The 40,516-nt window shown below is 70.9% G+C and carries 35 protein-coding genes and 1 pseudogene; 14 read left to right on the top strand and 22 right to left on the bottom strand.

Going from position 1 to position 40,516, the window contains the following annotated elements:
* The 12 genes from ABTY61_RS37670 to ABTY61_RS37615 all read right to left on the bottom strand — a co-directional run.
* On the bottom strand, positions 1-839 hold an 839-nt coding region (locus ABTY61_RS37670; RefSeq protein ID WP_350509708.1), incomplete at its 3' end, for a glycoside hydrolase family 15 protein.
* A 108-nt stretch (positions 840-947) separates the two neighbouring features.
* The gene (locus ABTY61_RS37665) at positions 948-2,186 is read right to left on the bottom strand and encodes a hypothetical protein (protein ID WP_350509707.1); all 1,239 of its coding nucleotides are present in this window, start codon (positions 2,184-2,186) and stop codon (positions 948-950) included.
* A gap of 107 nt (positions 2,187-2,293) precedes the next feature.
* Positions 2,294-2,683, bottom strand: coding sequence for a hypothetical protein (locus ABTY61_RS37660; RefSeq protein WP_350509706.1), 390 nt, complete (start codon positions 2,681-2,683; stop codon positions 2,294-2,296).
* Positions 2,680-4,482: a hypothetical protein gene (locus ABTY61_RS37655; RefSeq protein WP_350509705.1), complete on the bottom strand. Its 1,803-nt coding sequence runs from the start codon at positions 4,480-4,482 to the stop codon at positions 2,680-2,682. The genes ABTY61_RS37660 and ABTY61_RS37655 overlap by 4 nt, the downstream gene beginning before the upstream one ends.
* Positions 4,483-4,777: 295 nt before the next feature.
* Positions 4,778-6,835: an NB-ARC domain-containing protein gene (locus tag ABTY61_RS37650; protein WP_350509704.1), complete on the bottom strand. Its 2,058-nt coding sequence runs from the start codon at positions 6,833-6,835 to the stop codon at positions 4,778-4,780.
* A gap of 266 nt (positions 6,836-7,101) precedes the next feature.
* A complete protein-coding gene (locus tag ABTY61_RS37645) occupies positions 7,102-8,064 on the bottom strand; it encodes a Scr1 family TA system antitoxin-like transcriptional regulator (protein ID WP_350509703.1) in 963 nt (320 codons plus the stop codon).
* The gene (locus tag ABTY61_RS37640; protein ID WP_350509702.1) at positions 8,061-8,513 is read right to left on the bottom strand and encodes a hypothetical protein; all 453 of its coding nucleotides are present in this window, start codon (positions 8,511-8,513) and stop codon (positions 8,061-8,063) included. Before ABTY61_RS37640 ends, ABTY61_RS37645 begins: the two co-directional genes overlap by 4 nt.
* A gap of 143 nt (positions 8,514-8,656) precedes the next feature.
* Positions 8,657-9,460 (bottom strand): hypothetical protein, encoded by an 804-nt coding sequence (locus ABTY61_RS37635; RefSeq protein WP_350509701.1) that lies wholly within the window; start codon positions 9,458-9,460, stop codon positions 8,657-8,659.
* A gap of 136 nt (positions 9,461-9,596) precedes the next feature.
* Positions 9,597-9,797: a DUF5999 family protein gene (locus ABTY61_RS37630; protein ID WP_350509700.1), complete on the bottom strand. Its 201-nt coding sequence runs from the start codon at positions 9,795-9,797 to the stop codon at positions 9,597-9,599.
* Positions 9,798-9,828: 31 nt separating this feature from the next.
* Positions 9,829-10,266, bottom strand: a complete 438-nt coding sequence (locus tag ABTY61_RS37625; protein WP_350509699.1) for a hypothetical protein — start codon at positions 10,264-10,266, stop codon at positions 9,829-9,831.
* Between the two features lie 6 nt (positions 10,267-10,272).
* Positions 10,273-11,127 carry an SAM-dependent methyltransferase gene (locus ABTY61_RS37620; RefSeq protein ID WP_350509698.1) on the bottom strand — a complete coding sequence of 285 codons (855 nt, stop codon included), beginning with the start codon at positions 11,125-11,127 and terminating at the stop codon, positions 10,273-10,275.
* 123 nt (positions 11,128-11,250) lie between these two features.
* Positions 11,251-12,177 (bottom strand): ATP-binding protein, encoded by a 927-nt coding sequence (locus tag ABTY61_RS37615; protein ID WP_350509697.1) that lies wholly within the window; start codon positions 12,175-12,177, stop codon positions 11,251-11,253.
* A 405-nt stretch (positions 12,178-12,582) separates the two neighbouring features.
* On the opposite strand from ABTY61_RS37615, the gene ABTY61_RS37610 reads away from it, so the two are divergent.
* Complete coding sequence (locus tag ABTY61_RS37610; RefSeq protein WP_350509696.1) at positions 12,583-13,962, top strand: NsdA family TPR-like regulatory protein; 1,380 nt, start codon at positions 12,583-12,585, stop codon at positions 13,960-13,962.
* Positions 13,963-14,037: 75 nt separating this feature from the next.
* The gene (locus tag ABTY61_RS37605; protein ID WP_350509695.1) at positions 14,038-14,529 is read left to right on the top strand and encodes an SAM-dependent methyltransferase; all 492 of its coding nucleotides are present in this window, start codon (positions 14,038-14,040) and stop codon (positions 14,527-14,529) included.
* A 191-nt stretch (positions 14,530-14,720) separates the two neighbouring features.
* Here the strand turns inward: ABTY61_RS37605 and ABTY61_RS37600 are convergent, their stop codons facing one another.
* Positions 14,721-15,221 (bottom strand): ATP-binding protein, encoded by a 501-nt coding sequence (locus ABTY61_RS37600; RefSeq protein WP_350509694.1) that lies wholly within the window; start codon positions 15,219-15,221, stop codon positions 14,721-14,723.
* A gap of 157 nt (positions 15,222-15,378) precedes the next feature.
* Here ABTY61_RS37600 and ABTY61_RS37595 point away from each other — a divergent pair, with 157 nt between their 5' ends.
* Together ABTY61_RS37595 and ABTY61_RS37590 are read left to right on the top strand one after the other, a co-directional pair.
* On the top strand, positions 15,379-16,770 hold the full coding sequence (locus ABTY61_RS37595) for an NsdA family TPR-like regulatory protein (RefSeq protein ID WP_350509693.1): 1,392 nt from the start codon (positions 15,379-15,381) through the stop codon (positions 16,768-16,770).
* The gene (locus ABTY61_RS37590; protein WP_350509692.1) at positions 16,767-17,660 is read left to right on the top strand and encodes an aminoglycoside phosphotransferase family protein; all 894 of its coding nucleotides are present in this window, start codon (positions 16,767-16,769) and stop codon (positions 17,658-17,660) included. The genes ABTY61_RS37595 and ABTY61_RS37590 overlap by 4 nt, the downstream gene beginning before the upstream one ends.
* A gap of 80 nt (positions 17,661-17,740) precedes the next feature.
* Here the strand turns inward: ABTY61_RS37590 and ABTY61_RS37585 are convergent, their stop codons facing one another.
* Positions 17,741-18,580: an SAM-dependent methyltransferase gene (locus ABTY61_RS37585; RefSeq protein WP_350509691.1), complete on the bottom strand. Its 840-nt coding sequence runs from the start codon at positions 18,578-18,580 to the stop codon at positions 17,741-17,743.
* Between the two features lie 423 nt (positions 18,581-19,003).
* Here ABTY61_RS37585 and ABTY61_RS37580 point away from each other — a divergent pair, with 423 nt between their 5' ends.
* Entirely contained in the window at positions 19,004-19,576 is a 573-nt protein-coding gene (locus ABTY61_RS37580) for an RNA polymerase sigma factor (protein ID WP_350509690.1), read from the top strand.
* Between the two features lie 2 nt (positions 19,577-19,578).
* On the top strand, positions 19,579-20,331 hold the full coding sequence (locus tag ABTY61_RS37575; RefSeq protein WP_350509689.1) for a hypothetical protein: 753 nt from the start codon (positions 19,579-19,581) through the stop codon (positions 20,329-20,331).
* Between the two features lie 673 nt (positions 20,332-21,004).
* Here the strand turns inward: ABTY61_RS37575 and ABTY61_RS37570 are convergent.
* The 8 genes and pseudogenes from ABTY61_RS37570 to ABTY61_RS37535 form a co-directional block, all read right to left on the bottom strand.
* Positions 21,005-21,181 (bottom strand): annotated as a pseudogene (locus tag ABTY61_RS37570) (IS5/IS1182 family transposase); the annotation flags it as partial.
* Positions 21,182-21,385: 204 nt separating this feature from the next.
* Positions 21,386-21,985 carry a hypothetical protein gene (locus ABTY61_RS37565; RefSeq protein WP_350509688.1) on the bottom strand — a complete coding sequence of 200 codons (600 nt, stop codon included), beginning with the start codon at positions 21,983-21,985 and terminating at the stop codon, positions 21,386-21,388.
* A complete protein-coding gene (locus ABTY61_RS37560) occupies positions 21,978-23,756 on the bottom strand; it encodes a type IV secretory system conjugative DNA transfer family protein (RefSeq protein WP_350509687.1) in 1,779 nt (592 codons plus the stop codon). Before ABTY61_RS37560 ends, ABTY61_RS37565 begins: the two co-directional genes overlap by 8 nt.
* On the bottom strand, positions 23,753-24,994 hold the full coding sequence (locus ABTY61_RS37555; RefSeq protein WP_350509686.1) for a putative type IV secretion/conjugal transfer ATPase: 1,242 nt from the start codon (positions 24,992-24,994) through the stop codon (positions 23,753-23,755). The genes ABTY61_RS37560 and ABTY61_RS37555 overlap by 4 nt, the downstream gene beginning before the upstream one ends.
* A 140-nt stretch (positions 24,995-25,134) precedes the next feature.
* Positions 25,135-26,622 (bottom strand): SCO6880 family protein, encoded by a 1,488-nt coding sequence (locus ABTY61_RS37550; protein ID WP_350509685.1) that lies wholly within the window; start codon positions 26,620-26,622, stop codon positions 25,135-25,137.
* Positions 26,623-26,658: 36 nt separating this feature from the next.
* The gene (locus ABTY61_RS37545; protein ID WP_350509684.1) at positions 26,659-28,176 is read right to left on the bottom strand and encodes a hypothetical protein; all 1,518 of its coding nucleotides are present in this window, start codon (positions 28,174-28,176) and stop codon (positions 26,659-26,661) included.
* A 130-nt stretch (positions 28,177-28,306) separates the two neighbouring features.
* The gene (locus tag ABTY61_RS37540) at positions 28,307-29,116 is read right to left on the bottom strand and encodes a DUF8175 domain-containg protein (RefSeq protein WP_350509683.1); all 810 of its coding nucleotides are present in this window, start codon (positions 29,114-29,116) and stop codon (positions 28,307-28,309) included.
* A complete protein-coding gene (locus tag ABTY61_RS37535) occupies positions 29,116-29,436 on the bottom strand; it encodes a DUF8827 family protein (RefSeq protein WP_350509682.1) in 321 nt (106 codons plus the stop codon). Before ABTY61_RS37535 ends, ABTY61_RS37540 begins: the two co-directional genes overlap by 1 nt.
* 375 nt (positions 29,437-29,811) lie before the next feature.
* Here ABTY61_RS37535 and ABTY61_RS37530 point away from each other — a divergent pair, with 375 nt between their 5' ends.
* The 8 genes from ABTY61_RS37530 to ABTY61_RS37495 all read left to right on the top strand — a co-directional run bounded on the left by ABTY61_RS37530 (position 29,812) and on the right by ABTY61_RS37495 (position 40,189).
* A complete protein-coding gene (locus ABTY61_RS37530) occupies positions 29,812-31,002 on the top strand; it encodes a hypothetical protein (RefSeq protein WP_350509681.1) in 1,191 nt (396 codons plus the stop codon).
* The gene (locus ABTY61_RS37525; RefSeq protein WP_350509680.1) at positions 30,999-31,745 is read left to right on the top strand and encodes a hypothetical protein; all 747 of its coding nucleotides are present in this window, start codon (positions 30,999-31,001) and stop codon (positions 31,743-31,745) included. The genes ABTY61_RS37530 and ABTY61_RS37525 overlap by 4 nt, the downstream gene beginning before the upstream one ends.
* A gap of 24 nt (positions 31,746-31,769) precedes the next feature.
* Entirely contained in the window at positions 31,770-31,946 is a 177-nt protein-coding gene (locus ABTY61_RS37520) for a hypothetical protein (RefSeq protein ID WP_350509679.1), read from the top strand.
* A gap of 281 nt (positions 31,947-32,227) precedes the next feature.
* On the top strand, positions 32,228-32,827 hold the full coding sequence (locus ABTY61_RS37515) for a hypothetical protein (protein ID WP_350509678.1): 600 nt from the start codon (positions 32,228-32,230) through the stop codon (positions 32,825-32,827).
* 396 nt (positions 32,828-33,223) lie between these two features.
* Complete coding sequence (locus ABTY61_RS37510; RefSeq protein ID WP_350509677.1) at positions 33,224-34,642, top strand: hypothetical protein; 1,419 nt, start codon at positions 33,224-33,226, stop codon at positions 34,640-34,642.
* 438 nt (positions 34,643-35,080) lie between these two features.
* Positions 35,081-36,415: a hypothetical protein gene (locus ABTY61_RS37505; RefSeq protein WP_350509676.1), complete on the top strand. Its 1,335-nt coding sequence runs from the start codon at positions 35,081-35,083 to the stop codon at positions 36,413-36,415.
* On the top strand, positions 36,412-37,431 hold the full coding sequence (locus tag ABTY61_RS37500; RefSeq protein ID WP_350509675.1) for a PD-(D/E)XK nuclease family protein: 1,020 nt from the start codon (positions 36,412-36,414) through the stop codon (positions 37,429-37,431). Before ABTY61_RS37505 ends, ABTY61_RS37500 begins: the two co-directional genes overlap by 4 nt.
* 706 nt (positions 37,432-38,137) lie before the next feature.
* On the top strand, positions 38,138-40,189 hold the full coding sequence (locus ABTY61_RS37495; protein ID WP_350509674.1) for an ATP-binding protein: 2,052 nt from the start codon (positions 38,138-38,140) through the stop codon (positions 40,187-40,189).
* Positions 40,190-40,516 lie beyond the last annotated feature (327 nt).

The raw sequence follows: 40,516 nt of genomic DNA, 5'->3' as shown, positions 1-40,516 counted from the left end.
CGCAGCCAGGTGTAGCGGTAGTCCCAGTTGCGCTCGCCGCCGATGTCCTCGGGCAGCGAGGTGGTGGGGGCGGCGACGATGCCGCCGGTGGGGGCGTAGGTGAGGCCCTTGAGGGTGATCAGCGAGCGGACCACGGCCTCGCGGTAGGGGCCCTGGTAGGTGCACTGGTCGGCCCAGTCGTGCCAGAACTGCTCGGTGCGGGCGAGTTCTTGGTCGGTGTCGATGACGGCGGGGGCGCCGCGGTGGGACTCGCGGTAGGTGAGCGTGATCGCGACGCGCTCGCCCGCCTGGACGGCGAAATCGGCCGCGAGTACGCCGTTTGAGGCGGCGTGTTCGCGACCGGTGAGCCAGACCGCGTCCGGTCCGGCGACGGCGACCGTGTCGCCTTCGGCTGTGCCCGGCAGGCGGGGTCGGGAGAGCGTGGGTACGGTGCGGCCGTAGCCGAACCGAGGGCGCAGGGTGGAGCGCATCCGCACGGTGCCGGACACGCCTTCGATGATGCGGATGACACGGGGCACCGGGTCCGCGCCCACGCGCCGCCCGGCGGTAGGCATGAAGTCGATGACCCGCACGGTCCCGCCGGGGGTGTCCCACTCCTGCTCCAGGATCAGCGATTCGCCCCGGTAGCGGCGCCGGTCGGCGGGCGTGGGCCCGGCCTCTGTGCCGGTGGTGGGGGCCAGATGCCATGAGCCGTGCTCCTGGGTGCCGAGCAGGGCGGCGAACACGGCCGGTGAGTCGAAGCGGGGCAGGCAGAGCCAGGCCAGGGTGCCGGTTCGGTCGATCAGGGCCGCGGTGGCGCAGTTGCCGACGAGGCCGTGGTCCTCGATGGGGCGGGTCATGGGGGTCCTTGCCGTGGGTGGGATGGCGGGAGGGTGAAGGCGCGCCGGTCCGTCGGGACCTGCGGTCGGTGTGCCGGCCGGGTGGCGGGCGGGGCCGGGCTGGTGTGTTCACGGGCCGCTGGGGTGCGCGAGTGGTGCGGTGCGTGGGGTGTCGGCGGCGAGCAGGACCTCGGCGAGGGCCTGGCGGAGTTGCGGTGACAGGTCGTCCGGCACGCTCACCCAGTTCAGGGCAGCGTCCGGCCTGAACGGGTTGCCGGCCTCACACCGGGCGGTGGCCAGCGCGCGGCGTAGCCGGGGGTCCAGAGCGGCCAGGGCCCGTAGGACGGTGGCGGGCGCGGTGAGGTGGGCGTGGGCGGGGCGGCGGCCTGAGGCGATCTCGATGGGGCCCGTCAGCAGTTGCAGGTCGCGCGCCGGGTCGGCGAGCGCGGCTTCCAGTGCCGCGAGCGTGGTCCACGGCGTCCGGCCGGGGGCCAGGAGCAGCAACGCGTCCACGGCGGCGCCGGGCAACGGCTGGGTGGAGGCGACGATGGCGTGTGCTCCCCGTGTGAGCCGGGACAGCAGCCGGTGGCGGTCGAGGGGCGTCAGGTTCACGGCCGTGCGCACGCTAGGCGCGGAGGCCGTGTCATGGAGGAGTGAGCGGGCACGGGAGGCGACGCGCGCGGCTGTGCGGTCGTCGGGACACAACACCACGATCCGGCGCATGCCGGGCCGGGCCGCGGTGGCGATGGCCAGGCGTACAGCGTCGTCCAGCAGCGCCGGGCCGTCCATCGGCCGTGGCGGCCGACGCATCGGGATGTGCAGGCGGTAGCCGCGGGCGGTGATCGGGCCGAGCGTTCGCTCGTGGCCGTGCCGTAGGCCTGGACGGACGCTGCGCAGCCGGCCGTGCTCGTCGACCAGGTCGGCGGCGGTTGCCTGCAGCACGTATCGCTCGGCGGCTACGAGGGCGCTGGACAGCAGGTCGCCACCGGTTGCCCGGGCTGCCTCGAGCGCCAGGGTGTCCTCGACGAGCAGCAGCTCCAACGGCGGCAGCCGAGTGCCGCCGTAGGTGGCGGCAAGGACCGCGGCGCCCGAGAGGGTGGTGATAGCCAGCAGCGGTCCGGGACTCCTGATGTGGTGTGCCAGCGTGACGGGGTCGTCGACGATCGGACAGCCAGCGGGGATGTGGCCCAGGGGGATGACTTCGCGCGCCCCGCGGACGCCGACCATCCGGGTCCCGAGCCGACAGCGGGTACGCCAGTGGGCCAGAGCGTGCGGCAGGTCGTCGCTCTGCAGCACGAGCACGGTACGCCCGTGCCCGCCGACGGCGTGCTCGGCGTGCCGGGCGAGCGCGGAGCGGGATCCGGTCACCAGAAGCCGCCCCGGATCGCCGTCGCCGGTTGCCAGCGTGGCCGCTCCACCCCGGCTGGAGGGTCCGACGCAGGGGGCGGACGGGATCGGGGGTGTGCCGGAACGGGTCATCGCAGTCCTTCGGACGGGTGGGGACCGACACCGTGGCCGGTGCGGGAGAACATCCACTGCCACGCGGATCGCAGCCACGCGATGGACGCCGACGCGGACCCAGCCCGCAGAGCGAGGGTGTCGAGCGTCTTGGTGTCCTCGGCGGCGGCCGCCCCGGCGCCGTACAGCGCGCCGTCCTGCGTGACGTGAATGTCCAGGGGACCGGAGGGCTGGGAGGTGGGGTCGTGCCCGAGGTCGAGTAACTGGTCGACCGTCAGTCCGCTGTGGCGGGCAGGGTCGTTCCAAGTGGTCCCGGCCGCAGTGCGCCTGGCAGTCGGACGCAGGTGGACGACGGCCGGCCCGGCCGGGAGGGGCGGGTTGGTGGATGCGGTCCGCCTCGCGCTCACGTCTCATCCCGGGCGAGGTCCCGTGCGACGGCGTCCACGAGCTGGCGGTCGCCGGCGCTCAGGTGCGGGCCGGTCTCCAGCCATGGGGCCGGTGAGCCTGTCGGATGGTCGGCTACGAGCTGCGCCAAGGTCGGGTCCAGCAGCGTCGCTGCCCGGACGATGCCCGCGAACCGGCTCGCCTGCTCAGCTCCACCGTTGCCGGGGAGGTCGGTGAGCGGCGCGAGGACGACGAGTGGGCGTGCCGGGGGCGGGCTGAACGGGTCAAGCGCCCACTCGATGGCCTCGGCTGTCTCTTCCACCTGGTGGGAGTCCAGGACGATCAGCGCGTCGGCGCCGGGCGCCGCCAGCGGGGCACAGGAGGTCAGTACGAGCACGCTTTCGTGACTGCGGGCGAACTGTCGCAGGATGTGCTCACGCTCCTCGGCCGGCATAGTCGGGGTGAGTTCCCGGGCCCACAGGGACGAAGGGCGCCTGCGTTCGGGCAGGGCGTCGACCGCGAGTGCGAGGGCTCGGGTGAGCTTGCGGCACTGGTGCGCGCGCTGGCACACGACGTGGATGCGTCGCAGTCCGTGAAGCCGGGACGCCTCCAGGATCAGGACCGCCAAGTCCGCCAGCGTGCCGCGCCGGGAGGAGGGCGGCGGAGCGGTCGCGAGCAGCCAGTGGGCACGCGCCTGCCCCTGGGCCGCGGCCTCGGCGACGGTGCGGCGCACGGCCAGTGACCCGGCGGCTGCGGGCAGGCGATCCGGGGACGTCGACGTCAGGGACAGCCGTGCGGTGGCGGGCAGGACACGGTCGTCGTGGACGTCCTGGCCCGGTGAGCGTGCGTGACCGATCCGGTGGGCGTCACCGACCGCCAGCACGTCCCAGCGGACCGGCGGCGCCTCCCGCTGATGCAGGGCGACGATCAGGGGCAGTGCCTCGGGCGTGGCGACCACCGTCGCCGCCTGGCGGGTGCCGGCCAAGTCGAGCAGGCCCCGCGCGGAACAGGTCACCGGCCACCGCCTGGCCACATCGCCCGCGAGCCTGAGCTGTGCGGGTGTCTGCAGTCCGACGACGGTACCGAACCGCGCTCGGGCGGCGGTCCACGCGTGCATCGCCAGGTCCCAGGCGGGACCGTACGCAGTGACGAAGAGCACGCGTGCCCCGGAGCCGGTGTGGGCGTGGGTGGCCGCCGCTGCCACGGCCGCCTGCTCGCCGCGGGGGATCTGCGCGCACACGCGCGGCGAGCGGGTCCACGCGGTCGTGATCGCCTCGACCGCGTGGCGCAGCGGTTCGGCCACGGCCGGTGGGGTCAGCGGCAGTTCGGGGCGCACGTCCCACGGCCGGACCAGGTGCATGCGGGCGGCGTGCGCCGTTGCCTCGTGGAGGGTCATGCGGTCCAGTCGTGCCAGGAGCCGCTCCAGGCGCCGGGTCACCGTCACGGGCGACAGGGCGAGTTCGGTGGCGGTCTCGGCGACGGTCAGCCGGGCGAGCAGGCGAAGCAGGGCTTGGTCGGCCCAGTCGAGCTCGCGGGGGTCTGCCCAGAGGGCGGGCAAGTTGTGGCTGCGGATCAGGCCGGCCGCGGTGTAGGAGGCGGTGAGGTTGGCTCGGGTGGACGCCCCAGTGCGGTGCATCAGGCCGTTATGAGCACGCTCGACGTGGTCCTGGGCCAGGTTCTGCGCGGCGGCGATGTCCTTACTGCTGCCTGGGCCGCACAGGAGCGCGGCCCAGGCGAGGGAGTCGTCGTCGGTGGCGAGGACAGCGGTGAGAGCTGCGGTGTCGCTGTCGGGCGCGGGGGTGTAGAGCTCGGGGTGGTTCATGAGCGGAGTCCTGGGGTCTGTCGGGTCTGGCTGGACGCGGTTTGCTGGAGCGGATGGTCATGCGGCGTCGGCGCGCCGGTGGTCGCGCGGCGCCGCGAGCGTGCGCCAGTGCGTTGGCCGTGGCCGGTCGGTGCCTGGCCTGAGGCGGTGCGGGCAACGAGGTGCCGGAGCACAGCACCGTGGTGGCGTATGTCGGGTTCGGGCCCGGGCCCGGCCTGCGGGCTCGTTCCCCGCGCTGACCGCGTCGTGGCCTGCCTGGTCCGGGGTGTTGGCGGCAGCAGGGGCGGTGGTGTGCTCACGCATCGGGTGCCTGCCCTGTGATCCGCTCCAGGTGCGCGTGGATGCCCGCGAGGGCCTTGGGGTTGCTGCCCGCCGCGCGCGTGGCCTCGCGCAGAAGGTCCGCCACCCGGGCCGGGCCGTCCCCTGAGGCCTCGGCGGCCTGCGCGCGCAGTTCAAGGACGCGGGCCAGCCACAGGCGCGCTCCGATGCCCGCGAACTCGTCCTGAGCGGAGACCAGTTCGGCGTCGGCCTCTGCCGTGCGGCCGAGCGCGCGCAGGGCCCGGGCCCGGACCACGAGAGCCCGGGCCGCGTCGAGAACGTCACCGGCCTCCAGTAGGTCGCGGCGCGCCCGCTGCAGTTCGGGCAGGGACTCCTCGCTGCGGCCGAGCAGGTGCGCGACCTCGCCGAGGCGGATGCGCACCAGAGCTGTCCCACGTGGGTAGCCGGTCTGCGTCCACAGCCGCAGCGCCGCGCGCAGGTACCGCTCGGCCTCGCCGAGGCGGCCCACCCCGACCAGCGTCGCGCCGATCTCCTGCTCGTGCTGGCCCTGTCCACGCAGGTCGCCCTCACGCACGGCCGAGTCCCGGGCCTGCCGGAACAGCGGCAGGGCCTCGGCCAGGCGGTGCTGGTCACGAAGGGCGATCCCGAGGGCGTTGCGGCTCTCGCGCCGACCGAGTTCGTCCCCGTCCCGGTCCACGGCCTCGACCGCGATCCGCTGCGCCCACAGCCAGAGTTCGGTGCTGCGGTGGCGATGGAACAGCGGCCACAGGGCGTGCGTGCACTGCCAGACCAGGTCGTCCCAGCCCGCGGCTGTGGCGGCCTGCAGCGCCGGCCGGACCTGTTCCTCCTGTCCGGAAAGCCACTGCCAGGCCGCGTCCGCACTCGAGAAGGCGGGCAGCTCGACGGCCGGGTGGCGGTAGGTGCGAGTGGTGTGCCGGTGGTGGGGCGCGAGGAGGCGTTCGGCGCGGGTGAGGGCGGCCAGCCACCACTCCAGTGCCCGGCGCCGCCGTTGCCCGGTGAGGGCGGCGCCGTCGTGCTCCAAGGCCAGTGCGGCCGCGACCGCCCGCCCCTGCCCGGCGGGCACCAGGGTCCACAACCCGTCTGCGCGGTCCGCGAGGCCCGCACGTTCCAGCTCGCCCAGGCGGCGCCCGGCATCCTCGGCACTGGAATCGAGCGCCGCGGCGAGGGCAGACGCCTCGACGGCGGTGAACGGCAGCAGCCCGGCCGTCCGATAGGCGCTCGCGATGTCGTCGGGAAGCAGGTCCTGGGCGTGCCGCAGGTGCACGGTGATCACGTCCGGGGAGGAGCCCGACGCCGGTGAGTGGGCGTTGGGGTCGTTGACGTCGGCAAGGCGCAGGGCCGGGTCCAGCCGCAGCCGGGCGCCGGTGAGGACCAGCAGGAGAGGCCGGTGCCCGCACATGGCGGCGACCCTGCGGGCCGCATGGTCCTCGTGGCCGCCGATCCCGCCCGCCGTCAGGCCGAGCAGCTCCACGGCGTCATCCGGTGCGAGCGGGGCGACATGGTGGTGCTCGGCGCCCTCCAGGGCCAGCTCCGGCAGGGGCCGGCGGCTGGTCACGACGACCGTCGAGCCGTCCGCGGGCAGCAGGGGGACGACCTGCTCGGCGTCGGCCGCGTTGTCCAGCAGCAGGGCAACCGGCCGCTGGGTGGTGGCCGTGCGCCACATCGCAGCCGCTTCCTCCACATCGGCCCAGGGCCCCTCGTGGCCGAGCGCGCGCAGCATTCGCGACAGGACCTCCAGCACCCGTGCTGCTCCGCCGATCTCCCCGGCGCGCAGGCGGGCCATCACCTGTCCGCCGGGCGGCACCGGCATGGCGTCGAGGGCTTTCGTGGCCAGGGCGGTCTTGCCCACTCCGGCGTCCCCGTGGAGCACGGTGATCCGGCGGCGGCCGTCCTGGAGCTTGCCGATCGTGGCGCGGTGGTTGACGAAGTTGGCTGCCGTGCGGGGAAGTTGGCGCGGGACGGGCGGTGGGGCGGCGCTGTCGGCCCCGGTGTGGACGCTCAGATGCCCGATGGTGGACGCCTGGACGAGTGTGCGGGCGTGACTGTTCGTCACTGTGTTGCGGGTCGTGCCGGGTCCCGCACTCATCGGGCGCCTTCCGTGGTGCGTGCGGCCAGGGCGTCGGCGGCAGTGGACGGCGCGGTGGACGCGTGCGGGTCCCGCGCCCGGGCAGAGGGCTGCCTGGTCCTGGGAGCGGCGACGGTCCGGTGGGTCATGGGTCTCGGTTCCTGTACGTCGACGGAGTGCGGGTGCGGCCGCGAGGAAGCGTGGGGTCGTACGGGCTGTACGGTGGCCGGGGCCGGGGCCGGGGGGCGGCCCCGTCACCACACCCCGGCACGCCGCCGCCTGAGGGTGCCGCCGGCGGCGGCCAGCAGGCGGGCGCTGGTGCCCGGGTCGAGGGAGCGCGACAGCGCGAACCGCAGGTCGTGGCGTGGCCCGGTGCGGTAGCGCACACCTGAGCCTTCGAGGGTCGCGACCACGACTCGTCCGCCGAAGGAGAGTTCAGCTCTCTCGCCGCTGAGGACGGCCCCACTGTTAGAGGGCACCACCAGGACGTTCAGCCGGGTGCGGGCGTGGAGCTCGGCAAGGAGGCCCATCTGTTCGGCATGGGCCCGAGCGCTGCCGGCGCCCGGATGCAGCGCGGCCTCGTCCAGCAGCAGAACGGTGTCGGGTCCATCCGCGCGCCGTACACGGATGTCGAATGCGGCGCCCCGCATGCGAGCGATCACCTGGTGCCAGTCCTCGGCGCCGGCCGGGCCAGCCCCCAGGCCCTCGCGGTACGCCACACACAACGCGCAGCCCGTGAGCCGCGCCGCCGGCTCGGTGGTCGGCGCGGCCGCCGCAGCCGCCGGTCCGTGGGGCCTCTCCATCAGCATGGCCGCCTGCGTGCGGACGGTGCGCAACGGCGCGGGCAGTGTGGTCGAGGCCGCAAGCAGCAGGCGGTCGGCGTCGGCCTCGAGGATCAGGTGGCGCCACTGCGCGCCGTGGCCATCGTCCAGGAAGGCCGCGCCCGGCTGGTCATGCTGAATGCCCGCGATCAGCCGATGGAAGTCGTCGGCCGCAGCCGGGCCCGCGTCCACGGCCCGCAGGTATGCCGCGACGAGTCCCGTGTCGCCGCCGCTTCCGGTCTCCAGGGCGGTGATCGCCGTAGTGTCCGGGCGTCCCAGCCCGGGGATGAGGCGGGCGAGGCCCTCGGGGGTCAGGTGCTGGCACTCCCGCAGATGGCGCAGATGAGAGCCGACGACGAAGGCGCCAAGGTGGGTGTCTTGGGGGGTGCTGGTCATCGGGGCGGTTGTCCTGTCGGTCGAGCGGTGCACAGGTGGTCCGGGCGGTCCGGACTGGTGCCTTGGGAGATCGCGGGCGTCGGGGCAGCGCCGGGGGTGTGCGGGGGCCGGCGCGCGCCGTGGTTGGAAGGAGTGGTGTCGTGCCTGCGGGCGCCGGCGGGGCGGGCGGCGCCCGCACCGGGGCCCGGGTCGAGGCCCGCCCCGCAGACGGTGGTGGGTGCGAGGTGAGTCGGCGGTGTGCGCAGTTTCCGTACGGCGCGGGGTACGCCGTTGCCGACAGCGGCGGCGACGACGAACAGCACGAGCAGGCCGGCCTGCCAGACCCGCGGGCTTTCCAGGTCCGGCAGCCTGTGGACCTGCGCCACGACCGCAGCCCCCGCGACTGCCACCGGAACCAGGACCAGGGTGCAGCCGCCGGCGATGAGCGCGGTGGCGTGTGACCGGCTCACCCCGGTCCGGCGGCGGCGTCGGCGTTCGTGAACCCGGACGGGACGGCCTCCGGGGCAGACGAGCGGACGCCATCGCGGGTCCTCGCCATGTCGGAGCGTCACGTACAGGGATGGGGAACGGTCGGCGGGCAGCTGGCCCGGCATCACGCCACCCCGGCCGGCGTGGGCAGGGCGTGCAGTGGGACCACTGCGCGTCCGGCGCCCGCCCGTACTCGTATGGGCAGCTCAAGCCGTGGGAGGAGTGCGGCCAGCGAGGACAGACCGGCAGGCCGCGGTCCCGGGCGATGAAGGGGACCTGCCGTGCCGGACCTCCACGTCGTGGTCGCCCGGGCCAGGACCAGGGTGAGCCCGACGGCGTTCAGCTGGCCGGCGCGGTGGGCAGCGTTCTTGATCACCGTGTGGTGGTCGGGTCCCGCCTGCGGTGGGACCGGGACCACGAGCTCGGTCGCGATCCCGGCGTCGACGGCCGCCCGCACACCGCGCAGGGCCTGGGCGTACGCGGCCGCGCCGGGGCGCGCCTGACGGTCGTGGTCGGCCTCCGTAGGGGCCTCCAGGTGCACCCGCAACGCATCGACGTACCAGGCCAGCTGCGGAGCCAGCCACTCCAGGCCAGGCCGGTCGGTGGAGAGCGTCACCAGCAGGCCGCGTGCGCGGATGCGCCCGGTCAGGGCGACCAGGTCCGCGTCGAGCTCCCGGTACCGGCACGTGAGGTCCACCGCGACGACACCCGCTGCGGCCGCCCGTTCCAGAACCGGGCCGGACAGGAGCTCGGGGACAGCGCGCACCGACAGAGCGGCCCGTTCCTCCGGCCACCGCGTCACCTGCTGTGAGTCCATCAGCGCCCGCCCGGTGGGCAGCGGCTGCCAGTTGCGGTGAGCGGCACCGGTGGCCGGATCGAACACGAGGACGGCGTCGTCGCACGGGACGATGGCGAACGGTCGGATCACGGTGCCCCCACAACAGGCCTGGCACCCCGCCCAACCGGAACGGAACGGTCGAGGGCCCGGTACGCGGCGATGGCGCCACCGGGCAGGTCCGGCGCGAGAACCGCCGCCGCACGCTCCGGTGGGGTGGGGGTGGCGTTCACGCCGCGCTCCTGGCGTACAAGGGCCCGGCGACCTGGCCGGACGCGGAGAGGGCGCCGCCGTCGTCGAACAAGACGGCACCGTTGCATAGGAGCGACCAGCCCTGCTCGGGGTGGGCGTGCACGGCCTCGGCAGCGGGAAAGTCCGCGACCTCCGCCCGGGGGCAGGGCGGCTTGTGCTGGCAGTGCGGAGCGGGCATGAGTTTCTCCTCTCGGTGGGTTCGAAGATGGTCAGCGACGGTCGCGTCGCGGCGGCGCGCGGTGCCGGGCAGGGCCGCCGTGCGCGAAGTGGCCGGCCAGTGCGGTCGTCACGGCGGACAGGTCTGTGGCTCCGGTGCCCGGCGGAACCAGCCAGTGGATGCCCTCGTGGGGCGAAGCCGTCAGCGGCGGAACGTCGACGCGGGTCTCGTTCGGCATCGGGCGCACCCCGGGTGCCCGCGGTACATGCTGGCGCAGGAACTCGCCGGGAGGCAGAAGGAAGTCGTGGTAGCCGAGTCGGGTGGCGATCACCGGACCGCAGGCCGGGCCGATCGCCTCCAGCACCGCCGCGGCTGGCTGGTCGTCGACCCGCAGCACCTCGAAGGCCCGGCCGCAGAGCAGGGCAACGACGTGGGCCGGCAGCCACACCGGCTGGACCGGAAACGAGGGGCCCGCACTCACCTTTGGCATGGGGCCCTACCGCTTCCGCGCGACGGCGCCGTAGGCACCCGCCGCCCGGGTCAGCCGGCGCTTGCCCGGGGCGCGCGCGGCGGACCACCGCTCGGCGGGGACGACACCGGGACCGAGCAGCTCCCAGCCGTCGAAGAGCGCGGTGAACTCCTCCCGGGAGCGCGGGTGGAACGGCAGCCCCGTCGAACCTCGGCCCGCCGCGTACCGGCAGTCCTGGACGTCATCCAGGCTCCGGTGACTGACCGCCAGCAGGCTCCCCGGTGCGGCCGCCTCCTTGTACGCGGCGACCACCGCGTGCGCGTCCTCGACCTCATGGAGGCTGTCGAACAGGGCCAGCACGAACGGCTCACCCTCGCAGACCTCCGTTGCGGCCAGCACCGTCTCTACGTCGGCGAGGTCGGCATGGAGGTGACGGACCGCGCAGGCCCCGTTGCCAGCCAGCCGCGCCCGGGCGTGCGACATCACGACCGGGTCCTGGTCGACGTAGAGCACCCTCGATCCGGGCGCGGCCAGCTCGCACACCTCTCCCACCAGCCAGCGCTGGACCGAGTGCGAGCGTGCGGCCTTCCACCAGTGCGGCAGCGGCAGCCCGCACCCGAGATCCAGGATCCGCATCGGGCCGCAGCCCGCGATGAACGACATCGCGGCCCGCCGGAACGCCTTGCGCTGCAGCGCGGACCGCACGGCCGTGGGGTCCAAAGCCATTAGCTGGCCCGCCGTTTCGCGGTCCGCGCCGAAGCCGTCGATCCCACCCAGCAGGCAGGACTCGACCCGGGAGGACTGCGCCCGGTGCAGTCCCAGCTCGATCCCGTCGAAGCCCTCCTCCAGCTCCGGTTGCCCGACGGCACACGTGGCCGTCACGCGGCGCACCTCATCGCAGTCAGCCGGGCACAGGACACGGTCACGGCGGTCTCCTTCACGTGGCAGGCCGGCGAGTGGCAACGCCGGCGGGCTTCTTCGGGTCGGGCGGGGTGATGCGATGTGTCAGGGGCGGCGGAGCAGGGTGGCAGGCGCCTGAGGGGGAACGAGGAGGCCGGCAGGCACCTGGAGGGTGGCGACGGTCTGCTCGGGTTCGCGCGCCAGCGCGACTCTCAGGCCCAGGTGGCGGGCAGCCAGAGCGACCAGGCGGATGCCTTGTCCGGGCCAGCTCTCCCCGGTCGGTACGCGGCCGCCGGCATCCAGCACCCGCCGCAGCAGGGAGAGGGTCCGGCCGGGCATTCCCGGTCCGTTGTCCGTGACGGTCACCCACGCGCCCGCGGACTGCGGATCGGCGCTCAGCCCCAGGACGACGCTGGCGTGGGCTCCGCCGTGGCGCAGCGCATTGTCGAGGAGCTCGGTGACGGCGGCCATGAGCGGTTCGATAGCCTGCGGCCGAACCGTGAGGTCGGGGGTGCCGTGGATCTTGATCCGTTGGTAGTCGGCGACCCGGCTCTGAGCGGCCCGGCCGATGTCGACGAGATGGGCCGCCTGCTTGCGGGGCGTGGGCCAGGCTCCGGTGGCCAGAGCGGACATCCGGACGGCCAAGCGCAGGGCCAGGGCGTTGGCGTGGTCGGCCTCGTAAAGGCTCGCCATCGACTCGTGGTCGGTGATGCGCTGCTGGGCTGCGCTGATGGCCATCGCCTGGCGGCCCAGCTCGGCGAGCAGTGACTGGGTTGCCGCCACTGTGTCCGCAGCAGCCTGTCGGTGGACACGGCGGGTGAACGCGTGCAGCAACTCACGGGCGTGGCGCACACTCGGGGAGACCTCGGTGGGTTCCGCCGCTGGCAGGCCCAGTTCGGCGGCCTGCAGCATGCGGGGCAACCAGGTTTCCACGAACTCGGCCTCGACACGCTCCCGCACTTCATGGCCGACCGTGACCACGGCACGGGCCGTGCCTGCGCGGTGGCGCCCGCCCCGCAGGAAGGCCGCCATCAGCGTCCGCCGTTCGGCAACGAGGACCCTGCCGGGCAACGGCGTCCGGGCGACGAGACGTTGCCGCCGGCCGTGCCAGGCTGCGCCCGCTGGGTGGTCCCGGTCCCCCGTGGGGCCAGGCCCGGGCCCCGCAGCCGTGTCCGTGCCGGAAGGCTTGTCATCGTCCGTCCTCGCAGTGTCGTGGCAGATGGAAGGACCGCCCGGGGCGCCGGCTCGCGGCCTCGGCCAGCCGGAGGACGGCCTCCCACCCGGTGTCGCGGTGGTTGACGAAACCCCCTCCAGCCTTGGCCGTTGAGGGCTATCGTCACGATCAGCAAACCGCCCGCCACCGCCTGTGGGTACCCCAGCGCCGCGGTGAGCACCGTTAAGTCCGTTAAGATCGTTTTCAAGGGCAGGGAGCGCGCCGTGGCGCCGCAGCGCAACACCCGGCTGGAGTCCGTCATCAAGGAACTGGGCTGGTCCCAGGACCGGACCGCCATGCGTCTTCGCCAGGTGGCGGCGCAGGCCGGAGCCGACGAGCTGGCAACCGTGACCCGCTCTCACATCGCGCAGTGGCTCAGGGGGTACCGACCCCGGGGCCGCGGCCCGGCTATGTTGTGCGAGGCGCTCTCGCGAGGCCTGGGCCGTGCGGTCACCCTTTCGGAGATCGGGCTCGCCCCGGACCACGAGGCCGACACCGCCTTGGACAAGTGGGACGTCGACACCGTGTCCGCACTCGTAGACCTCGGGGACCCCGACATGATCAGCCGACGCCAGTTGCTCGGGTACTCCGCACTCGGCGCAGCCCTGCCGCCCACCGGCTGGTGGCACGGCCGAGTCGAACAGGCCCACCGCAGAGCGGCCCTTTCGCCCCTCACCATCACCGAGGCCCACGTCGAGAGCCTGCGCGAGGCCATGTCGTTCTTCAGCGGCCGCGACCAGCGCCTGGGCGGCGGCGCCGGCCGCGCCGCGCTCCGCGCCTACCTGCGCACCGACGTCGCCACCTACCTGAGCAGCCGCCTCCCGAACAACCGGCTCCGCCAGGACCTGGCGACCGCAGCCAGCGAACTCGTCTACCTGGACGGCTGGATGAGCTTCGACTACGGATCCCACGCCGCCGCACAGAAGTCGTTCCGCATCGCACTTGCCCTGGCCGCCGAGGCCGACAACGCCCCGCTGGCCGGACACATCCTGCGCGCCGCAGCCCACCAGGCCGTTGACCTGGGCCACCCGGCCCAGGCCCTGCAGTTCGCCGACGCCGCCGTCGACGGACACCGCTACAACCAGGCCAGCTCCAGAGAGAAAGCCCTGGTGGGCGTCGTACACGCCCGCGCCCTCGCAGCCGCAGGCCACAGGAACGAAGCCCTGATCGCGCTGCGCCGCGCCGAAGACGACCTCGGCAGCGCGGGCACCCCCGGAGGCGGGGAGGAACCGGGGCGGGTGTCGTTCTTCTCCGAAGCCAGCCTCGCCCACGAAACCGCCTGCACCCTGCGCGATCTCGGAGACCTGGAAGGAGCCCAGGCCGAGTTCGAGCGGAGCGTGCGGACTCGGCCCCTGTCCTACGCCCGCACCCGCGCTGTGACGCTCGGCTACCTCGGCGACGTCCAGGCACGCCAAGGCCACATCGACGCGGCGTGCGCCACGTGGAGCCAGGCACTGGACGGCATGCAGGGCATCCAGTCCGGCCGGGTGCGGGACACCGTGCTCAGCATGCGAAGCTCTCTGTCCCCGCTGCGTGGCCGCGGCGGCAGCCGGGCGGCCGAACTCGACCAGCGCGCCCACGACTTCCTGCGCACCATAGGCTGACCCGCGCGCGGGAACTCGCGCCCGCCATGAGGTACCGCTGGCCGTCCGCCGGCGTGAACGAGGAGGAAGACAGCCATGAGCGAACCGGTTCTGGTCAGGCCCATCGGAGTCGTCGTCGGAGGCCACCTGACCGTGGCCGATGACTACCAAGGCGGGGTCGAGTCCATCATCCGGATCCACGAGCAGTACCCCCTCGAGACCTTGCAGGGCCTCGAGGAGTTCTCGCACCTCTTGGTGACCTGGCAGTTCAACCGGGCCTCGCCAGGTGACGTCCACCTGCACACGCGCAGTCCCCGCAACGATCCCCGCTGGGCACCCACCGGCACGTTTGCGCACAGGAACCACCGTCGGCCCAACCAGTTGGCGACCTCGTTCCCGCGCCTGCTGAGGGTGGACGGACGAGACCTGCACGTCACCGACCTGGACGCCGTCGATGGGACACCCGTCATCGACCTGGGGCCCTACTTTCCGCAGATGGGTCCCCGGGGCGAGATCAGGCAGCCCGACTGGCCGGCGGAATTGCTCACCCACTACTGGGCCGACGCCGCAGACCGCGCGCCCGAGTAGCCCGTCGGAGTGCTGCGCGGCGACGGCGCTCCTCAGGATCTCTCCCCAGAGGCGACAGCAACGGGATGCAGCGCGCGCCGGAGAGCTGATCGGGTTCCTACGACCACGCAGTGGCCTGGGCCACCTGCTAAAGGATCCGAACATCAAAGAGCTCCTCAGGAGAACGTCGCGGCGAATGTGGGTACAGCTGGTCAAGCTGCGGTGCCCTGATCACCGATGGCCATCGCCGCCCGCGGGTGATCGATCAACGCGAAGGCGTCCTTGCCACCTCTGGGACTGGAGGCAAAGCTGAACTGGGTCGCGATTCCACGGACCAGTTCCAACCCGCGGCTACCGGCGGCGTAGGGATTGGCCGAACCCGGTTCGGGGATGGTCGGGATGTGCGGGTGGTCGTCATGCACGACGACCACCACCGCCCCGAATGCCACCTGCAACAGCAGCTCGACCGAGGTCGCCGGCGTCTGGCCTTTGCGCGTTTGGTCCAGCGCGTTGGCCAGCAGCTCGCCAACAACCACCGCGGCATCGCCCACGACCAGTTCGGGCACCCGCCAGAGCCGCAGACAGCTGACCGCAACGGCCCGAGCGTGATGGATCACGAAGCCGGTCAGTTCCAGGTCCATCGACAGCTGGCCTGCCCCCAGCCGGACCTGACCACGCAGGAGTCCGGTGGGTGCGGCGTCCTCAAGGCCCATAGCGAATCCAGTCGTTGGCCGGTTTCCCCCTCGCAGGGACCGGTGGCGGTGTGTACTGGCGTCCGTACTGATCGAAACTCATTCAAGAGGGCGCGCACGGCTTCCGGGAGGGGCTGATGCGGATACCTCAAGAATCCGCATCAGGAGGGATCTGGCCATGCCGCAGCCTGAGAAGCCGCTCGACCCGAGCGCCTCGCCCGCCGCCTGGTTCGGCGCCGAGGTACGCCACCGACGCAAGGCCGCCGGCTACGTGAGTGCTGCGAGATTCGCCGCAGATCTGCAGGTCAGCGTGGATCTGCTGCTCAAACTCGAGAAAGGCGTATACCGGTGCCCGGCAGACCTTCCACCGCGGTTGGACGACCTGCTCGAGACCGGCGGGCTCTTCCGACGTTCATGGCCTATGGCCTTCGATGCGGATAAATCCGGGGCTGATGCGGATACTTCCCGTCAGCGTGGCGCCCAACGACCAGGACTGATGCTCGAGGGATCCATCCTGGGGGGAAGCACACCACTGTCTGGGAGTGACCCCATGCACCGTCGCGCCATTCTCGCCATCGGCGGTCTCGCCGCCCTCGCCCCTCTGGACCTGCTCGGCATCCTCACCCCCTCAGCGGAGCTCCCCGTCCCAGAACGCATCAGCACCCGGGAGATCAACCTTCTGGTCGAGTACGCCACTACTCTGCAGCGCTGGGATACCTCCTTCGGAGGCGGCGGCTTTGTGGGCCTGCAGGCCCACAGCGCCATGCGATGGGCCGTTGCACTGCTGTCCGTCAGCTGCCCGGACAAACTGCGGACCGACTTCCTCGCCGCCGTTGCCAGGCTCGGGTTGGTCGCCGGCGCCTGCCAGTTCGACAGCCTCCAGCACGAGAAGGCCACGACCGCGTTCAAGATCGCGGTGGAATGCGCGGAGGAGGTCCGGCAGTGGGACTTGCGCGCCAAGGGCTATTCCTTCCTTGCCCGACAGGCGGTCTGGACCGGAGACGCCGATGACGCTCTGACCTATGCCGAGAAAGGCTTGGTCCGATCCGACCGGTTGACCGCCACAGAGCAAGCGATGCTGCACACCGCAAGGGCCCGTGCCTGGGGGAAGCTCGGCAGCGTCCAGGAAACCCTGGCCGCCGTAGGGGCGGCGGACGACGCCTTCTCTCGTCGCCAGCCCCAGAATGATCCCGCGTGGATGCGGTACTACGACGAGGCCCAGCACAACGGCGACACGGCGTACGCGTTGTACGACCTTTCGGTCGGGACCCGCGGCCACAATCCGGCCCTGGCACTCCAGCGCTTCGCCGACGCAGTCCGCGGCCACGGCGACCACTACCCCCGCTCGCGGGCGATGTCATCGATCAAGCTGGCCTCGCTCGTGCTCGCGACTGGGGATCCCGCCGAAGGAATCGCTCTTGGGCTCAGCGCGGCCGCCTACAGCGACAGCCTCACCTCCAAGCGCGCAAGCACTGAACTGGTGGAACTCGGCAGGGTCGCCGGGTCGGCAGGAGGCACCGCGGGGTCGGCGGAGCTGCGGCACAAGATCCGGGCTACGGTCAGGGGGTGACGGATCAAGCACCCACAGGCGGCTCACTGACTCTCCTGCGCAAGGCCTGCTCAGCCGCAGGCCTCGAGTCGACTGGCGCCACGCCATACCGTCTCGCCGAGAATGAGACATGGCGACTGCCCACGAACATCATCGCCCGCATCGGTCCTCCCGGACAGGGCACAGTCGCTGCCCGGGAGGTCCGGCTCGCACGCTGGCTCGCGGCACACAGGATCCGCACGGTGGTCCCGATCGAGGTGGAGCAGCCGGTCGTTGTCGATGGGCGTCCGGTCACCTTCTGGAAGGAGGTGCCACAGCACGAGCCTGGCAGCGCGCTCGACGCGGCAAACGTCCTTCGGGCCCTCCACTGTCTCCCGCGCCCTGTGAACCTCGACCTCGGGCGCCTGGATCCGTTCGTCCGCCTGAGGGACCGGATCGACGCTGCTGTCTCCCTTCCGATCGAGGATCGCCGATGGCTTCGTGACTACCAAGACGACCTCTCCCGGCAATGGGCCGCAGGCCTCCACACCGCACACGCTGAATGCATCGTGCACGGCGACGCCTGGTCGGGGAACATCGTCACGACACCAGCCGGCCCCCTCGTAATGGACCTGGAGCGGGCCTCCATCGGCCCGCTCGAATGGGACCTGGTGTCAATAGCCGTGCGCAATCGAACTACCGGCACGATCTCATTCGCAGAGTACGAACTGTTCTGCGAGGCCTACGGCTACGACGTCACCACATGGAGCGGGTACGGCCTGCTAGCTGCCATCCGCGAGCTGCGCATCGTGTCCTATGCGGCCCAGCATTCCGCCAGGAATCCGGCATGGCAGGCCGAAGCCGTCCACCGGGTCAACTGCCTTCGCGGCCGGTCCGGTCCACGTCCCTGGACCTGGAAGGGCATCCTGTAGCGCGCAGTCAACCCTCAGCGGCGGGTCGCCCGACAGACTTCACATTCACCGCGACGACCTGTCAGTCTGGTTGAAGCGTTTCATGGTCGCAGCGCGACGGCTCCGTAGCAGGACGCCTGGGTGTCACTGACGTTGGCGAGGTCAGCATCGGTGTCCGGTCGCCAGCGGGGGGTGGAGACGATGCCGGGGTCCAGCAGGTCCCAGCCGGCGAAGAACCGGGCGAACTCCGCGCGGGTACGGGCCTGGACGTTGGTGCCGGCCTGCCGGTAGACGCGGGCGCCTCGTTCCGCGTCCGCGGGCGCGTAGTCGGGGGTGAAGTGCGACATGACCAGCGCGCTGCCAGGCGCGGTGATGCGTGCCTTGAACGCTTCTACGATCTCGTACGCGTCGTCGCCGTCCGGCACGAAGTGGAGGAGGGCGTTCATGCTGAGTGCGACCGGCTGGTCCAGGTCGAGCACGTCCTGGCTCTCCAGGGCGTTCAGCACGTACTCGGGGTCTCGTACGTCGGCCTGGATGTAGGCCGTGCGGCCCTCAGGAGCGCTGCGCAGCAGTGCTTGGGCGTGGGTGAGGACGATCGGGTCGTTGTCGGCGTAGACCACGCGGCACGTCGGGTCTGCCTCTTGGGCGACCTCGTGGAGGTTGGGGGATGTCGGGATGCCGGTACCCACGTCGAGGAACTGTCGGATACCGCGGCGGGCCAGGGTCCTGGTCGTGCGGTGCATGAAGGCGCGGTTGGCGCGGGCGGCGATGCGGGCGTTGGGGAACACCGCGAGGGTCTGCGCCGCAGCGACGCGGTCCGGCTCGAAGTTGGTCGTTCCCCCGAGGAAGAAGTCGTACATCCGGGCGGAGTGGGGACGGTGGATGTCGAGGGTCACCTCGACGCCTTGTCGGTGCACGTTGTCGCTCGTGTCCTCTGCCATGAACCCCCCCAGTCGCGTCTGTCGGCGGCGCCGCGGGCGGATCGTTCCTGGCCTCGCGTGATGGCGAGGCCTGGCGGGCCCTGGCGCGGCCTTCCCCCACTATGCCCACAGCTGTCCGCGGGCAATCAAGGCCGGAAATCGACAGAGTCCCAGCCAGGAGGCGAAGTACCTACCTCAGAACCTTTCCAAAGTGATCACAAGCGTTCTTTTTGGCGGTTAATCATGTGATGAACTAACGGACCTTGTGGCCTGCAATGTCATTATTTGATCGCCTTAACGCTAGGCGCTCAGATGCGCTTCGATGTGCGCATGGGGAGCAACCGTTCTCCGAGGAAGCCGGCCTGCGGGACCCAGGGTGGGGGGGTCTCGACCACGGTCGGACCGGGCGGTCGGCGCAGCCGGCCACTGGGGAGGAACAACGCTGTGACCGAGCACGAGACGGCGCCCGCAGGCCGTGCGGAGAGTACCCTTCGCCTGTCGTATGACGCCTTCTGCCAGACCCACTCGCCCGCGTGGGTCGGCCTGGCACGCGCCCGGCTCCACGACGACGTCCGTGTCCTGCACACGGTCGAGCGGATGAAGGAGCAGCTGTGGCGTCAGTGGCCGCTGGCCCTGCGCCACCGCGTGCCTGCCGCGTTCGCCTGGACGCTGATCAAGAGCGCGGTCGAGGACGCCGTCGCCGAGGTCATCACGCAGACCGGAAGGCCGCCCGGCAGCCCGCTGGCCGACCGGGCCGAGGCCATCCGCCACTTCGCCGCGCAGGCCCGCGTCTCGCTGGAGGAGCTCAGTGAGCACGAGGACCTCTACCAGGCGATTCTGCGCCTGGCCGAGCGCCAGTACGACATCGTGGTGCTGCGCTACCTCCTCGGACTGAGAGACTCGCTGATTGCCGAGCACCTGGACATCTCCGAGAGCAACGTGAGGACCACCGCCCACCAGGCGGTGCGCAAGCTGCGCCGACTGCTGGGCGCGAAGGACGGGGAGAGTACGGAGTGACGATGGGACGCGACCACCTGGAACCCGCCGAGCAGCGGCCTGACCCGGCCGACCTGCCGCCTCCGGACCAGGTGGCCGCGTCACGTGAGGCGGCCAACGCGTGGCGGCGGCTGTTCGCCGCACCGCCACCACTGGGCGCCGAGCATGTGCAGGCGACCCACGAACTGGACCTGGCGGTCACCCTGATCCTCGCGCAGCCCGAGGCCGCGCCGTCACTGGAACTGCTGACGGATAGCCGGCGCATCCACCCCGAGGGCGCCCTGGTCCTGGGTGCGCTGCTCCAGGTCACCGGTCACCGGGACGCCGCCCAGTTCTGGTGGGAGTTCGCGGCCGGCGGCGGCAGCTACACCGCGGCCAGCTGCCTCAACCTCATGCACCGCAGCCGGGGCGAGATCCGCGACGCCGACTGGTGGCGCGACCAGGCGGAGACCATGGCCGACCACCCACGCCCCTCGGTCACGCCCACCGTTACGGGACGCAGCCTCCTTCCAGCTCACGTGCGCGACGACATCGTCACCCGGTCCGCGGAAGGCCTTGATGTCCGCCTCCCAGCGCGGATCGCCGCTGTCATCCACCAGCTCCCGGTCGCAGGTGAGGACGAGGACTACGGGGAGATCCCTCAGCCGCCGGGGCCGCAACTGCTGTGGAGCCTGGCTGCCGCCGGCGCGGCGTACCCCGCACCGCCCACGACCCGGCCGGCACCGTCCGTCCTCTGGTACGCAGGACAGCACCAGCCATCGCAGGATCCCGCATGAACTGCTCCCGAGGCGGTAGCCAACTCGGGTCCGTCGGCCTCAGTACCTGTGACCGCACTCCGGCAGGGTGGGCAGGACGGGTCTGGCGTGGATGCGGAGGCCGCTTGCTCGGCTGCGCGGAGCGCTCGTCTGGGCTCGGGAGCTTACGGCCTGGGCGCGGAGCCAGCGGTGTCCCCGTCGTTGTCCGATTCGGCGGGGTGAACTGGATCGCCGCCGGTTCCGTGACGATCAGGGGTGCGTGCGTAGGCCCGAGGTGAGACGACAGCAGGACGACTGGCGGCAGGGGAGAGGGGCGTGCGGGCGTCGGATGTTCCGTGGCCGACTCCCGCGTACGTGGCCTCTGCCCCGAGCCTGAACGGTCCCGATGCTCGGCGGGATCGGCCTGGGTGGATGACTGCCTGCGGACCGGACTGCCGCACGACCGCCTATGAGACAGGCACGAGCACCGTGATGTGTCCCTGGACGGTGGTGCGGGCGATCAGCGGGCGGCCCCAGAGCTGCGGCCCCGAGGGGACGCGGACATCGAGGAGAAGCTGAAGTGACTCGGTGCGGCGACCGAGCCCCGGCTGCGGGTGCAGCGGTTCCGCTCCCGCGGGAGTTCGGGCCCGAGGTGCTCCGCTACCAGCTGCCTGCGGACTAGGCCGTGTCTCATAACAATTGATCTTGTGGCGGGTCATTGCTCCTCGGCTCGCAGCCACAGGATCAGCGAGGCGAGGACGACGCCGGCCCGATAGCGGTTGGCCAGCTTGTCGAATCTGGTGGCCACCGCCCGGAATTGCTTCAGCTTGGCGAAGCAGCGTTCGACGACGTTCCGCCCCTTGTAGGCGGCCTTGTCGAAGGCCGGCGGACCTGAACTCGATGCACCATTGGCCGGCCCGCCTCGTCGAGAGAACGAACAGTCTACGAACTATGGGTTTCGGCAGCACCTCGGGCGGGCTCATGCCGGAGAGGGGGACCGGCTCCGACGAGGTGGCCTCGCGGGGGCTGCGGGCAGCCCTACCGCATCGAGCCAGAGTCGCCTGATGCCGCGCCTGCGGTCGCTGGCGATCCTCGGTCAGGACCTACCTGCCTCGGGCAGCCCAGAGGCATCGGCCGCCCCGCTCTCGGGAAGTGGTGGTCCGACATCCACGATCGCCTCCGCGTAGGCCTTGTCGCGGGTGAAGGACATCCGGGACCGGGGCTCGTGGAAGCCGTTGACGCAACCGCCCAGCCAGTTCCTGTTGATCCGCTCCACGGCCCTGGCCAACGCGTCCTGCCACAGATACGGAGATGCCCCGACATCCTCCTCCGAGGCGTAGGCGGACGCATGGGAGGTCCACAGCGCGGTCAGCTCCTCCACCACCCCGGCGTGCTGCCACCAGCACTGCCGCGGGAGCTGTTCGGTCGTCAGTTCGTAAGCGTCGGCCAGCCACACCACCCACGCGACGAACTCCGGCCACAGCACCCCGGACTGCTCCGCGGTCAGGGCCCGCCACAGGACCGGGACGCCGGGGCCGCGGTCGGACGGCCCGCCTACGGCCCCATTGCCGGCGCCGGGGCCCGCCGCCGAGGGTACTGGACGCTGCTCGAGGTCAAGCATCCGCTGGGTCAGCGCGGCCATTTCGGAGTTGATCGAGGCCAGTTCCTCGAAGATCGGATCGAATGCGTCAGGCACGGTTCACCATCGCCAGGGCCTCCTTGGTCGCTGCGGCGATCTCAGCCGCCCTCGGTCCCTCGTGGGCACGGACGAACCGCACCCGGGTGGCGGGGGTGCGGCGGTGGACCAGCAGCCCCGTCCGCTCCTCCAGCATGCGGATGTCGCTCGGCTCAAGCGCGGCGCGGCGCCTGACCGACAGCGACGAGGACACCCTGTCGCCGTCATCCGACACCGACTCAGTGTCCTCGTCGAACTCCCCGACGAGCGCGGAGTAGGCCTTGAGCTCCTGCTCATCACTGACACCGCCAAGAATGATCTTCGCCGTCGCTGCGCCGAACATTTTGCGCACCCCGGTCTGGCCCCAACGCTCCTCCGCCTGCGCCAGGTTCTGCAGCACCGCGGCCACGAAGATGTTCTGGCTCCCGCTGACGCTCATGAAGCTCGGGATCTGCGGAAGTGGCGCCACGTTGGCAAGCTCGTCCAGGAAGCAGCCCAGTGGTGGGTCCAGGCGTCCGTTCGGCATCCGCGCAGCGATCCGTTTCGCGGTGTCCAGGATCGCCTGGGTGAAAGTCGCCAGAATCGGCGCGAGCGCCGACCCCTCCTCCTCGTCGCCGATGAGGAACAGGGTCCCGCCGCCGCGAAGCCACGCTTCGATGTCGAAGTTCGGCTGCGACGGGGCGAAGATCGACGCGACGCGGTCGTCGTAGAGCGCCAGGAACGACTGCTCGGCGGTACGCCACGATGCGGACCGTTCCTCGGGCGCGGCCGCGTGCTGCGCCGCGAGGGCCCGGGAGAGCTCCACGCGGCCGTGCCGGGCCAGGATGTCCACGGCCTCGCGCTCGGCCGGTGCGGTGGCCCACTTGAGGATGTCGAGAGCACTGCGCTTGTCCAGCGCCGCCGCGTGGAGCCAGCAGGTGATCAGCATCTTGGCGTTCATGACGAAGTAGCCGCCGTTCTTGGTGCCTTCGTCGGACTTCGTGGAGGCGGTGAGGGTCTCGGCGCGCCGGCGCGCGGTCTGGAAGTCCTCACATCCGTCGGTCAGCGGCCATGCCAGCTGGTGGGGCCAGCCCGACAGGCCAGTCGCGTCGAGGGTCCACACCTTGCCGTGGACCTCCCGCAGCTTGGCCGAGGAGAAGAGCACGTCCGTCTTGCTGGAGGTGGCCAGCACTGTCCCCTGGAAGCTCAGGATGGCGGGGAGGATGAACTGGCTGGTCTTTCCTTCGCGAGGGGGCGCGACCAGGAGAAGGCTCTCTTCGATGGTCAGCCACAGGGGGATGTCCGAGGGATCCGCGTTGCCGCAGAAGACCGCGACCTGGGTCACGTCCACGGGGGCGGCCGTGGCGAGCGTGGGCCGCAGGGCCGGGATCCGGCTCAGCGCCTTGGCCTCGCCCATCGCGGCCTCCAGCTGCTTGCGGGTGGCCAGGCCGTCGGCGCCGTCGGAGCGGCGGCGCTGCCAGCGCTGCCACCCGGTTTTCACCAGGAAGTACAGGCCCGCGCACTCCGCAAGGAACACCGTCCAGAACGGAACGGGGCCCCCGACTCCCGACCCCTTCTTGAAGGCGGCGGAGGGTTCGAGGAAGTGGATGAAGACTTTGGCGGAGCCGGCGCCAGCCTCGCCCCAGCCGACATGGGCGGGACGCTGATGGGCCGCCAGCCCGGACAGCACCGCGGCCAGCCACACCAGCGCCGTGAGGATGACCAGCCCCACCAGCGGCCCGATCCACCAGGAGTCCCGGCCAAGCCGCAGCCGTGTGGCCGATATGGGGGAGGCGACCTTGGGTATGCTCATGCCGCGCCGCCCTTCGTGAGGGCTATCAGCGGGGCCTGGGACGGGGCGCTGCGAGCCTCGCCGCCGCTCCGGGTCTCCGTCATCCTGCTGTTGGTGTTCGTCAGGCGGACCTCGACAGCCGAACGGATGTGCTGAACCAGGGAGATGCGGCCCCCGACCTGCCAGACGGCGCGCCCCGGCGCGCACACGTTGGTGCCGTCGGCGATCGCCTCGCGCGCCCACTGCGGCAGCTGCAGGTAGTCCGCGGTGGCGTCCGCGTCCGCTTTGTCCATGTGGTAGAGGACCCGGGTGGCGGTGAGCTTGAGGATGGCCATGGCCTCGGGGGACTCGTTGACGTCGACATCGGTCAGGTGGTGGACCACGGCCATGAAGGAGAGCCCCAGGCGGCGCCCGTAGCGCACAAACTCCTCGAACAGGCGTGCCACCGGGCGGTGGCTGAGGATGTGCCAGGCCTCCTCGACGATCAGCGTGCGCTTGATGCGGTCACCGGGCCGGATCCACCCGAACCTCAGCCACGGCCCGATCACCGACATGAGCAGCGGCATGGCCGTGCCCTCACGCGGGAGACGGGTGAGATCGAAGACGATCAGGCGCGCGTCCAGGTCGATGCCGACGGTCGTTGGCCCGTCGAACATCCCAGCCAGCTCGCGCGTCGGTGAGCAGAGCTCGTCCATGGCCAGTGACGCGGGCCGGCCCCACCGCCCGAGCTCACTGGCGCTCACGGTCCGCTGCCCGAGCTCCGCCGGCTCGGGCGCGGTCAGCGCGTTCAGCACGTCGGACAGGACCGGCACTCGGCGGGCGGCACCCGCGGCGGCCACGGCGGCCTGGTGGGCGACGGACAGCGCGAACCGGGTCTCGGCGGACATGTCCCCGCCGATGATCTCGATCATGGAGCAGAGGATCTTGAACTGGTGCTCGGCCGGGATCCGCGGGTCGAGCGGATTGATCCGAACGGCGCCCTCCTCGTCGCGGCCACCGTAGATCAGCCGGACCGGTTTGATCCCCAGCGCCCGGGCGATGCCGTCCCATTCGCCGACGCCGTCCTCGCCCTGGGCGTCCAGGACGGCGAACGCCCGGTCGCGAAAGCGCAGTTGGCGCAGCACATAGGACTTCTCCAACGCGCTCTTGCCGTACCCGCTCTTGCCGAGGATGAGGATGTGTCCGCTGGGAAGGCGCTCGCGCGCCGAGGGGTCGTAGAGGATGAACGGGTCGTAGATGTAGGCCTTCCCGCTGTACATCTCACGCCCGATGATGACCCCCCGCGGGTCACCTCCCGGCGCTCCGACGGCGGGATAGAGCCCGCACGCCTGGGCTGTCGTGGTCCGCATCGCCCGCCGGCGGGTCTGCTTCTGAGCCCGGAGCATCTCCAGCACGGCGCTCAGTCCTTCAGCAGGCCGCCGGCCAGCGGCAGCGTGTTGGCGTGGGCCCGGAAGTGCTCGTGATCGCACCACTCCAGACGCAGGTGGGCCAGGGTGGCACCGGACGCCAGAGCGTCCTTGTGCCGGCGCAGCAACTCGGGGTCCGGCGAGGTCACGGTGACCCAGCCGGTCAGCCGGATACCCGCCGCGCCGTTGGCGATGTCGTGCATGGCGGCGGTCGCGGTACGCCGTTCCTTGGCCTCCCGCGGGTCGGCGACCCTGCCCGCCTTCGTGTCGGCCTGCCCGACCTCGTTGGTGACGTCCGCCATCGCCTCGCGCAGGGCGTCGTCGCTGCTGACCAGATCCATCGTCACCCCGACGGTGAAGATGACGTCCTGCACGTACAGCATGAGCGGCGCGAGGAAGTTGATGCCCACGGGCAGGACCGGCAACTGCTTCCACCAAGCCGTGACGCTGTGCCAGGGATCGGCCCCCTCCCAGCTCCGGGAGAGCATCACGCCCGGGTCACGGGCGTCGACCTCGGCAGGCCACGCGGTCGCCCGGTCCATGCCCTCCGTGTCGTTGATCCAGTGGCTCGGGTCGTAGCTGTGATGGATCCAGCTGGCCAGTGTCGGCTCGTCCAGGTTGCGCACCCACCGCAGCTGAGCCATCCCGAGGCGGCGGATGAACTCCTCCACCTCCCGCCCGAGGACGATCCCGAACCCCTCGTGCAGCGTCCGGTACCGGCGGGCCTCGGCGACCAGCCGCGCGTCGTAGGGCATGCCCACCACCAGGACCAGACGCCGGTCCTCCGCCGAGATCGCGACGGTCCGCAGCAGACTGTCGTAGGAGTCGAGGAGCCACTTCGGCGCGCCGGGGTCACGACGCTGCGCTGCGTCCCGCGCATGGGCGTTGGGGTCGGTGGGCACCACGCGACTGAGCCACTGGATGCGGCGGATGCGCCCGCCCGAGTCGGCCAGCGCCTTCAGGAAGCTGTCCCACGCGCCGACGAGCCGCTCCTTGTCCTCGGTGTCCAGGCCGCCGAAGTTCTGCTGTCCTTCGATCTCGATGGCGGCCGTGAACATCGCCTCGTCGGGCTGCAGCAGGATGGCCAGGTCGCCGAAGGCGGTACGGGCGTTGATCCACTCGAGCTGGGGGACCCCGGGGGGCGGCTGGACGGGCCGGGGGGAGCCGTCCCAGTTGCGGCCGACCTTCGGAGCGAGGGACTTGTAGAGCAGCCGGCCGTCGCGCAGCAGTCGACGGTGGGTGCGCCGGATCTCGTACCACTTGAGGAAGGTCCGGCCCTGCCAGGGGGCCAGCGTCGCCCAGGTGGTGCTGCCCACGGCGACCACGAAGGCGAGGAGTTTGAGCGGGATGCCGGGGCCCACCCACAGTGCGAGCAGGCCTGCGAGCACGCCGCCGCCGAGAACCCACTGTTCATCCGCCTCAAGGCGCCGCCCCAGCAGGCCCCGCGGGCGCGGGCGGGGAAAGACGAAGCTGCGGCTCATCGGGGCTCCATATCGTGCTCTCGGGACGGGGTCGGGTCAGTTCTCGTCGGCATCGGGGGGTTCCTCCAGCGGACTCCCGTCGGACCACGTGGCGTTCTCCGGCGCCGGAGGAGCGGGCGCGGCAGGCATGGGTGGAGCAGAGGGTCGCGTGGGCGGCGGAGCCGGAACGCCGCCAGCAGGAGGCGGGCCGCCTGTGCCCGGGCCGCCGCCGCCCGCCGGTACGGGCGGGGGAGTGGACACGTCCGGAGCTGACGGAGAAGCGGGGTCCGGCGCGGCGCTCACCGCATCCGGCAGCTCGCCGCTCGCGGGCACCTGCGGCAGTGAGGCAGCGCCGGGGTCGGACTGCCCGTCTCCGGCGCCAGCCGCCGGGCTCGGAGGTCCTGCCTCCTGACCGCCTCGCGGCTCGTCCGGGGCCGAAGCAGCAGTGGCAGCGTCCACGCCGCGCATCGCGCTTTGCTCGACCTTGTCCGCCGCCTTGCCCATCGCGACGCCACCGGCCGCGCTGGCGGCACCGACTCCCCCGGCAGCGTCGGCCCCGGCCTCCGGAGCCTGCGGGTCCGCCGCATCACCGGCGCCTTCTTCGCCGTCCGTCTTCTCCGGCTTCTTCGGGCCGAGACGCGACTTGAGCTCGCCGTATGTCGACTGCGCAGAATCGGCGCCGCCGGAGACGCCGCCCTGCATCTGCTTGCGCGAGCTGAAGACTTCCTGGAGCTGGTCACCGAGAACCGGTACGAACTTGGCTACCTGGAAGGGCAGGAACAGGGCCAGCCAGAAGAGGGCGAGCGCCGTGAGGATGGTTCCGAACGCCTGCAGGATGCCGGCCTTGTGGCTCTTGTCCCCCACCAGGAGTCCCGATGCCAGGGCGAGGGCGGTGAAGGTGACGTACCTCGAGGCGATGATGCCGAGGATGACCCCGACCCAGCGCCTGCTGTGACCCCACAGGTCTCGGTCGACCAGGCCCGCGAAGACCGTGGGCCCGAAGACGAGGCCGGCGTAGATGAGGGCGTTGCGGACGATGATCTCAAGCCACACACCGAGAATGGCCATCAGCAGGAACGCGCCGACCATCATGATGATGGCCATGCCGGCCGGCCCGAAGGCCAGCAGGGCCAGCAGCGCGCCGAGGATGAGGGGGGCCGCTCGACCGATGTCGTGGGCGACCGGTGTGAGCATGGCGTCGGCTGCGCCGTCGAAGAGCTCCGTGGTGTAGGCGACGACGAGTGGTGCGAACGCCGAGGCCATGACGGACATCAGCAGGAATCCGATGGACTCGCCGAGCGCCTGCAGGGGCGGAACGCCTTGGATGGCGCGTTTGGCGACCGCGATCAGCCACAGGATGACAGTCAGGATGACGGAAGCGCCGAACGCCATCGTGTAGGTCCGAACGAAACCCTCGTTCGACCAGTCGACCTGGGTGACGTCCAAGTCCTCGGCCAGGGAGGTCAGGACGCTCGCGACGGCATTCGCGATCGCACGCGCGATGTAGCCGAACGGGTCGGAGACGAAGTCAGCGGTCTTGCCGACCGTGACGGCGCTGTCGCAGATCTGGTCCATCAGGGGGAGGCTGCACACCTGCTTAGCGACGTCGCCGGTGTCGGAGCGGGCCGGAGTGGCGAAGACGACCGAGAGGAACACGACCAGGGCGCTTGCGATGGGTGCCGCTGCTCGGCGCGGCAGGCTGCGGTCAGCCCACATACGGGGGCGCATCGAATTCCTTGTTCGTCGAGGCGAAGGCATCCACCGGCGTCGGCTTCTGCCCGGTGGTCTGCAGAGGTGTGGGACCCGCCGAGCCGGAGATCGAGGCGACCTTCCAGTCCCCGTCCTGCCAGACCATGGAGAGGGTGTAGGTAGTCCACGACGCCGACACCGGGAGCGGGGCGTTGGGCGTGGCCAGGCCCACGACACCGCACATCCACACGCTGACCGTGGCGACCTGGGGCGAGAAGCTCGTCAGCTTGGAGCCCAGCGGCGAGGCCCGGGCGATCAGCTGGTCCGCGGTGTCAGCCGTCAGTCCCAGGACGGAGCCGAACTTCTCCGAGGCGGCGTCATCGGCCTTGATCTGGGCAGGTGCGGAATCCGCGGTCATGATCGCCTTCAGGATGCGCTCCCTGACCTTGGGGTCGGTGAGGTAGGCGGCGCTCGATCGCGCGAGTTCGGCGTTGACGGCGGCGGCGACGGCGCCCTCACGGGTGTCGGTGTAGCCGGCCGGGACCCCGCCGACGAGGCGCAGCCCCGCGGGCTGGCCGTTGGCGCCGGAGCCGGCCAGGCTCTCCCCTCCGGCGCCGGACGCGGAAGCGGCCGCCGCCCGCGGGGCTCCGGGGGTGCTGCTGGTGCCGTCCCCGCCGCGCGAGGCGAGAGCGAAGCCGAGGACCAGGACGACCGCGATGGCGGCGAGAGTGATGGCCGGGCCACGCCGGAAACTGGCGTTCTGTTTCGTTTCCCTGTCCTCGCTGATGACCTTCGTGCCGGCGCCGGAATACCTGGAGCGGCGCACTAGATCCCCATCCCGTAGACGATGGTGAACAGCGTTCCGAGAGACGCGACGACGAATGCGGCGACTAGGCTTCCCGCCAGCTCCTTCTGGCCCTGCTTGACCTGGACCGTGTCGTGCTGCGAATTTCCGACACGCAGGTGGACGAGGCCCAGCAGGGCGCGGCCGAGCAGTACGAGAATCACCGCAGCCATGATCGCCTGAATGACGGTGCGCGCGGTGCCGCCGATCTGTGCGAACGGCCCCCAGTCCGGTGCAAGGCCCTTGACCAGGCCGTCGACGGTACCCCCGGCGGTTTTGCCGGAATCAGGATCCTTGGCCAAGAAAACTTCCCGCGCAAGATGCAACATATCCCGCCCGCCCCTTTGTTGAAGACTTTCATTGAAAGGTCCGCCCCTTCTCGGCTGAAAGTCGGGAAGGCAATTGCAGATCGCGGAACTATCGGCTACTCTCCGATTCCCGGAGGATTCGGTGGATGTTGGCCACGAATCCGAGAGTCGGAGCTTCCTTCCTCTCCTTGAACCGCAGCAAGTTCGCTGGCCCATTACATGCGACGGGTGGTCGCGGCCGCATTAGACACGTGACGTTCACAGCCCAGGAGTCCGCAGGACGGGAAACCCCGGAGGCGGCATCCCGGCCCACGGAATCTGAGCCCGCTGGCGGCCGCCCCGAGCGCGTTCAAGGAAAGGGATGGTGAGGTGCGGAAGATCGCGCTGGGCTTTCTCGCACTACTCCTCGCGATGGCGGGCGGCCTGTCCGTCATCGTCCTCATGGCGGCAGGTCACGCAAGCGCAGCCAACACGACGACGTGCACGGGCGGTATCACCCCGGTAGGTGATGGCGCCCAGGGGCCCGGCTCCGCCGCAGCCGCCTCCGGAGCGGACTCCCCCTCCACCCAGGGCAACCAGGCCATCGTCGTACCGATGAACCCCCAGGGCCCCCAGGAGGGCCCGAAGTGGTCCGACCAGCAGACCCGCAATGCGGCCACCATCACCAACGTCGCACGGACCAGAAACCTCAGTCCCCGCGCCGCGGTCATCGCCGTCGCCACCGCGATGCAGGAATCGACCCTGGAGAACCTGAACCACGGCGACCGCGACAGCCTGGGGCTGTTCCAGCAAAGGCCCAGCCAGGGATGGGGTACGGCCGCACAGATCACCGACCCGGTCTACGCCTCCAACCAGTACTACGACGCACTCGTGAAAGTCCGCGACTGGCAGACCCGCCCGCTGACCGACGTCGCCGCGGACGTCCAGGCACCCGACGCGCGCTACCGCACGGCCTACGCCAAGTGGGAGCAGAGTGCCGGCGGGCTCGTCAGCACCTCCTGGGGCACGGCCGCCGTCACCTCCGTCTACACCGGCTGCGACACCGCCACGGCGACCAACACGGGCACCGCGGTGGGCGGCGCCATCGGTGCCGCCGCCGCGGACGCCGTCGGCACCTTCACCGCCCACAACCCCCGCACCCCGACCCAGGCGATCGCCGCCGCCCGCGCCGCCTCCACCAGCGGACGCTCGGACTTCAGCCGCATGTGCGACAACTTCGTCGCCCAGTCCTACGGCTGGGGATCATCCGGCTCCGAGACCGCCAACGTCCACTGGCAGCGCCTCGTCGCCAGCGGCGACGCCCACCCCGGAGACAACACACCCCCCGCAGGGGCGCTCCTGTTCTACGACACCGGCAGCAACGCCGGACACGTCGCCCTCTACCTGGGCAACGACATGGTCGCCAGCAACGACATCGCCGGCGACGGACTCATCGGCATCCGGCCCCGAACCGACTTCACCAACGGCACGTGGCACCTGCGCTACCGCGGCTGGGCCCAGGCCGCCTTCCCGTCCGCAGCAGGAGCCAGCACCCTTCCCATCCCCCAGGGAGTGGCGTGAACGACACCCGAGTCCACATCACCGCCGACGGAACAGCATCGATCAACGACGATTCCGTGACCGCCCCCGCCGACATCGACCCCACCCACGCGGTCCTCCACCACCTCACCCTCGAAGCCGCCGGCCTGGGCGAGCCCCTCGCCGCAGCCATCACGGACGACCGCACCGGCCAACACCTCAGACTGCAGGTCAACCCCGACGGATCCACCGACCTACTCGCCCCCGGCGAGCCCCTACACCACCAGCCCCCCGCCGCCGCCCCGCCACAACCGCACACACCGGACCCCGACCCCTTCCCCGCCGAACACCGCCAGGCCCTCGAAGCTGTGCACGCCGCCGGACGCGCCCACGACTTCCCCACCGCCACCCGCCACGCCGACAAACTCCTGCAGGACATCACCCACACCCACGGCCACCACCACCCGGCCACCCTCACCACCGCCCAGGTCCGAGCCGACCTCGCCTGGATGTCCGCAGACTTCCGCTACGCCGCCGAGCTGTGGACGTTTATCGCCGACACCTGGGCCCAAACCCTCGGACCCACCAGCCGCCAGGCCCGCTTCAGCATCCGCCAGGCCACCGCATCCTGGCGCTACACACCCGACACCCACGCGCGCGAAACCGGCCCCGCCCTCCTGGCCGCCCTGGAGAGCATCGCCCCCACCCCCCAGGCCGACCGCGCCCTCGCAGCCGTCCGAACCCGCCTCGCCGGCCTCAGTGCCACCGCACCTGAGGTAGCGTAAGCAACCACAATCAAGGGGGAGTTCATGCAGATGATTGCGATGGCACGGCTGATCCTGCGCAACCTCCCGTACGTGCTGGTCATCGTCGGATTCCTCACGATTACGAAGCTCCACGCCTTCCCCGAGATCCTCGCTCCACTCGGCGTCATAGCCGCCGGCATCGTGCTCGGCCGCATCCGCAACGCGCGTACCCGGCGCTGACACCGCCCGACGGGCCGGCGTATCCATGGCAGGCACATCGTCGAAACCGGGCCCGTTCACCGCCCCAACGCCCCGAGTCGGCCGCCCGCCGGCTCAGCGAGGGGACGGCGGGCGGGACACAGTCGGGAACAGACAGGAACGAACGAACATGTCCCACATCAAGCAGGAGGTTCGTGTCTTCGGAAACCGTGGCATGACGCCGGAGTTGCCAATGCCGGCCTCGTTACCCTGGACGACCCCTCGGCTGTGACCCGCGCCGGGAGCAAGAGGGGATACAACCTGTGAGCACGCACGAGCACGCAGCCGACCTGGCCACCGTCAAGGCGCGGATCCCCTCCGCTGACCAGCTGTTCTCCAACTGGCCTGCCTGCCTGCCCACGCACGCGGCCCACGTCGAGCTCGACCTGTTCGAGATCGGCGAGTTTCAGGACCCGCGGCTGGTCCTCTACACCGGCGTCAGCCAGAAAATGCCGGCGACAGTGGCCTGGGCCCTCTTCGGGACTGCCCGTAACATCCAGCCCGGTCGCACCGCACTGCCAGCCGCCCGGGAGACCCTCACCGATCGGGACGCAGTGCGCGCCCTCCAGCTCCTCGCCGTGGACAACCCGGAGGCCGACGAGGCCGCGATCGAGACCCTCGCGCTACCCGGGGTGACCCGCCAAATCGCCGAACTGGCCACCAGCTCCCATCGTCACCACGAGCAGCACACCATTCCGGCCCGCCGCGAGGTCGGCACGTACATCTACGCCTACCACGGCGGCCCCATCCGATTCGGCGCAGTCACCGCCGACATCGTCGTGATCCGCAGCCCGATCTGGATCGGCACCGCCGACGAACCCGCCGACATCCCAGCCGACCAAGAAGAGACACCGAAGCCGTAGGCGACGACCCGCCACAACCTGGCCCGCCTTCGCACCTGAACAACTCCGACGCGCCGGTTGGGCGAGGCGCTGGGCGTTCAACTCGACGATCACCGCTCCACACCCCGAACCACCAGCCGGCACCGCACCACCTGCGAGTGAACCGTACGCGTCCCGCAGTCGCGCAACCTTGTCCAACTCCTCCCGGACAGCGTTTCAGGCCCCACTTCACGTCGCCTCCCAATCGCGCGCCCGGGCCGGCACTCCTGGCGGAGATCCCGCGGTGCGGGAACCCAGCCGCGAGATACCACCATCCGGGAACCCCCACGACACCGCGCTCGCCCGCAGTCTCTCGCCAGCACATCATCGAGAGGGCGGACCACCGCCGCCACTCGAACCCCGGGGGGACAAGAGCCGATGGACGACGGGCGCTCCACCGAGCTGATGGGCACCGCAACCGTCGGCGACACCACCTACGAATGGCTGGCAACCGCCATCGGCCCCGCGCTGTGCGCCACCCGGGCATCCGGAACCCGCGAAACCCTCCTCACAGGCGACGGCGTCCCCCAGGCCTTCGCCCGCCTCGCCGCCACCACCGCCAACGAACCGCTCCACCTGCTGAGCCGCGAGGAGCGCATCGTCGAGGAGGCCGCCGCCCGGGCGCTGGCCCACCAGCAGCTTCTCCAGGAGGTGGCCGAGCGCCGCGAACTCAACGACCTCCTCGACCACGGCACCATCGACCTGGAGGAGTACCTGACCCGCCTCGAGCCCCAGCTCACCCGGCAGGCGGCCGAACAGGACAGCATCGCAGCACGGCTCGGGCAGCTGCGAACCTTCAAGGACCTCTGGCGCCAGCTCGGGGGACACCACCTCCGAAGCACACCCGGCGACCCCAACGCCACCGAGCCGCCCGGCCCGACAGACAACGAGCGCACACCCGGAACCGACGAGACCGCACGGCTGCGACTCGAAGACCTCTGGCACCACGGTCGGCCGGCCGCCCACGACACGGGAACACCCCCGTGGCACTCGCGCCCCCACGGATCGTTGCCGGACGCGCACCTGGCCCAGGAGATCGCCTGGCTGGGGCGGGCAACGGCCCGCACCCGTGAACGCGCCCGCGGATCCAAGGAGCGCGCCAAAGCCCTTCCCGCCCAGGCTGCCATCGGGGAAGGCCCGAACGCGGTCCGGCTGCGCAGCAGGTTCGAGACAGTGGGCAGGGCCTGGGAATGCCACAGGCGCGCCGACGAACTGTTCGCGCAGCAGCGAGAGCAAACCGAGAAGGCCCGCGCACTGCGGCAGTTGGCTGCGCGCGCGCAGCGGCGCGCGCGCAGCCATCCGGTACGGCTCCTCCTGAACGCGACCACCCCAGGGCACCAGCAGACAGCCGCGGAGCGGCTGCGCGAGGCGGCCGACCGGGCAGCCGGCGCGGCATCGCGTGCCGGCACCGACGCAGCCGCCCTTCTGGCCGAGGCACGGAACCTGTGGCCCGGTGACCCTCGCAGCGACCTCGCCTACCTGCGCTCCCAATTTCCGGATCTCCACAACGGGGCGGTCCAAGGCGACATCGCGTCAGCCGCGCGTGAGGCCACATGGCTTCTGGCCGAGGCCGCACGACTGCAGGACGTGGCGGCCGACTACGACAGCACACTCGGCGCCCTGCTGGAGGAGCGGCACACGAGGGCCGTCCTGAGCCCACAGCAGCAGGCTCAGGAGGAACGCCAGCGGGCCGCCGTCCACCCGCGCACGCGACAGGGTGCGGGCAGCCTCCTGAACCTGGCACACCGCCCCCAGACCAGTCAGCCGGGACGGTCCGCCGGGCCGCCCACCGTGTAGTTGCCCCCTCAGTGCGCGGGCTCGCGGCACACCCCGCCCATCGCGGCGTGCGTCCGGCACCCCGCCCCGGCAGTGCCGAATCACGCATGCGCGTGCCGGCCGTCCCTGGGGCATGACAGGGGACCGCCGGGCCCGGGCGCGCGCTCTCCGGAGCCCGAGCGAGTTGTGCGGCCCGGGCCCGGCAGGAGCCAAAGCCGACGACCGCCACCACACGGCGCAGGGGACCGGAACCCAGGACCGCGGACCACCGGCGGACAAGCTGGCAAGGCCCGCGCGGCGTTCGGACGGTCAGACCTGCGGCGCTCGCCCGGCTTCCATCGGACCAGGACTTGACTCGTCGTCTCGCCATGCCATTGTGCGGCCCCGAAGCGGACCCACCGGTCCGGTTCCCCCGCCCGGCCACACGGTCCCGGGCCCGCCGCCAAGGGACTAACTGCCATGCCCGCGACGTCTTCCACGCCGACCGACCTCTACCCCGTCCTGTCCGACACCGCCGAACTGTTCGCCGACGACCCCGAGTTCGCGCGGCTCATCCGCAAAGCCGAACTGCTCTGCCACGCCCGATCCCTGAAGCGCTGGCTCAAGGGCAACCCCATCGACATCGTGTTCGTCCTGCAGAACGGCAAGGACCTCGGTCTCACCACCTACGAGTCCCTCAACGCCTTCTACCCCGACGAGACAGAAGAGTCCGGCCTGGGACTCCACGCCTCCGCCAAACGCGCGCTGATGCACCGCGCTGGATGGGGCTGGCGGATCGTCGAGACCACACCCGAGCGCTGTACCGTCGCCCTGACCGACCCGGACAAGCCCGACCACGGCGAGCTCACCGAGACCTACACCATCCAGGACGCCCGCCTCGCAGAGCTCCTCGACGGACCCAACGCGAGCTACTGGCGCCGCTACCCCCGCCAGATGCTGTACGCCCGCGTTACCTCCCTGGCATTCGAAGCCCACGTCCGCCACACCCTCTGGGCAGGCCCGCGCATCCTCGGGACCCCCCTCGCGGCCGATCCCGCCCCGATGACCGGGACCACCGTCCCCAACCCCACCCCCGAACACACCGCCAGCCACAGGCCCCCCGCCCCCGCACCCTTCCACGACCCCGCCCCCGCACCCGACCTCGGCGACGAACCGCCCATGTCGGAACCCGACACACCCAACTCACCCCTCCAGCCCGGGCGTGCCCACCCTCACCCCATTCCCACCACACCCCCCGCCCCAGCGGCCCAGGTCCCACGCCCCGCCGCCGAGCCCACCCCCGCTCCGGTTCCCCCGAAGAACACCACCAACACGGAGCCTGGCCAGGCAGCAGACCCCGCACCCGCCACACCTGCACCGGAACCCGCCGACACAAGCCCCCCGCCGGCAACCACCCCGCCCGCCACCGCAGAACCCGAAGGCGCGCTCCCGAACACCGAGCCCGACCAACCCGACCAGGACGACAGGCAACACGCCTGGGCGCAGCTACGCCGGCACTCCCAAGGACTCAAAGAGATTGCGATCTACCGAATCCTCGACGGCGACGAGAAGCGGACGGCTAAGGAAATAGCCGCAGGCAGCATCACCACTGACGGCGTAGCGGCCCTACGCGCCGCGCACAAGGCCGTCGGCCTCACCCCGGACACCGTCTACCGGACGCTGCTCAAGCACAAGGTCCCTCCCGTCACCGAGCCGGGCCCTGTCTCATCGACGCCCCTGCAGACCGCACCGCGTCCCGAGATGCCCGTCATCGAGGCCGACCGCCCGGCCGGCGAAGGGACGGCATCCCCGTGAACCGCAAACTCCTCGAGCAGCACCGGCGGGACCTTGAGGGCGCCGTGGCCGGGGTTTTTTCCGACGCCACGGCCGGGGACCACCACGACCCCGGCGAACTCACCCTCTCCGGCCTCGGCGGCTGCACCCGCCGGGCCGCCCTCCAACTCGCCGGGCACGACCCCAGCGACGACGACTCCCACCGGGAGCAACGAGCCTCCCACCTCGGCCGGGCCATCCACGACTGGTTCCTGCCCCGCCTCGCCGCCAAGCTGGGCCGTGAACTGACCCTCGTCGAACAGGACGTCATCCTGCCGATACGCGGGCTGTACATCCGCGGACGCTTCGATCTCGCCACACTCGCCATCGGGGGAGGGCTGCTCCTGGACCTCAAGACCTACGGGTACGACCAGAGCGACCCCGCCCATCTGCCTTCTCGCGCACGCCTCATGCAGATCTGGGGCTACGCCCTGGGCCTGCGGGTCCAGGGGCACCCGATCGAGATGGTCGCGATCCTGCCGATGTCCCGGATCCACGGCGCGACCGACGGGCTGTGGCTCGCAGAGTTCGGCCCCAGAGAGGAGGCACTCGTCGACGCCCGCGTCCGCGATCTCCTTCACCATGCCCGAGCCCCGTTCTTCGCCCCCAGGGACGGACACCGAGGCCCCGGACTGGACAGGGAATGCGACAACTGCCCGTTCCGGTCCGAGTGCTGGCCCGGGGCCCAGCCGGCGCAGGCCGCCCCCGTGCGCAGTGACGCCGACATCGTCAACCACGGCCTGCGCCACGCCGAGGCTGCCGCGCAGGAAGGCCGCTGGAAGGAAGAGAAGGCCTACCACGCCGCCGCCCTGGCCAAGACCACTCCCGCCACCTACGAGGCCGACGGCTACACGGTGGAGATCGTGGCCACCGGCGGAGGCAGACGCCTCAACCAAGGCGAGGCCAAGGCCCTCCTAGCCGGCAACGGCCTGCCGATACCCATGACAACGGACCGCGAGTCCCGGCGGGCGATCGTCAAACGCCGCCCGCTCGGGTAACCCACACCCGCAAGCGCCGTCAGCGCCTGCGGGATCCACGCACGGCCAAGCGCTGCCTCCCCGCACACTCCAGGTGCCGCGCGCCGCCAGCCATGCGGCCGCAGTTGACTCGTGCCGCGGCCCACCTACATTCCCCTCCACCGCCACCACCCGGCATGCCAGCAAGAGAAGGGGAACGGCATGGCAGATCCAGCGCATAGGCGCATCGTGCAATTCAGCGGGGGAAGAGCTCATTCGCGTCAGGGCCGGAAAGGTGTAATGGCTGCACACCCTACGCACCTTCCCCGATCGCTACGCCATGGCCGAGACCCAGGAGGAATCCTTCCGAGCGAAGCATGGCGACTACACGATCCTCAGAGAGCAGAGAAGCAAGATCGTCTACGGGGTGACCCTGAAAGAGCTTCGACTGAGAGAAGAGTCGCCAGGAGGGCGGTGGGGCTGACTCAGGCCCTCTGTTCGGGGCGACAGAATTCTGTCGGCCGGGCCGCTGGGCTGAACAAAGATATCGACCATACCGCAAGCCGCCCCCTCTCCTCTTCGAGAGGGGGCGGCTTAGGTGATCTCTGGGAGAGTTTGCGCGGCACGTGAGTCAACCCGGACCAGCGTGAATAAGGGGGCGAAACCCTCCGGAGTGCCGCTTGACTCGCACTCTCGAAGCCGTATCTTCTCACTCATCGAAAGCGGCACGAAAGGAATGCCGCACATCGTGGAGAGGGAATCCATGAATGCCCAACAGAAGTACCGAAACCTCAGCGATGGAAAGGTCGTTCCATTCCCCATCTCTCCGGAGTATGTAAAGGCCTGGAGCACGCCGAGGGCAATCGTCGAGCTGATCGCCAACGCGCTTGACGAGGACCGCAAAGCGACGGTCCACTGGGCGGACGGCGTCCTCACCATCGAGGACGGTGGACCCGGCATCGCCCAGGACGCCTTCCTCCTCGGGGCGTCCAAGAAGACCGCCAGCCAGATCGGCCAGTTCGGCGAGGGGAAGAAGCTGGCCTCGCTAGTCCTGGCGCGCGATCCCGACATCGGCGAGATCTGGTTCGAGACCGTCGGCTACGCGTTCAGCCCGACCATCGAGCACCACAGCCCGCTGGACGGCATCGTCCCCAGCCGCGACGGCAGCTCAGCGGCAACCCTGGTCTACACGTTCTACCCCTTCGACCGCGCTGTCGGAACCAAGATCACGATCCAGTGCGCTCAGGAGATCGCCGACGACGCGATCGCCCGCGTTCTGTACCTGACGCAACCCGGCTACACCCCGCCCGACCGGACCGCCTCCATCATGCTGGACGGAGATCCCGGGCGGATCTACATCGGCGGAATCCTCGTCACCCGCGACCCACGTCTGTCCGCCAGCTACGACCTCCCCCTGACCCGAGCCAAGGCGGACCAGAACCGAGACCGGACCTTCATCGACGGCCGGGCACTGGACCAGCACCTGCGAGAGGCCCTCGCCAACAGCAGCGACCCCGCCGTGATCGAGCACTTCGTCAGCAGGGCCCTCGCCAAGCAGCCCCTCGCCGCCCAGGAACAGTACTTTCACGCCGTCAACGCCTACTCCGTCGAACTGGCCTTCCGGCAGATCGCCGGAAAGCTCCTTCCGGCCGGACAGCGGGTGTACTACCGGGACAAGGGCTCAGGTGCCGACGGACTCGAAGCGGAAGCCTGGCTCCGGGAGAGCGGCGTCCAGCTCATCGACACCGAACTGCCCAGCCGCGAGCACTCAGCACTGATGAAGCTCCTCGGAGTCGCGCGCAAGCACACGGCGGAGCGCACCGAGGTCGACCGACAGGAACGCACAACCCAGTGGGTCGACTACAAGGTCCTCTCCGAGGAACAGCGCCACAATCTCGAGCACGCGCTAGCCCTGATCCGCTCAGTCCTCGGAGACGACAGCATCGGCAGGGTCCGGGCCTACAGCGAGGCCCACCAGATCGGCTACTCAACCTCCGGCCTGTACGACCAAAAGTCCGACACCATCGGCCTCCACATCGACGCTCTCGCCCAGCGAGAGGAAACCATCAGCACCGTCATCCAGATGACGGCCAGCCGCAGGGCCTACCTCCAGAAGCTCACCCACCACGCAGGAAGCTACGGACTCACCCGGACGCTCACTGAGATAGCAGCCACCTTCCTACGGGCAGCCACGGGCACACAGTCAACCGCCGCAGGGCCAGCCAACCCCACGCCCCCCGTCCAGTACAGCAAGCCCAACCGGGCCGCGATCGCCCGGACGAGGATCCTCAAGGACGCACCGCCAATCCGACGCCGCCTCGCCGAGCTGCTCCACCAGCGAATGGTGAAGCTCCTCGCCGCACACCAAACCAAGAGCGTCACCCAGGTCCTCAGGACCATCGCCATGGACAAGGTCTACTGGGACCTACTCGACAGTCCCAATCCCGTGGGATGGCGCAGGAGCCAGGGCGTGAGCTGCCTGACCGACTACGACAAGATCACCGGGATAGCTAACCTCGTCGGAGTCAACCCCGCCGTGGTCTTCCTCGGACACATGGCGGAGGAAGCACCCACCTACAACCGGCGCGCCGACGACCACAGCCAGCGGCCGTGGTCCGGCCGACTCCAAGGATCGGTGGCCCGAGCCATCGCCGACCTCGAAGCCGCCGGAGGCATTCACGCCGAACAGATCCCGAGCATCCGCGCCATGGCCAACGGGGATACCCCCTACGATGAAGACAGCAAGTGGCTGAGGCCAATTCACATCTTGCTCGAAGCCGAAGAAGAACGGCGCAGCTAGAACGACCGGTGCCGCCCGGCCCACCCAGGGCTGGGCGGCACTGCCGCTTTCTGCGCGCCTCGTTCCAGCGGGCTGAGGGGCCCGCCCCTCGACACAGCAAGTCGAGAGCCTGGCCTGGGCTTGCCCTCCCGTTGCGAGGAGACCCTTCAGGCCCACAGGAGGCGCACGGCGGACGGCCAAGCAGCAGGCGCACCCCGGGCCCCTGACGAGACCGCCAAATCCGCAAAGCTCAAGACCAGTTGACCGGCAGTGCCGCACGGCTACCTTCCCTCCCGTCGCGCCCGTACCGGTGAACCCGCCCGGTGCACCACCCACACCTCCCGCCCG

The sequence above is a fragment of the Kitasatospora sp. NPDC096128 genome (assembly GCF_040303105.1).
GTDB lineage: Bacteria > Actinomycetota > Actinomycetes > Streptomycetales > Streptomycetaceae > Kitasatospora.
The sequence above is the reverse complement of the archived record's forward strand: the minus strand, read 5'-3'. Positions and strand labels throughout refer to the sequence as shown.

What these genes read in the sequence shown, in the direction of transcription:
- ABTY61_RS37655 (WP_350509705.1), bottom strand. Translation starts at nt 4,482, where the DNA reads ATGAACCACCCCGAGCTCTACACCCCCGCGCCCGACAGCGACACCGCA.
- ABTY61_RS37645 (WP_350509703.1), bottom strand. Translation starts at nt 8,064, where the DNA reads ATGACCAGCACCCCCCAAGACACCCACCTTGGCGCCTTCGTCGTCGGC.
- ABTY61_RS37630 (WP_350509700.1), bottom strand. Translation starts at nt 9,797, where the DNA reads ATGCCCGCTCCGCACTGCCAGCACAAGCCGCCCTGCCCCCGGGCGGAG.
- ABTY61_RS37625 (WP_350509699.1), bottom strand. Translation starts at nt 10,266, where the DNA reads ATGCCAAAGGTGAGTGCGGGCCCCTCGTTTCCGGTCCAGCCGGTGTGG.
- ABTY61_RS37615 (WP_350509697.1), bottom strand. Translation starts at nt 12,177, where the DNA reads ATGGCGGCCTTCCTGCGGGGCGGGCGCCACCGCGCAGGCACGGCCCGT.
- ABTY61_RS37605 (WP_350509695.1), top strand. Translation starts at nt 14,038, where the DNA reads ATGAGCGAACCGGTTCTGGTCAGGCCCATCGGAGTCGTCGTCGGAGGC.
- ABTY61_RS37600 (WP_350509694.1), bottom strand. Translation starts at nt 15,221, where the DNA reads ATGGGCCTTGAGGACGCCGCACCCACCGGACTCCTGCGTGGTCAGGTC.
- ABTY61_RS37595 (WP_350509693.1), top strand. Translation starts at nt 15,379, where the DNA reads ATGCCGCAGCCTGAGAAGCCGCTCGACCCGAGCGCCTCGCCCGCCGCC.
- ABTY61_RS37585 (WP_350509691.1), bottom strand. Translation starts at nt 18,580, where the DNA reads ATGGCAGAGGACACGAGCGACAACGTGCACCGACAAGGCGTCGAGGTG.
- ABTY61_RS37575 (WP_350509689.1), top strand. Translation starts at nt 19,579, where the DNA reads ATGGGACGCGACCACCTGGAACCCGCCGAGCAGCGGCCTGACCCGGCC.
- ABTY61_RS37560 (WP_350509687.1), bottom strand. Translation starts at nt 23,756, where the DNA reads ATGAGCATACCCAAGGTCGCCTCCCCCATATCGGCCACACGGCTGCGG.
- ABTY61_RS37555 (WP_350509686.1), bottom strand. Translation starts at nt 24,994, where the DNA reads ATGTACAGCGGGAAGGCCTACATCTACGACCCGTTCATCCTCTACGAC.
- ABTY61_RS37550 (WP_350509685.1), bottom strand. Translation starts at nt 26,622, where the DNA reads ATGAGCCGCAGCTTCGTCTTTCCCCGCCCGCGCCCGCGGGGCCTGCTG.
- ABTY61_RS37545 (WP_350509684.1), bottom strand. Translation starts at nt 28,176, where the DNA reads ATGGACCAGATCTGCGACAGCGCCGTCACGGTCGGCAAGACCGCTGAC.
- ABTY61_RS37520 (WP_350509679.1), top strand. Translation starts at nt 31,770, where the DNA reads ATGCAGATGATTGCGATGGCACGGCTGATCCTGCGCAACCTCCCGTAC.
- ABTY61_RS37510 (WP_350509677.1), top strand. Translation starts at nt 33,224, where the DNA reads ATGGACGACGGGCGCTCCACCGAGCTGATGGGCACCGCAACCGTCGGC.
- ABTY61_RS37505 (WP_350509676.1), top strand. Translation starts at nt 35,081, where the DNA reads ATGCCCGCGACGTCTTCCACGCCGACCGACCTCTACCCCGTCCTGTCC.